We start from the raw sequence: 54,954 nt of genomic DNA, 5'->3' as shown, positions 1-54,954 counted from the left end.
GTATCGTCGGATACGTCACCAACCCCCCATGACCCGTGGAGACCCCATGTCCGGCCAGCCCGCCGCCCGTCGCACCGTGCTGAAAGGCGCGGCCCTCGCCGGGGCCGCGGGGCTGGGTGTGGCCGCCTGCTCCACCGACTCCAAGCTCGGCCACGCCCAGACGCCGACCCCGACCGCCCCGGTCGCCCTGGGCGCGCCCGAGGAGATCCCGGTCGGCGGGGCCAAGCTCTACCGTGAGCAGCGACTGATGGTGTCCTGCCCGGCCAAGGGCGAGTACAAGGCGTTCAGCGCCCAGTGCACCCACGCCGGCTGCGTCCTGGACAAGATCGAGGACGGGCACGGGAACTGCCCCTGCCACGGCAGCCGCTTCAACGTCATGACCGGCCAGCCCGTGCACGGCCCGGCGACCGTGCCGCTGCCCGCCGTCCCGGTGAAGGTGAAGGACGGCAGGCTGGTGGCCGGTCCCGACGCCTGAGCAGGGCTTCCCGCCGCGCCTACGCCCAGTCCCAGTCGATCCCCAGGATCCCGGGCCGCACCCCCTGCTCGACCAGGTGCACCGTCCGGTGCTGCCCGCTCAGCGTCAGATCGCCCCGGGCCGAGCGGGCCGAGCCGGCCGAGGTCCGGGCGAAGCGCCGGCACCGTACCGGCAGGGCGTGCTCGTCGAAGCGGACCTGGAGCACGTACTGCCCGCCCGCGAAGCTGAAACCGCGTACGTACTCGCTGCTCGGGCCGGCCGTGCCGTCCTCGAAGCCGTAGCCGAAGAGGTACGTCTCCCCGGCTCTGAGCCGGGCGTCGAAGAGCAGCTCGGCCACCAGGACACCGGTGTCGGCGTCCCAGCGCACCCGGCCGGTGCGGCAGTTCTCGACGGCGCGCACCCGCACCCGGGACGGGTCGCAGCCGGGGTCGCCGTGGTGGATGGCGAGATAGCGGTCGATCCCGTCCCGGTGGGCCCGCACCACCTGCTGGGAGTCGCGGCCGAGCAGTTCGCGGCCCGCCCCGACGCGTACCCGCTCGTGGTGGCCGACCGTGTGCAGGCCGCCGTCCACCGGTGACTCCAGGTCGGTGATCAGCCGCTCGACGATCCCGGAGGCCTCCACCAGCGAGCGGTAGGAGCGGGCCGCCGGGCGCTCCGCCCCGTCGCGGGCCTCGCCGTCGTCGAGCAGCCGCAGCAGCGAACGGTCCGGCAGCCCGAGGACCTCCTCCAGGGCGCGCACGGCCCGCAGCGACTCGGCGCGCTGCGGCCGTCGGGCACCCTGCTGCCAGTAACTGAGGCTGGTCACACCGACCTTGACCCCGCGCCCCGCGAGATGGTGCTGGACGCGCTGGAGCGGAAGCCCGCGGACGGCGAGCGCGGTGCGCAGCGCCAGATGGAACGGGCCGGTGTGGAGCACCTGTGCGAGATCGGCATCGGTGTGGAGCATGGGGGACTCCCTCGGGACGGCTTCGGATCCGGTGGGGGGTGGCCGTACGGGTCCGGGCCCACCGTGTCGGTGGCCGGGCCGGCCCTACGGACCTGGTTCAACCGCGCTGCCGGTCAGGGGGCTTCGGGCCGCACAGTGAACGTTCACGGCGGGGGGTGGTCACGGGTCGCCGCGGGACCCGGGTGGCCTGGTGGGCCGGGAAGGCCTGTTCACATGGAGGCCACTCCGTTCACACCCGCGTCTCACCCCGCATTGAAGCGCGTTGACCAGCCCACGACAACGTTCGATGCTCACCGAAAGCGTCCGGACGCGCTCCTCCAATCCCCACACCCCCCGCTTCGGGAGGAACGCGATGCACAACCGCAAGAGACGGCTTCCGGCCCTCGCCCTCGTGGTGACGGCCCTGCTCGTCGCCCCCACGGCGAGCGCCGTCGCATCCCCGCACGAGCACGGCACCACCGCAGCCGCCACGTCCACGACCGCCGCCGACCCCCGTACCGCCGCCGACACGCCGTCCGCCGCCGCGGTGACGACCGCCACGTCGAAACGGCTCGACATCACCATGCAGGCCCAGCAGAAGGACAACTGGTGCTGGGCCGCGTCCGGCAACACCATCGCCACCTGGTTCGGGCGCTCCTACAGACAGAACCAGTTCTGCAACGCCGCCTTCGGGCGCCAGCAGGGGTACGACTGCCCGAACTGGCAGGCGGACCTGGGCAATGTGCAGACCGCCCTGGACTGGGCCGGGATCAGCTCCGGTTCCTACGTAAGCGGCTGGCTGCGCTACTCGACCGTCCAGACCGAGATCAACGCCAACCGGCCCATGGAGAGCCGTATCCAGTGGTCGAGCGGCGGCGGTCATATGCAGGTGATCTACGGGTACGACACCGCGAACAGCTGGGTGTACTGGGGCGACCCCTGGCCCTCCAGCAACCGCTACAACTGGGCCTCGCACGCCTGGTACGTCGACAACGACTCGTTCTCCTGGACCCACTCGCTCTACCGGATCGGGGCGTGACGACGATGACCCTGCGACGTCTGTCCTCCTCCTGCGCCGCCGTCGCGGCGCTGCTCACCGGCCTCGCCGGTCTCTGCGCCCCGGGCGCGGCGGCCGACCCGGGCCCCCTCGCGTCGGCGGACTCCAGGGCCGCCGCCCACCGGGCCGCGGCGGCGCCCGCGACCCTCGCCACGCTCTCCCGCTTCTTCGCACGGGACGGCAAGGTGTCCCTGGCCGCCGTCGCCCCGCGCATCCAGGGCGACGCGGTGCCCGTCTACACGCTTTCCCCGGAGTTCGTCGCCGGGCGGGCGGGGGCGCCGGTCGCGAAGCTGGAGTACCTCGCCTCCACGGCCGTCTCCTCGGACGGGCAGAAGGCCTCCCTGTGGGCGGTTCCGCAGGGCGGGACCTGGCAGGTCGTGAACATCGCCACCGGTGACGACGAGGCCCGCTATGCCGCGGCGGGCGCGAGCCGGCTGCCGGGCGGCACGGTCTTCCAGGAGCCGCAGATCAACGCCTGGTACGTCCAGAAGGGCGCCACCGTGCTCCCGCTGGACGAGGACGCCGTGCGCGCGGTCGGCGCCCGGGGCACCACGCTGGCCGCCTACCGGCAGCGCGTCCAGCGGGCCTACGGCGACAAGCTGCCCGGCTCCGCGTACGCGAAGTCCGGCAAGGCCGGCGGGTTCGGCCGGACCCCCGAGGAGGCCCGGGCCCAGGCCGCGGCTGCCTCGTCCGCCTCCTCCGCCGCGGCCGTCTCCGCAGGCCACGGTGGCGGTACGGGCACGGCCGCCGCGGTGACCACCGGTGCGGGTGCGCTCGCGGCGGCGGGCCTGGGCGCGGTGGCGCTGCGCCGCCGCAGGCGCGGGGCGAACCCGGCGTAGGCCGTCGGACGGACCGCGTGACCGGCCGCGGATCGTACGCGCCCGGTCACGCGGTTCCCCGTGCCCGCAGAGGGCCCCGCCCCGTGAAACCGCGTTGTCGGTCCCCGCCAGTAGGGTGGTGGCCATGGCAGACCCCTCCACCTACCGCCCCAAGCCGGGACAGATCCCCGACTCGCCGGGGGTCTACAAGTTCCGGGACGACCACCGCCGGGTGATCTACGTCGGCAAGGCCAAGTCCCTGCGCCAGCGGCTCGCGAACTACTTCCAGCCGCTCACGAGCCTGCACCCGCGCACGGCGACGATGGTCACCACGGCCGCGTCCGTGGAGTGGACGGTCGTCTCCACCGAGGTCGAGGCGCTCCAGCTCGAGTATTCGTGGATCAAGGAGTTCGACCCCCGCTTCAACGTCAAGTACCGCGACGACAAGAGCTATCCCTATCTGGCGGTCACCCTCAACGAACAGTTCCCGAGGGTGCAGGTGATGCGCGGCGCCAAGAAGAAGGGCGTGCGCTACTTCGGTCCGTACGCGCACGCGTGGGCGATCCGCGAGACCGTGGACCTGATGCTCCGCGTCTTCCCGGTGAGGACGTGCTCCGCCGGGGTGTTCAAGCGCTCCACCCAGATCGGCCGGCCTTGTCTGCTCGGCTACATCGGCAAGTGCGCGGCCCCTTGCGTCGGCCGGGTCACGCCCGAGGAGCACCGCGAACTGGCCGACGACTTCTGCGACTTCATGGCCGGGCGCACGGGTACGTACATCCGCCGCCTGGAGAAGGACATGGCGGCGGCGGCCGAGGAGATGGAGTACGAGCGGGCCGCGCGGCTGCGCGACGACATCGGGGCGCTGCGCCGGGCCCTGGAGAAGAACGCGGTGGTGTTCGCCGACGCCACCGACGCGGACCTGATCGCGGTCGCCGAGGACGAGCTGGAGGCGGCCGTGCAGATCTTCCATGTGCGCGGCGGACGGGTGCGCGGCCAGCGCGGCTGGGTCACCGACAAGGTCGAGGCCGTCGACACGGCGGGACTGGTCGAGCACGCCCTCCAGCAGCTGTACGGGGAGGAGACCGGCGACTCCGTACCGAAGGAGGTGCTGGTTCCGGCGCTGCCCGAGGACGCCGAGTCGGTCGGCGCGTGGCTGGCCGGGCGGCGCGGGTCGCAGGTGTCGCTGCGCATCCCGCAGCGCGGCGACAAGAAGGACCTGATGGCGACGGTCGCGCGCAACGCGCAGCAGGCGCTCGCGCTGCACAAGACCAAGCGCGCCTCCGACCTGACCACCCGCTCCCGGGCCCTGGAGGAGATCGCGCAGGCCCTGGACCTGGACAGCGCGCCGCTGCGGATCGAGTGCTTCGACATCTCCCACCTCCAGGGCGAGGACGTGGTGGCCTCCATGGTCGTCTTCGAGGACGGCCTGGCCCGCAAGAGCGAGTACCGGCGCTTCCAGATCAAGGGCTTCGAGGGCCAGGACGACGTCCGGTCCATGCACGAGGTCATCACCCGCCGCTTCAAGCGGTACCTGGCCGAGAGCGCCCGGCTGGGGGAGTGGGCGGACGGCGAGGAGGGCGCGGCCGGACCGGCTCCCTCCGGTGAGGTCCCGGCGCCCGGCGAGGCCCCGGCGGAGGCCGGTCCCCGCACCGAGGACGGGCGGCCCAAGCGGTTCGCCTACCCGCCGCAGCTCGTGGTGGTCGACGGCGGGCAGCCGCAGGTGGCCGCCGCCAAGCGGGCCCTGGACGAGTTGGGGATGGACGATGTGGCGGTCTGCGGGCTCGCCAAGCGTCTGGAGGAGGTCTGGCTGCAGGACGACGACGACCCCGTCGTCCTGCCGCGCTCCAGCGAGGGGCTGTATCTGCTCCAGCGCGTGCGTGACGAGGCCCACCGGTTCGCCATCACCTACCAGCGGGTCAAGCGGACCAAGCGGTTCAAGGCGAGCCCCCTGGACGACGTGGCGGGCCTGGGCGAGTCCCGCAAACAGGCTCTGATCAAGCATTTCGGCTCGGTGAAGCGGCTGCGGTCGGCGACAATCGAGCAGATCTGTGAAGTTCCCGGGATAGGCCGCAAGACGGCCGAGACCGTGGCGGCGGCCCTGGCACAGGCAGCTCCGGCCGCACCCGCCGTGAACACGGCGACAGGAGAGATCATTGAAGAGGACGACGGGGGATCCGCGAAATGACTGAGCACGACCGAACAGACGCAGAAGCTGGAGCCGCACACGTGAGTACGGGCACGACGAACGACGCCGTAGAGCCGGCCATCCCCGAGCTGGTGATCATCTCCGGCATGTCCGGCGCCGGACGCAGCACCGCCGCCAAGTGCCTGGAGGACCTCGGCTGGTTCGTCGTCGACAACCTGCCGCCCGCGCTGATCCCCACCATGGTGGAGCTCGGCGCCCGCTCCCAGGGCAATGTGGCCCGCATCGCCGTCGTCGTCGACGTGCGGGGCCGCCGGTTCTTCGACAACCTCCGCGAGTCGCTGGCCGACCTGGACTCCAAGCAGGTCACCCGGCGGATCGTCTTCCTGGAGTCGTCGGACGACGCGCTGGTGCGCCGCTTCGAGTCGGTCCGCCGCCCGCACCCCCTCCAGGGCGACGGCCGGATCGTCGACGGCATCGCGGCCGAGCGCGACCTGCTGCGCGAGCTGCGCGGCGACGCCGACCTGGTGATCGACACCTCCAGCCTCAACGTCCACGAGCTGCGCGCCAAGATGGACGCCCAGTTCGCCGGGGACGAGGAGCCGGAGCTGCGCGCCACGGTGATGTCGTTCGGCTACAAGTACGGTCTGCCGGTCGACGCCGACCTGGTGGTGGACTGCCGCTTCCTGCCGAACCCGCACTGGGTGCCGGAGCTGCGCCCGTACACGGGCCTGAACGAGGAGGTGTCCGGTTACGTCTTCAACCAGCCGGGCGCCAAGGAGTTCCTCAACCAGTACAGCGAACTGCTCCAGCTGATCGCCACCGGCTACCGCCGCGAGGGCAAGCGGTACGTGACGATCGCCGTCGGCTGCACGGGCGGCAAGCACCGCTCCGTGGCGATGTCGGAGAAGCTGGCCGCCCGGCTCGCCTCCGAGGGAATCGAGACCGTCGTCGTCCACCGGGACATGGGGCGCGAGTGAAGGTGTACCGACGGCGTACGCGCGGGCCGGTGCCGGGCACCGGCCGCAAGCGTGGCGCCCAGCCCAAGGTCGTCGCCCTCGGCGGCGGCATGGGCCTCTCCGCGTCGCTCGCGGCGCTGCGCCGGATCACCGGCGACCTGACCGCCGTCGTCACCGTGGCCGACGACGGCGGCTCCAGCGGCCGGCTCCGCGAGGAGCTGGGCGTGCTGCCGCCGGGCGATCTGCGCAAGGCCCTGGCGGCGCTCTGCGGCGACGACGACTGGGGCCAGACCTGGGCCCGGGTCATCCAGCACCGCTTCCAGTCCCAGGGCGAGCTGCACGAGCACGCGGTCGGCAATCTGCTGATCGTCGCCCTGTGGGAGCAGCTGGGCGACCACGTCCAGGCGCTCGACCTGGTCGGCAGGCTCCTGGGGGCACACGGCAGGGTGCTGCCGATGTCCGCGGTCCCGCTGGAGCTGCAGGCGCTGGTGCGGGGCCACGACCCGGACCGCCCCGACGACGTGGACACCGTCCGGGGGCAGGCCACGGTGGCGCTCACCCCGGGCGAGGTGCAGTCGGTCAACCTGGTGCCGCACGACCCGCCGGCGGTCCCGGAGGCGGTGGAGGCCGTCCTGGACGCCGACTGGGTGGTGCTGGGGCCCGGCTCCTGGTTCTCCTCGGTGATCCCGCATCTGCTGGTGCCCGAGCTGCTCGACGCGCTCACGGTGACCAAGGCCCGCAAGGTGCTCTCGCTGAACCTGGCGCCCCAGCCCGGCGAAACCGATGGCTTCTCTCCGCAGCGTCATTTGGAGGTTTTGGGACGACACGCCCCTAAACTCGCCCTGGACGTGGTGCTGGCCGACGTGGCCGCCGTGCCCGACCGCGAGTCCCTCGCCGACGCCGCCAAGCAGCTCGGCGCCGTGGTCGAGCTGGCGGCGGTCGCCGCGCCCGACGGGTCCCCGAAGCACGACCGGGAGCTGTTGGCCGCCGCGTACGACCGTATTTTTCGGATGCATGGAAGGATCGGCCCATGGCGATGACGGCAGCGGTGAAGGATGAGATCTCCCGGCTTCCCGTCACCCGGACCTGCTGCAGAAAGGCGGAGGTCTCGTCGATCCTGCGGTTCGCCGGCGGCCTCCACCTGGTCAGCGGTCGCATCGTGATCGAGGCGGAGCTCGACACCGCGATGGCGGCGCGCCGCCTCAAGCGGGACATCCTGGAGATCTTCGGCCACAGCTCCGAGCTGATCGTGATGGCTCCGGGCGGTCTGCGCCGCGGTTCGCGCTTCGTCGTACGGGTGGTGGCGGGCGGCGACCAGCTGGCGCGCCAGACCGGCCTCGTCGACGGCCGGGGCCGCCCCATCCGGGGTCTCCCGCCGCAAGTGGTCTCGGGGGCCACCTGTGACGCCGAGGCGGCCTGGCGCGGGGCCTTCCTCGCCCACGGCTCGCTCACCGAGCCGGGCCGCTCCTCCTCCCTGGAGGTGACCTGCCCCGGACCGGAGGCGGCCCTCGCGCTGGTCGGCGCGGCCCGCAGGCTCCAGATCGCCGCCAAGGCCCGCGAGGTGCGCGGAGTGGACCGCGTGGTCGTGCGCGACGGGGACGCGATCGGCGCGCTGCTCACCCGCCTCGGGGCGCACGAGTCGGTGCTCGCCTGGGAGGAGCGGCGGATGCGCCGGGAGGTCCGGGCCACCGCCAACCGCCTGGCCAACTTCGACGACGCCAATCTGCGCCGCTCGGCGCGGGCCGCCGTCGCCGCCGGGGCCCGGGTGCAGCGCGCCCTGGAGATCCTGGGCGAGGAGGTGCCGGAGCACCTGGCCGCCGCCGGACGGCTGCGCATGGAGCACAAGCAGGCCTCCCTGGAGGAGCTGGGCGCGCTCGCCGACCCGCCGCTGACCAAGGACGCGGTCGCGGGCCGGATCCGCCGGCTGCTGGCCATGGCGGACAAGCGGGCGCAGGATCTGGGCATCCCCGGCACGGAGTCCAATCTGACCGAGGAGATGGCCGACGGCCTGGTCGGCTGACCGGAGGAGTACCCCTCCGTTTCGCGCCGGCCCGGCTCCCGTACCGGCGGCGCGCCCAGGCTCCACCCTGTCGTGAACGGCGCCCACTTGGTGGGCGCCGGTTCCGTTTCCGGCCCCCTCGCGCGGTATTGACATGATCATGAAGTGTCATGAGCCTGGCGTCTGTCACTTTCGTGGCACACAACAGCAAGGGGGGCCAATGAGACGCAGAGCGAGAGCGATCCTCGCCGCGGCTTCACTGCTCACGGCCGGTCTGGCGGCGGTACCAGCCGCCCACGCCAGTCCGGGCGGCAAGGGCGGCACCGGCGAAGGCCTGTCCGTCTGGTACGCCGACGTCACCAAGGCACAGCTGCCGCTCCTGCTCGCGCAGGGCGCGGACGGCCGGGAACTGACCGCGCAGGTCCCCGCGAAGGGGACCGCCAAGGTCGAGCTCTACCTCACGAAGACGCAGGCCGGCACCTTGCGGCAACAAGGCGTCGACCTCACCGAGCACACGCTCTCCACGACGACCGAGAAGCGCCTGCGGGCCCAGGGGGACGGCGTCTTCCGCCCCTACAGCGGGGCGGGCGGCCTGCGGCAGGAGATCGTCGACACCCAGCTCGCCCACCCCGCCCTCACCAAGGTCGAGTCGATCGGCAAGACGGTCAAGGGCCAGGACATCCTCGCGCTCAAGCTCACCAAGGGCGCGAACAAGGCCAAGGACGGCTCCAAGCCCTCCGTGCTGTACATGTCGAACCAGCACGCGCGTGAGTGGATCACTCCGGAGATGACCCGGCGGCTGATGCACTACTACCTCGACAACTACGGCAAGGACCCGCGGATCACCAAGATCGTGGACTCCACCGAGCTGTGGTTCGTCCTCTCCGCCAACCCCGACGGGTACGACTACACCTTCACCGGCACCCAGCAGCGGCTGTGGCGCAAGAACCTGCGCGACAACAACGGCGACGGGAAGATCACCGCGGGCGACGGCGTCGACCCCAACCGCAACTTCCCGTACAAGTGGGGCTACGACAACGAGGGTTCCTCCCCCGACCCCGCCGACGAGACCTACCGCGGCCCCTCGGCAGGCTCCGAGCCGGAGACCAAGGCGCTGGACTCCTTCGAGAAGCGGATCGGGTTCTCGTACGCCATCAACTACCACTCCGCGGCCGAACTGCTGCTGTACGGCGTGGGCTGGCAGGTCGCCACCCCGACCCCGGACGACGTCCTCCTCAAGGCGCTGGCCGGCACGCCCGAGAAGCCCGCGATCCCCGGTTACCGCTCACAGCTCTCCTCCGAGCTGTACACCACCAACGGCGAGGCCGACGGACACGCGGGGAACGTCAACGGCGTCCATATGTTCACCCCGGAGATGTCGACCTGCCAGACGGCCTCCCGGATCGACCCGAACGACCGGTGGAAGCCCGGCGACTGCCAGTCGGTCTTCAACTTCCCCGACGACGAGAAGCTGATCCAGCAGGAGTTCACCAAGAACATCCCGTTCGCGCTGGCCGTCGCCGACACCGCGCGCCACCCCGACCAGCCGGTCTCCCCGGTCGGCATCGACGCCCCCGACTTCACCCCGGACGCCTTCACCACCTCGTACGCCCGTGGCGAGGACCAGGAAGTCGCCGTCACCGCACGCAGGTCGGTGCGCGACAAGAGGCTCAACTACCGCGTCGACGGCGGCCGTACCCACACCGAGGACCTCAAGGCCTGGAAGGGCGGCGACGTCTACGGCGGCGAGGACGACATCCACTTCGACCAGTACCGGGCCACCGTCGAGGGCGCGGACACCGGCTCCCGGGTCGAGGTCTGGTTCACCGGGCGCACCCGGGCCGGCAAGCGGACCTCCAGCACGCCCTTCACCTACACCGTGGCCGCCCGGCCCAGGGGCGACACCCTGGTGATCGCGGAGGAGGGCGGCACCGCGCCCGCCCAGCACGCCGGCGCGTACACCGAGGCGCTCGCCGGCAACGGCCGCCGGTCCGCGGTCTGGGACGTGGCCACCCAGGGCGCCCCGAGCGCGCTCGGTGTGCTCAGCCACTTCAGGACGGCCGTCTGGTACACGGGCGCCGAGCGGCCCACCGCCGCCGTCACCCTGGCCGTGCGCGACTTCCTCAACGAGGGCGGCCGGCTCGTCAACGCCGGTGAGCAGGCGGGCGGCACGGTCGACCTCGGCGGCGCCGACTCCGACGACTTCGCCCAGTACTATCTCGGCGCCTACAACCGCGTCGGCCTGAAATCGCCGCCGGCCTTCCAGGGCACGGGGAAGCTGGCGGGGGCCAAGGCGGCGCTCGGCAACGCCAGCGACAACCCGCTGAACCTGGCCGGGGCGTACACGATCACCTCGGACACCCTCAAGCCCGACCGGTTCCCGCAGTTCAAGAGCGCCGCCGCGGGCACCTACCCGGGCATCCGCACCCCGTTCGAGCCGGCCGCGGGCGACTGGTTCGCGGCGGCCGTGCACCAGGACAACGCCTATATGCGGCTGTCCAGGACCGTCGATCTGAGCGGCACGGCGGCGGCCGACAGGCCGAGCCTGCAGTTCCAGCTCAGCTATGACACCGAGCCGGGCTTCGACAACGTGGTCGTCGAGGCGCACACCGTGGGGCAGGAGGACTGGACGACGCTGCCGGACACCAACGGCGGCACCAGCCAGGCGGTGCCCGCCCAGTGCGAGCAGGGCTACTACGTCCAGGCGCACCCGTTCCTGGCGCACTACCTGACCGTCGGCGCGAGCGCCTGCACGCCGAGCGGCACCTCGGGCGCGTGGAACCGGTTCACCGGCTCCTCCAACGGATGGCAGCCGGTCTCGGTCGACCTGAGCCCCTACGCGGGCAAGCAGGTCGAGCTCTCCGTCTCCTATGTGTCCGACCCGGGCACCGGGGGCGTGGGCGCCTTCGTCGACGACACCAGGCTCGTCATCGGCGGAACCGCCCAGGGCGCCGAGGGCTTCGAGACGGCGCTCGGCCCATGGAGCGTGCCGGGACCGCCGGCCGGCAGCCCCGGAAACGCCGGCGACTGGGCCCGCTCCCAGGCGCTGTTCCACTCCCAGGCGGCCGTCACCACCCACGACACCGTGCTGCTCGGCTTCGGCCTGGAGCACGTGCCGTCGGCGGCCGACCGCAAGAACGTGATCGGCAAGGCGCTCCGCGCCCTGCGGGACTGATCCGCCGGGCACCTCCGTACGCCGGACCCACGGAGGTGCCCCCGGCCTGTCCATCACGCTCCGTAATCGGGACGAAAGTCCCGTCGACGGCCCTTACCCGTTGGTAGGTATGGGCCGTCGGCCATGTCCGGGCCGTCGTGGCCGCTCACGGGAGTGCGCTCGATGTCACTCCACGGCTCCGGGAGAGGTAGGGTCATAAGCGGTCGGGGACATCCCATACAACTCGCCGGCGTCGAAAACCGGCGTACCTAACGAGGAGATCGGTTCGTGACGATCCGCGTAGGCATCAACGGCTTTGGCCGCATCGGGCGCAACTACTTCCGCGCGCTGCTGGAGCAGGGTGCTGACATCGAGATCGTGGCTGTCAACGACCTGGGTGACACCGCGACCACTGCTCACCTGCTCAAGTACGACACGATCCTGGGCCGCCTCAAGGCCGAGGTCACGCACACCGCCGACACCATCACCGTGGATGGCCACACCATCAAGGTGCTCTCCGAGCGCAACCCGGCCGACATCCCCTGGGGTCAGCTGGGCGTCGACATCGTCATCGAGTCGACCGGCATCTTCACCAAGAAGGCCGACGCCGAGAAGCACATCGCGGGCGGCGCCAAGAAGGTCCTCATCTCGGCTCCGGCCAAGGACGAGGACATCACCATCGTGATGGGCGTCAACCAGGACAAGTACGACGCGGCCAGCCACCACGTCATCTCCAACGCCTCCTGCACCACCAACTGCGTGGCGCCGATGGCCAAGGTCCTCGACGAGAACTTCGGCATCGTCAAGGGTCTGATGACGACCGTCCACGCGTACACGAACGACCAGCGCATCCTGGACTTCCCGCACTCGGACCTGCGCCGCGCCCGCGCCGCCGCCGAGAACATCATCCCCACCACCACCGGTGCCGCCAAGGCCACCGCGCTGGTGCTGCCCAAGCTCAAGGGCAAGCTCGACGGCATCGCGATGCGCGTCCCGGTCCCGACCGGCTCGGCCACCGACCTCGTCGTGGAGCTGGAGCGCGAGGTGACCAAGGACGAGGTCAACGCCGCGTTCAAGAAGGCCGCCGAGGGCGAGCTCCAGGGCATCCTGGAGTACACGGAGGACGCGATCGTGTCCTCCGACATCGTCGGCGAGCCGGCCTCCTGCACCTTCGACTCCTCCCTGACCATGGTCCAGGAGGGCAAGTCGGTGAAGATCCTCGGCTGGTACGACAATGAGTGGGGCTACTCGAACCGCCTCGTCGACCTCACCGTCTTCGTCGGCGGCCAGCTCTAAGTCTGATAAGTCTCAGGGCAGGCAACTCGATGTGAGCACAGGGCTCGGGCAGCGCGACGATGCGCCGCACGAGCCCTGTCGCTTGCCTCGTCCTTCTCCAAGGAGTCGCAGAAACACATGAAGACGATCGACGAACTTCTCGCCGAGGGCGTCTCCGGCAAGCGGGTATTCGTCCGCGCCGACCTCAACGTGCCGCTCGACGGCACCTCCATCACCGACGACGGCCGCATCCGCGCCGTCCAGCCGACGATTGCCAAGCTCGCCGAGGCCGGCGCGCGCGTGGTCGTCGCCTCGCACCTGGGCCGCCCCAAGGGCGCCCCGGACCCGGCCTTCTCGCTCGCCCCGGTGGCGCGGCGGCTCGGGGAGCTGCTGGGCGCGGACGTCGCCTTCGCCACCGACACCGTGGGCGACTCCGCCAAGCAGACCGTCGCGGCGCTGGCCGACGGCCAGGTGGCCGTCCTGGAGAACCTGCGCTTCAACGCCGGTGAGACGAGCAAGGACGACGCCGAGCGCGGCGCCTTCGCCGACGAGCTCGCCGAGCTCGCCGACCTCTACGTGGGCGACGGCTTCGGCGCGGTGCACCGCAAGCACGCCTCGGTCTTCGACCTGCCCGCGCGGCTGCCGCACGCGGCCGGCTTCCTCATCGCCACCGAGGTCGGCGTCCTGAAGAAGCTGACCGACGACGTCAAGCGCCCGTACGTGGTCGTCCTCGGCGGCGCCAAGGTCTCCGACAAGCTGGCCGTCATCGACCAGCTGCTCTCCAAGGCCGACCGCATCCTCATCGGCGGCGGCATGGCGTACACCTTCCTCAAGGCCCAGGGCCACGAGGTCGGCATCTCGCTCCTCCAGGAGGACCAGCTCCCGGTCGTCACGGAGTACATGGAGCGCGCCGCGAAGAGCGGTGTCGAGCTGGTCCTGCCGGTCGACATCGTCGCCTCGTCCGACTTCCCGGACCTGAAGACCAAGGCGCCGGCCGACTTCATCACCGTCGACGCGGACAAGATCCCCGCCGACAAGGAGGGTCTGGACATCGGTCCCAGGACCCGTGAGCTGTACGCGTCGAAGATCGCGGACGCGGAGACCGTGTTCTGGAACGGCCCGGTCGGCGTCTTCGAGCACCCCGACTACGCGGGCGGCACCCAGGCGATCGCGCGGGCGCTGCTCAACTGCGACGGCTTCACCGTCGTGGGCGGCGGCGACTCGGCCGCCGCCGTGCGCACCCTCGGCTTCGACGAGAACGCCTTCGGTCACATCTCGACCGGCGGCGGCGCGAGCCTCGAATACCTTGAGGGCAAGACGCTTCCCGGCCTTGCCGCACTGGAGGACTGAACACCGTGACCACGCGTATGCCGCTGATGGCCGGCAACTGGAAGATGAACCTCAACCACCTTGAGGCCATCGCGCACGTCCAGAAGCTCGCCTTCGCCCTGGCCGACAAGGACTACGACGCCGTCGAGGTCGCGGTCCTGCCGCCCTTCGTGGACCTGCGGTCGGTCCAGACCCTGGTCGACGGCGACAAGCTCAAGATCAAGTACGGCGCCCAGGACATCTCGGCGCAGGACTCCGGCGCCTACACGGGAGAGATCTCGGGCGCCATGCTGGCCAAGCTGAAGTGCACCTATGTGGCCGTCGGCCACTCCGAGCGCCGCCAGTACCACAACGAGAGCGACGAGCTCTGCAACGCCAAGGTCAAGGCCGCGTTCAAGCACGGTCTGACCCCGATTCTCTGCGTCGGCGAGGGCCTGGACGTCCGCAAGGCGGGCCGGCAGGTCGCTTACACGCTGGACCAGCTTGACGGCGGCCTCAAGGACGTCCCGGCCGAGCAGGCCGAGTCCGTCGTGATCGCGTACGAGCCGGTGTGGGCCATCGGCACCGGCGAGGTCGCCACACCCGAGGACGCCCAGGAGGTCTGCGGGGCCATCCGCGGCCGTCTCGCGGAGCTCTACTCGCAGGAGCTGGCCGACAAGGTCCGCATCCAGTACGGCGGCTCGGTCAAGGCCTCGAACGTGGCCGCGATCATGGCGCAGCCGGACGTCGACGGCGCCCTCGTGGGCGGCGCGGCACTGGATGCCGACGAGTTCGTCAAGATCGTCCGCTTCCGCGACCAGTGAGTATGCGGTAGCGCGGATCCGTCGTACCCTTGCGGGGGCCGGGCTCGGGATTATGGAATACGTCCCCCCGGCCCCCGTCGCCATATCAGTCCTAGGAAGTTGGTCCAGCCGTGATTGTCGGGTTTTCGATTGCCCTGATCGTCTTCAGCCTGCTGCTGATGCTGCTGGTGCTGATGCACAAGGGAAAGGGCGGCGGCCTCTCCGACATGTTCGGTGGTGGAATGCAGTCGTCCGTCGGCGGTTCCTCGGTCGCCGAGCGCAACCTCGACCGCATCACCGTCGTGGTCGGTCTGTTGTGGTTCGCGAGCATTGTCGTTCTCGGTCTGCTGATGAAGCTGGACAACTGATCTGTCGTCTCCGCGTTCCCGGGGCGGGTGTAACCACAATCGCTGGACGCGCGTTGGGCCTTACGTAGACTGGGGCATCTTCGAGCACCATCACGCAGGGAGTTACGACCGTGGCAAGTGGCAACGCGATCCGGGGAAGCCGGGTCGGAGCGGGGCCGATGGGTGAGGCGGAGCGCGGCGAGTCCGCGCCGCGTCTGCGCATCTCCTTCTGGTGCTCGAACGGGCACGAGACGCAGCCGAGCTTCGCCAGTGACGCACAGGTTCCGGAGACGTGGGACTGCCCGCGCTGCGGTTTCCCGGCCGGCCAGGACCGGGACAACCCGCCGGACCCGCCGCGCACGGAACCGTACAAGACCCACCTCGCCTATGTGCGGGAGCGGCGCAGTGACGCGGACGGCGAGGCGATCCTCGCGGAGGCGCTCGCCAAGCTTCGCGGCGAGATCTGACGGCGAAGGGCCCGGCAGGCGAACCCGAGTTCGCGCGCCGGGCCCTTCGGTATGCGCTGTCACCGCAGGTCACCGCGGATTGTCAGTGGCTCCCCCTACCGTGTGAATCAGTCGATCACCCGGGGGAGTTGTGACAGTACTGGAGAGCGCCGTCGGCGCGGTGGCCGAGGCGCCCGCGTGGCGCGGGGGGTTCGGGCGGCTGTGGTCGGCCGCCGTCGTCTCCCGGTTCGGTGACTCGCTGCGCGCCGCCGCGCTGCCGCTGCTCGCGGCCTCCCTGACCGCCGATCCGATGCCGGTCGCGCTGGTCACCGCGTGCGGCTTCCTGCCCTGGCTGCTCTTCGGGCTGCTCGGGGGCGCCGTCGCGGACCGGGTGGACCAGCGCCGGGCGATGTGGGCGGTCGACCTGACGCGCGGCGCGCTGATGGCCGCCTTCGCCGTCGCGGTGGCCCTGGGCCACGCCTCCATAGCCCTGCTGATCGCGCTCGCCTTCGCGCTCACCGCCCTGGAGACGCTCTTCGACAACGCGGCGACGGCCCTGCTGCCCGCGCTGGTGCCGCAGCCCGCGCTCGGCCGCGCCAACGCCCGGCTGATGACCGGCCAGCAGCTGGCCGGCGGCTTCCTCGCCGCGCCCCTGGTGCCCCTGCTCCTGACGGCGGGCGACGGCGTGCCGTACGTGGCGGACGCGCTCACCTTCGCCCTGGCGGCGGCGCTGGTGGCCTCGCTGCGCACGGCCGCGCCCGAGCGGCCCGCCCGCGAGCCCGGCTCCACCCTGCGCGCCGAGACGGCCGAGGGCCTGCGCGCGCTGTGGGGCGAGCGGAGCCTGCGGGTGCTCTGTGTGGCCACGACGCTCTGCAACATCGGCATGGGCGCCCTGATCGCCACCCTGGTCCTGCACATCACCGGCTGGCTCCACGCGGGCCACGGCGGCTACGCGGCGGCGATCGCGGCGTACGGGGCGGGCAGCGTGGCCGGCGGTCTCCTCGCCACCCGGCTGGCGCGCCGGCTCGGCCGGATGAGGAGCGTACTTCTGGCGGGGGCGCTGCAGACGGTGTGCCTGGCCGCGATGGGGTCCATACGGGAACTGTGGGTATCGATCGCGGCGATGGCGGTGTTCGGGGTGATGGGAATGGTGTGGAACGTCAACCAGGTGACCCTGATGCAGGAGCGCACCCCGCAGGCCATGCTGGGACGCACCGGCGCGGCCTTCCGCACGCTCGCCGTGGCGGGGGCACCGCTGGGCGCGCTGCTGGGCGGGGCCGCGGCCTCGTCCTGGGGGCTCAACACCCCCGCCCTGGTGGCGTCCGGAATGTTCCTGGCCGCCGTGGCCGCTCTGATTCCTGCCCTTACGTCCTGATCAACTAGGTTGGAGGGGCAGCGGGGCAGGTACGTACGTGAGTACGAGGAAGTGGGCTGATGTCACAGATGAACGCAGAAAGCCGTACCAGGCTCAACCGGATGCCCGAGTGGACCGCGCTGGGCAAGCACCGCGAGCAGTTGGGGGACACCCATCTGCGTGAGCTGTTCGCCGCCGACCCCGGCCGCGGCACCGGGTACACCCTGACGGTCGGCGACCTGTACCTCGACTACTCGAAGCACCTCGTCACCGACGAGACCCTGCGGCTGCTGCGCGAGCTGGCCGCCGCCGCAGACGTGGCGGGGCTGCGGGACGCCATGTTCCGCGGCGAGAAGATCAACACGACCGAGGACCGCGCGGTGCTGCACACCGCGCTGCGCGCCCCGCGCGGCACGGTCGTCGAGGTCGACGGCGAGGACGTGGTGCCGGGCGTGCACGCCGTCCTGGACAGGATGGCGGCCTTCGCCGACCGCGTGCGCTCCGGCGAGTGGACCGGCCACACCGGCAGGCGCATCAAGAACGTCGTCAACATCGGCATCGGCGGATCCGACCTCGGTCCGGCGATGGCATACGAGGCGCTGCGCGCCTTCACCGACCGGGGCCTGACGGTCCGTTTCGTCTCCAACGTCGACGGCGCCGACCTCCACGAGGCGGTCCGCGACCTGGACGCGGCCGAGACGCTGTTCATCGTCGCGTCGAAGACCTTCACCACGATCGAGACGATCACCAACGCCACCTCCGCGCGCGACTGGCTCCTCACCGAACTGAGGGCCGATCAGGAAGCGGTCGCCAAGCACTTCGTGGCGCTGTCCACCAACGCCGAGAAGGTCGCGGACTTCGGCATCGACACGGCCAACATGTTCGAGTTCTGGGACTGGGTCGGCGGGCGCTACTCGTTCGACTCCGCGATCGGCCTCTCGCTGATGATCGCGATCGGCCCGGACCGCTTCCGCGAGCTGCTGGACGGCTTCCACCTGGTCGACGAGCACTTCCGCACCGCCCCCGCCGAGGCCAACGCGCCGCTCCTGCTCGGTCTGCTCGGCGTCTGGTACGGGGCGTTCTTCGACGCCCAGTCGCACGCGGTGCTGCCCTACAGCCACTACCTGTCGAAGTTCACCGCCTACCTCCAGCAGCTCGACATGGAGTCCAACGGCAAGTCGGTGGACCGCGACGGCAACCCGGTCGACTGGCAGACCGGCCCGGTCGTCTGGGGCACCCCCGGCACCAACGGGCAGCACGCGTACTACCAGTTGATCCACCAGGGCACCAAGGTCATCCCGGCCGACTTCATCGGCTTCGCCGAACCGGTCGCCGGCCTCCTGCCGGGCCTGGTCGCCCAGCACGACCTGCTGATGGCGAACTTCTTCGCCCAGACGCAGGCCCTGGCCTTCGGCAAGACCCCCGAGGAGGTGCGGGCGGAGGGCGTGGCCGAGGAGCTGGTGCCGCACAAGACGTTCCGCGGCAACCACCCCACCACCACCATCCTGGCGCGCGAGCTCACGCCGTCCGTCCTCGGCCAGCTCATCGCGCTCTACGAGCACAAGGTGTTCGTCCAGGGCGCGATCTGGAACATCGACTCCTTCGACCAGTGGGGCGTGGAGCTGGGCAAGGTGCTCGCCAAGCGCGTCGAGCCCGCGCTGACCGAGGGGGCGGACGTGCCGGGCCTGGACGGGTCCAGCAAGGCCCTGGTCGCCAAGTACCGGACGCTGCGGGGCCGGTGAGGCCATGGCGGGGCAGGGGGTGGTGCTGAGACCGCCGAGGAACGCGCTCGACCCGGCGGCCGTCCGCTGGTGGCGCGCGCAGTGGCTGGCGCTGACCGCGGTGCCGGTGGTGGTCCTCGCCGTCCTCGGCGTGCTCATCGCCCCCGCCCGGCTCTGGCTGCTCGCGGCGGCGGCCGGGCTCGCGGCGGTGGGCGCGCTCTGCGCCGCCCTGCTGCCCCCGTGGTGGTACCGGGTGCACCGCTGGGAGGTCACCGACGACGCGGTGTACGTACGGACGGGGTACTTCTGGCGTGAGTCGCGGATCGCGCCGATGTCCCGGATCCAGACCGTGGACACCGTGCGCGGCCCGCTGGAGCGGTCGTTCGCGCTGGCCACGGTCACCGTCACCACCGCGTCCGCCAAGGGCGCCCTGAGGATCACCGGCCTGCACCACGAGGTGGCGGCCGACCTGGCCGAACGGCTGACCAGGATCACCGGGGCGACCCCGGGGGACGCCACATGAGCGGCGGCGCCCCGGGCGCCCCCGCGCCCGCCGAGGCGCCCGTCCCGGCCGACCTCTGGCTCCGGCTGGACCGGCGACGGGTGCTCGTCTTCACCGCCCTGGGGGCCGGACTCGCCGTCGGCGCCGGGCTGCCCACGGCGCTCGCCATGCTGGGCAGGGTGTCGGGCGGCTGGGCCGTCGCCGTGCTCTTCGGCTGGCTCGTGCTCCCGCTCGCCGCCGGCGCCCTCACCGGATACGTGGGCTGGCGCCGCACCCGGTACCGGATCGGCCCCGAGCGGGCCGAGCTGCACACCGGGCTGCTGCTGGTGAAGCGCCGCTCGCTGGCCCGCGAGCGCATCCGCAGCGTCGACCTCACCGCCAACGTGCTGCTGCGCGTCCTCGGCCTGGTCAAGGTCAGGATCGGCACCGGGGAGCACAGCGGCGGCGAGTCCACCCTCGAACTGGACCCGGTCAGCCGGGCCGAGGGCGAACGGCTGCGCCGGGTGCTGCTCGCCCGCGGGGCCCCCGGGCCCGACGGCGCCGACCGCACGGGCGAGCTGGCGGCACTCGACGCGGCCTGGATCCGGTACGCGCCGGTGTCGTTCGTGGCGCCGGCCCTCGCCGGGGCCGCGCTCGGCGGACTGCTGCAGCTCAGCGACTGGTTCGGCGTCCAGGACGAGGTGCTGCACTGGGCCGGGGACCGCTTCCGGGACACCCCGCTCGGCTGGGCCGTCCTCGCCGTCGTGGTCCTGGCGCTGGTCGTGGGCGTGGCCGGGGCGCTCGGCCTCTGGGTCGAGATGTGGTGGAACTACCGCCTGGAGCGGGAGCCGGGCGGCACCCTGCGGGTGCGCCGGGGCCTGTTCACCTCCCGCTCGCTCTCCATCGAGGAGCGCAGACTGCGCGGTGTCGAACTGGTCGAGCCGCTGGGCGTCCGGCTCTGCGGAGCGGCCCGGCTCGATGCGATCGCCACCGGCCTGGCCCGCGGCGAGGACGACGAGCACGCCGACCACAACACCCTGCTGCCGCCCGCGCCCCGGGCGGTCGCCGCCGAGGTGGCCGCCCGGGTGCTGCGCGAGCCGGCCGCCCCGACCGGCGCCGCCCTGATCCCGCATCCGCCCGCGGCCCGGGGCCGGCGGGTGCGGTGGGCCCTGCTCGCCGTCCTGTTCCCGGTGGCGCTGCTGGCCCTGCTCGGGGCGGCGCTGACCCCGGTCCTGCTGTACGGGGCGGCGGGGGTCGCGGTGCTGGGGGTGCCGCTCGCGGTGGCCCTCGCCCTGGACGCGTACCGGAGCCTGGGGCACGGGGTCGACGGCGCCTATCTGGTGGCCCGTTCGGGTACGGTCCGCCGGGCCACCGTCGCCCTCCAGCGCGGCGGCGTCATCGGCTGGACGGTCAAGCAGTCCGTCTTCCAGCGCCGCGCCGGGCTCCTCACGCTGACCGCCACGACGGCCGCGGGCGCCGGTGCGTACTCGGTCCGGGACGCCGCCGAGGCCGAGGGGCTGGCCTTCGCGGCGGAGGCGGTCCCGGGCCTCCTGGAACCGTTCCTGATACGGCGGCCCGGGCCGGACGGACCGGCCGAAGCGCGCTGACAGGGCCGGAGGGCGACCCCGCGGCCGTTCACCCGGATGGCGCAGGGATCATTGCGTCCATGACTACTACCAGCCGTCGTACGGTCCTCACCGCCCTCGCCACCGCCACCGTCGCCGGTCCGCTGACGATGGGGCTCGGTGCGAGCGCCGCCCACGCCACCGGTGCCAACGACCTCTACGACTCCAACACCGACCTCTACACCCAGCTCGCCGGAAAGGAGGGCACCGACTTCGCCAGACGCTACAAGCGCCACGAGCAGCTCGACAGCGACCAGAAGACGGCCGTCCGGTACGGCCGTACCGCCGTCCTCGCCCTGCACGGCGGCGGCATCGAGGGCGGCACCTCGGAACTCTGCCTGGGCATCGCCGGATACGACCCGGCCGGCCTCGCGGCCAAGGGCGGCCCGGTGTACGACTACTGGATGTTCGAGGCGATCCGCAGCAGCAACAACAGCGAGCTGCACGTGACGTCGAAGAACTGCGACGACAAGGTGGCCCTGTCCATCGCCGCCGCCAACCTCAACGTGCTCAGCCTGCACGGCTGCACCGCCTCCCAGGCCGGGGCGCCCAGCACCCGGCCCGAGGCGGTCGTGGTCGGCGGTCTCAACGGCACGTTCAAGACGTATCTCCACGACGCGCTGCGCGCCGCCGGGTTCCAGACCATCGACGGCTCGACCGAGCCGGACCTCGCGGGCGTCGAGCCGTCCAACATCTGCAACCGGACCCTGCTCGGCAAGGGCGCCCAGCTGGAGATCACCACCGAGCTGCGCAAGTCCATGTTCACGGTGAACACCATCGCGGGCCGCGCGACCAGCACCACCGGCATCTACGACGATTTCGTGGCGGCGGTCCGTACCGCCATCGCCCGGCTGGAGGCGTCCGGCGGCGAGCAGATCATCCTCTGACACCCGCCCCGGCACACCGCCGCACGCGGAAGGGCCCGGCCCACCAGGAGGTGGACCGGGCCCTTCCGCGCAAGCGGCGCCGATGTCAGGGAGACGCCGGCGGGTACAGCGCGCGCGGCAGCCGGGAGGCCGCCGCCGAGTCGAGCAGCCAGAGGGTGCGGCCACGGCCGTACGCACCCGCGGCCGGAGCCTGCACCTCGCCCGCGCCGGACAGGGCGATGGCCGCGGCCTGCGCCTTGTCCTCGCCCGCAGCGAGCAGCCACACCTCACGCGCGGCCCGGATCGCCGGGAGCGTCATCGAGATCCGCACCGGCGGCGGCTTGGGCGCGCCGTGCACCCCGACCACCGTCCGCTCGGTCTCGCGCACCGCGGGCAGCTCCGGGAAGAGCGACGCCACATGGGTGTCGGGGCCGACTCCCAGCATCAGCACGTCGAACGTCGGCACCCCGCCGTGGTCGCCGGGACGGGCCGCGGCGGCCAGCTCCTCGGCGTAGGCCGCGGCGGCGGCGTCGACGTCCTTGCCGTACCGGCCGTCGGAGGCGGGCATCGCGTGCACCCGCTCCGGGTCGACCGGCACCGCGTCGAGCAGCGCCTGACGGGCCTGGGTGACATTGCGCTCCGGATCGCCCTCGGGCAGGAAGCGCTCGTCACCCCACCACAGGTCGATCCGCGACCAGTCGACCGCGTCCCGGGCCGGGGAGGAGGCGAGGGCCGCGAGCAGCCCGTTGCCGTTGCGGCCCCCGGTGAGGACCACGGACGCCGAACCGCGTGCGGCCTGGGCGTCCACGACCTTCGTGATCAGCCGGGCCGCCGCGGCCTGCGCCATCAGCTCCTTGTCGCGGTGGACGACGAGTTGAGGGGTGCTCACTTCGCCCTCACTTCGTCGCCGCCTTCTTGGCCGGGGCCTTCTTCGCGGCGGGCTTGGCCGACGAGTCGTCCGGACCGTCCGAAGCCTCCGGACCGTCCGAGCCGCCGGGACCGTCCGAGCCCTCGGCGGACCTGGCCGCGCCCTTCGACGCACCGCCGGAGGCGGCCGGGGCCTTCTCGCCGGCGGGCTCGCCCAGCCGGTCCACGCCGAACTTCAGCGCGGAGGCGTAGGTGTCGTCCGGGTCCAGCCGCCGCAGCTCCTCGGCGATGAGCTCGGCCGTCTCGCGCCGCTTGAGCGCCACCGCGCGGTTGGGCTGGCCCTGGATCGAGAGCGTGGCCAGCGAGCCGTCGGGGCGGTCCAGGACGATCGGACCGCAGTCCGTCTCCATCCGTACGGCGGTCAGGCCCGGGCCCGAGGACTGCGAGCGCTTCACCGGCACGTCCAGCCGGTCCGCGAGCCACATGGCGAGCAGCTCGCAGCTCGGGTTGAACTCCTCGCCCTCCACCTCGACCGAGGTCACCTTGCAGGCCACCTGGTCGAGCGCCGCGGCCAGCATCGAACGCCAGGGCGTGATACGGGTCCACGCCAGGTCGGTGTCGCCCGGGGTGTAGGTCTCGGCGCGGGCGGTCAGCTCCTCGCGCGGCTGTTCGGCGGTGTAGGTGTCGGTGACCCGGCGCTGGGCGAGGGCGCCCAGCGGGTCGTTGGCCGGGTCGGTCGGCGAGTTCACCGGCCACCAGACGACGACCGGCGCGTCCGGCAGCAGCAGCGGCAGCACCACCGACTGGGCGTGGTTGATCACCTCGCCGTACAGCCGCAGCATCACCGTCTCACCGGTGCCCGCGTCCGCACCGACCCGCACCTCGGCGTCCAGACGCGACTGGGTGCGGTCGCGCGGCGAGCGCGAGACGCGCTTGATGACGACGAGGGTGCGCGAGGGGTGCTCGCGCGAGGCGTCGCTCGCGGCGCGCAGCGCGTCGTAGGCGTTCTCCTCGTCGGTGACGATGACCAGGGTCAGGACCATGCCGACGGCGGGTGTGCCGACGGCGCGGCGGCCCTGGACGAGCGCCTTGTTGATCTTGCTGGCCGTGGTGTCCGTAAGGTCGATCTTCATGGCCGGCGCCAGCTCCGTCCGTCTCGTGCGAGCATTTCGTCCGCCTCGACCGGGCCCCAGGTGCCCGACGCGTACTGCGCGGGCGTGCCGTGGGCGTCCCAGTACTGCTCGATCGGGTCGAGGATCTTCCAGGACAGCTCGACCTCCTCCAAGCGGGGGAAGAGGTTGGAGTCGCCGAGCAGGACATCGAGGATGAGCCGCTCGTACGCCTCGGGGCTGGACTCGGTGAAGGACTCGCCGTAGGCGAAGTCCATCGACACGTCCCGGACCTCCATCGAGGTGCCCGGCACCTTGGAGCCGAACCGGACGGTCACGCCCTCGTCCGGCTGAACCCGGATGACCAGCGCGTTCTGCCCCAGCTCCTCCGTCGCCGTGTGGTCGAAGGGGGAGTGCGGGGCGCGCTGGAAGACGACCGCGATCTCGGTGACGCGGCGGCCCAGGCGCTTGCCGGTGCGCAGATAGAACGGCACGCCCGCCCAGCGGCGGTTGTCGATCTCCAGCTTGACCGCGGCGTAGGTGTCGGTCTTCGACTTGGGGTCGATCCCGTCCTCCTGGAGGTAGCCGACGGCCTTCTCGCCGCCCTGCCACCCGGCCGCGTACTGGCCGCGCACGGTGTTGGAGCCCAGGTCCTTCGGCAGCCGAACGGCGCCCAGGACCTTGGTCTTCTCGGCCGCGAGCGCGTCCGCGTCGAAGGAGGCGGGCTCCTCCATCGCGGTCAGCGCGAGCAGCTGGAGGAGGTGGTTCTGGATGACGTCACGGGCCGCGCCGATGCCGTCGTAGTACCCGGCCCGGCCGCCGATGCCGATGTCCTCGGCCATCGTGATCTGGACGTGGTCGACGTACGACCGGTTCCAGAGCGGCTCGAACATGGTGTTGGCGAAGCGGAGCGCCAGGATGTTCTGGACGGTCTCCTTGCCGAGGTAGTGGTCGATCCGGAAGACCTCGTCCGCCGGGAAGACCTCGTGCACGACCTGGTTGAGCTCCTGGGCGGAGATCAGGTCGTGGCCGAAGGGCTTCTCGATGACCGCGCGGCGCCACGCGCCGTCCTTCTGGTCGGCGAGCCCGTGCTTCTTGAGCTGCTGGACGACCTGGGGGAAGAACTTCGGCGGCACCGAGAGGTAGAAGGCGAAGTTGCCGCCGGTGCCCTGCGCCTTGTCGAGCTCGGCGATCGTCGACTTCAGCTGCTCGAAGGCGTCGTCGTCGTCGAAGTCGCCCTGGACGAAGCGCATGCCCTGGATGAGCTGCTGCCAGACCTCCTCACGGAAGGGGGTCCGCGCGTGCGCCTTGACGGCGTCGTGGACCTCCTGGGCGAAGTCCTCGTCCTGCCACTCGCGACGGGCGAAGCCGATCAGCGAGAAGCCCGGCGGAAGCAGACCGCGGTTGGCGAGGTCATAGACGGCGGGCATCAACTTTTTACGGGACAAATCGCCCGTGACACCAAAGATCACCAGGCCCGACGGCCCCGCGATACGCGGGAGCCGTCGGTCTGCGGCGTCACGAAGCGGATTCGCTGGGCGAATCGCAGTCAAGATCTACGCCTCCGAGGGTGCGAGGCGCTTGAGCTCCGCCTCGGTGGACTTGAGCAGGTCGTTCCAGGCGCCCTCGAACTTCTCGACGCCCTCGTCCTCCAGGAGCTGCACGACCTCGTCGTAGGAGATCCCGAGCTTCTCCAGGGCGTCGAGCTCGGCGCGGGCCTGCTCGTAGGTGCCCGAGACGGTGTCGCCGGTGATCTGCCCGTGGTCGGCGGTCGCCTCCAGGGTGGCCTCCGGCATGGTGTTCACCGTGTTGGGCGCGACCAGGTCGTCCACGTACAGGGTGTCCTTGTACGCCTTGTCCTTGACGCCGGTGGAGGCCCACAGCGGGCGCTGCTTGTTGGCGTGCGCCTTGTCGAGCGCCGCCCAGCGGTCGGAGGAGAAGACCTCCTCGTACGCCTGGTAGGCGAGCCGCGCGTTGGCCAGACCGGCCTTGCCGCGGGCGGCCTTGGCCTCGTCGGTGCCGAGCGCGTCGATCCGCTTGTCGATCTCGGTGTCCACGCGGGACACGAAGAAGGACGCCACCGAGTGGATCTTCGACAGGTCCAGGCCGCGCTCCTTGGCCTTCTCCAGGCCGGTCAGGTAGGCGTCCATGACCTTGCGGTAGCGCTCAAGGGAGAAGATGAGCGTGACGTTGACGCTGATGCCCAGACCGATGGTCTCGGCGATCGCCGGCAGACCCGCCTCGGTGGCCGGGATCTTGATGAGCGTGTTCGGGCGGTCCACCAGCCACGCCAGCTGCTTGGCCTCGGCGACCGTGGCCCGGGTGTCGTGCGCCAGGCGCGGGTCGACCTCGATGGAGACCCGGCCGTCCTGGCCCTCGGTCGCGTCGAAGACCGGCCGCAGGATGTCGGCGGCGTCCCTCACGTCCGCCGTCGTGATCATGCGGATGGCCTCTTCGACGGTGACCCTGCGGGCCGCGAGGTCGGTGAGCTGGGTGTCGTAGCCGTCGCCCTGGCTGATCGCCTTCTGGAAGATCGACGGGTTGGTGGTGACACCCACCACGTGCGACTGGTCGACCAGCTCGGCCAGGTTGCCGGACGTGATCCGCTTGCGCGACAGGTCGTCGAGCCAGATCGCGACGCCTTCGTCGGAGAGGCGCTTGAGTGCGTCTGTCATGAGAAATGCATCTCCTACTAGTTCGTATACCGGCGTCAGCGCGTGGCGGCGGCGAGAGATTCCCGGGCGGCGGCGGCCACGTGGTCGGCGGTGAAGCCGAACTCCCGGAAGAGGACCTTGCCGTCCGCCGAAGCGCCGAAGTGCTCCAGCGAGACGATGCGGCCCGCGTCGCCCACGTACCGGTGCCAGGTCAGACCGATACCGGCCTCGACCGCGACCCGCGCCCGGACCGACGGCGGCAGGACGCTGTCCTTGTACGCCTGGTCCTGCTCCTCGAACCACTCCACGGACGGCATCGAGACGACCCGCGTCGGCACACCGGCCGCCTGGAGCTGCTCGCGCGCCTCGACGGCGAGCTGGACCTCGGAACCGGTGCCGATGAGCACGACCTGCGCCTCGGCGGCCTCGCCGGAGGGGCCGGCGGCGTCGAAGAGCACGTAACCGCCCTTGGCCGCGTCCTCGTTGGGCTCGTACGTCGGCACGCCCTGGCGGGTCAGCACCAGGCCGTGCGGGGCGCCCTTGCCGAACACCTTGGTGTAGCGCCGGAGGATCTCGCGCCAGGCGATGGCGGTCTCGTTGGCGTCCGCCGGGCGGACCACGTTCAGGCCCGGGATGGCCCGCAGCGAGGCCAGGTGCTCGACCGGCTGGTGGGTCGGGCCGTCCTCGCCCAGACCGATGGAGTCGTGCGTCCACACGTACGTCACCGGCAGGTGCATCAGGGCCGACAGACGCACCGCGTTGCGCATGTAGTCGGAGAACACCAGGAAGGTGCCGCCGTAGATGCGCGTGTTGCCGTGGAGCGCGATGCCGTTCATCTCGGCGGCCATCGAGTGCTCGCGGATGCCGAAGTGGATCGTTCGGCCGTACGGGTCGGCCTCCGGCAGCGGGTTGCCGGCCGGCAGGAACGACGAGTTCTTGTCGATCGTCGTGTTGTTCGAGCCCGCGAGGTCGGCGGAGCCGCCCCACAGCTCGGGGATGACCGCGCCCAGGGCCTGGAGGACCTTGCCGGAGGCGGCGCGGGTGGCGACGCCCTTGCCGGTCTCGAAGACGGGGAGCTTCTCCTCCCAGCCCTCGGGCAGCTCGCCCGCGTTGATCCGGTCGAACTCGGCGGCGCGCTCGGGGTTGGCGGTGCGCCAGGCGGCGAACGACTTCTCCCACTCGGCGCGGGCCTCACGGCCGCGGTCCAGGGCGCCACGGGTGTGCGCCAGGACCTCGTCGGCGACCTCGAAGGTCTTCTCCGGGTCGAAGCCCAGCACCCGCTTGGTGGCCGCCACCTCGTCGTCGCCGAGCGCCGAGCCGTGCGCGGCCTCGGTGTTCTGCGCGTGCGGGGCGGGCCAGGCGATGATCGAGCGCATCGCGATGAAGGAGGGGCGCTCGGTCTCGGCCTTGGCGGCCTCGATCGCCTCGAACAGCGCCTTCGGGTCCAGGTCGCCGTTCTCCTTCGGGGCCACGCGCTGGACGTGCCAGCCGTACGCCTCGTACCGCTTCAGCGTGTCCTCGGACACGGCGGTCTCGGTGTCGCCCTCGATGGAGATGTGGTTGTCGTCCCAGAGCAGGACCAGGTTGCCCAGCTTCTGGTGGCCGGCGAGCGAGGAGGCCTCGGAGGAGATGCCCTCCTGGAGGCAGCCGTCGCCCGCGACGGCGAAGACGAAGTGGTCGAACGGGGAGGTGCCGGGGGCCGCCTCCGGGTCGAACAGGCCGCGCTCGTAGCGGGCGGCCATGGCCATGCCCACGGCATTGGCGACACCCTGTCCCAGCGGGCCGGTGGTCGTCTCCACGCCGGTGGTGTGGCCGTACTCCGGGTGACCCGGGGTCCTGGAACCCCAGGTGCGGAACGCCTTCAGGTCGTCCAGCTCCAGGCCGTACCCGGCCAGGTAGAGCTGGACGTACAGCGTCAGGGAGGAGTGGCCCGCGGACAGCACGAAGCGGTCGCGTCCGGTCCAGTCGGCGTCCGCCGGGTCGTGGCGCATCACCTTCTGGAAGAGGGTGTACGCGGCCGGGGACAGGCTCATCGCCGTACCAGGATGGCCGTTGCCGACCTTCTGTACAGCATCCGCGGCCAGGACGCGGCCGGTGTCTACGGCCCGCTGGTCCAGTTCGGTCCACTCAAGGTCTGTGGTGGTCGGCTTGGTGCTCACCCTGTGTCAGGGCTCCTCTCCACATGTTCGTTCCCGGTGACTGTGGGCGCACCGGGCGTTGTCGAGCCTACCCCCGCCGGAACGCTCATTTTTTCGACTGCCCACGGGTTGGGACACACACTCCAGAGTGCCCAAGACCGGTCACTTCCGCCTCACGGCGCAGTCTTCGCGACCCGGCGCCAACACGAGCCCACCCCCGCGAAGGGCGGCGTCTGGGCAACGTCTACAGTGGCGTGGTACGCGCAAGTCTTCACCGGGTTCTCTTGCCCGGAACGTCCGGGCCCATCCGACCGATTGCCCCGGGACTTGCTGGGAATTCTCTGTCAGGGGTGTGCGTGACGGCCGTCGAGTCCCGACCCGCAGGGGTCGTCTTGACTCCCAGCCCGGGGGCCCATCGGCCGTTCGGGGCCCGCGTCAAGGCGTTCGTGGCACTGACCAAGCCGCGGATCATCGAACTGCTCCTCATCACCACCATTCCGGTGATGTTCCTGGCCGAGCAGGGCGTTCCGTCACTCTGGCTCGTGCTGACCACCACCGTCGGCGGCTACCTCTCGGCGGGCGGCGCCAACGCGCTGAACATGTACATCGACCGGGACATCGACGCGCTGATGGACCGCACCTCGCAGCGGCCCCTGGTGACCGGGATGGTCTCGCCGCGCGAGTGCCTCGCCTTCGGCATCACCCTCGCGGTCGTCTCGACGCTGTGGTTCGGACTGCTCGTCAACTGGCTGTCCGCCGCGCTGTCCCTCGGTGCGCTGCTCTTCTACGTGGTCGTCTACACGATGATCCTCAAGCGCCGCACCTCGCAGAACATCGTCTGGGGCGGCATCGCGGGCTGTATGCCGGTCCTCATCGGCTGGTCGGCCGTCACGGACTCGATGTCCTGGGCCGCCGTCATCCTCTTCCTGGTCATCTTCTTCTGGACGCCGCCGCACTACTGGCCGCTGTCGATGAAGGTGAAGGACGACTACGCGCGCGTGGGCGTCCCGATGCTGCCGGTCATCGCCTCCAACCGGGTCGTGGCCCGCCAGATCGTCGCGTACAGCTGGGTGATGGTCGCCGTCTCGCTGCTGCTGACCCCGCTCGGCTACACCGGCTGGTTCTACACGGCGGTGGCGCTGGTCTCGGGCGGCTGGTGGCTGTGGGAGGCGCACGGCCTCCAGAACCGCGCCAAGGCGGGCGTGACGGGTGGGAAGCTCAAGGAGATGCGGCTGTTCCACTGGTCGATCACCTATGTGTCGCTGCTCTTCGTGGCGGTCGCGGTGGACCCGTTCCTGCGGTAGGCACCCGCTCTTCCCGACCGGAGGGTCCAGTGGCACAGGCCACGGGGCCCTCCCGTCGCATCTGGATCTACTCGCGAGTAGCATCCTGGACATGGCAGAAACCCAGGTTGACGAGAAGCAGGCCGCCAAGGCCGAGCGGCGGGCCGCGCGCCTCGCCAAGCAGATCGGCCACTTCGCCAAGGAGCACGGCGGCGCCGAGGGCCAGGTCGCGTACATCGGTCAGCGCGGCGCGCGGATCGTGCTGGTCGGCGAGGACGGCGGCTGGGGCGACCTGGTGGCCCCCAGCCACGCCATCGCGCTGAGCGCGGTCGAGAAGGCCGGCATCACCCTCCACGAGGACTTCGACGGCGAGTTCGCCGCCAAGGTGAAGACCGGCCGGTACGAGTGGAGCCGGATGGCCGGCATCCAGCTCGGCGGTCCTAAGAACGGCTGAACGGCAACAGCAACACTCATCCGGGGCTCACCCGTTAGTGAGGTGGAAGCACACCACCCAGGGAGCCCCGGATGATCGACGCCGTGCCGCAGCCGGACCTGGTGGACCAGTACTGCCACGGGGTGCTCCGCACCGAGCTGGGGCTCGGCACGTTCGAGACGCAGCTCGGCAGGACCGGCGCCCCGCCCGCCCCAGGCACCACGTTCTTCGACACCCAGACGGGCTTCGCGGTGCGCCGCTGGTGCCCGCCGCTGCTGGGCCTGGAGGCGCACTGCACCCCGGCCCGCTATCTGGCCCGCCGACGCGAGCTGGGCGTCCTGGAGACCGTCAGACGGCTGCTGCGGGGCTCGGGTGTGTCCACCTATCTGGTCGACACGAGTCCGCCCGGGGATCTGACCGGGCCCGGCGAGCTGGCCGCCGCCGGGGCCGCCGACGCCCATGAGATCGTCCGGCTGGAACCGCTGGCCGAGCAGGTCGCCGACACCTCCGGCACGGTCGACGCCTTCCTCGCCAACCTCGCCGAGGCCGTGCACACCGCCGCCGCCTCCGCCGTCGCCTTCCTCTCCGTGACGGCCGTACGCCGGCACCTCGACCCGGCCCCGCCCGGCCCCGGCGAGGTGCGCGGGGCGGCGGGGCGCTGGCTCACCCGGCGCCGCATCCAGGAGCCGCTGGAGGACCCGGTGCTGCTGCGCCATCTGCTGTGGAGCGCGGTCGCCTCGGGCCGCCCGCTCCAGCTGCGGCTGGGCATGGACGACGCGAGCGGGCTCGCCTCCTTCGCCGCCGCCACCAGCGGCCTCGGCACGGACCTGGTGCTGCTGCACGGCTATCCGTACCACCGCCAGGCGGCCCATCTGGCGAGCGTGTTCCCGCATGTGTACGCGGATGTGGGGCCGGCCCTGGTGCGCACCGGCGCGCGCGCCGCGGACGTGCTGGCCGAGCTCCTGGAGCTGGCGCCGTTCGGCAAGCTGCTCTACTCCAGCGGCGCGCGCGGCCTGCCCGAACTGCACGTGGTGGGCGCGCGGCTGTTCACCCACGCGCTGGGACGGGTGCTGGGCGCGTGGGTGGCCGACGGGGCGTGGGCGCGCGACGACGCGGAACGGGTCGCCGCGATGATCGGGGCGGGGAACGCCCGGCGGGTGTACGGGCTGTCAGGCGCGGGTGAGCGCGGGGTCTGACTGGGCCGGGACCGGCACGGCGGTGTGCGGGCGCTCGCGCAGCGAGAGCAGGACCCGGACCACGGCGATCCACACCAGGCAGGACCCGAGCATGTGCAGCGCGACCAGGGCCTCGGGGGTCTTGGTGAAGTACTGGACGTAACCGATGATCCCCTGGCCCATCAGCACCAGGAACAGCTCGCGGGCCCGGTCGCGCGGGCCCTTCGGGGCGTCGACCGCCTTCAGGACGAACCAGAGCGCGACCGTGAGGGCCACCACGACCCACGCCAGGTCGGCGTGGAGCTGGCTGATCATCGTCCAGTTCAGCGGGATGCGGTCCACGTCGCTGGAGTCGCCCGCGTGGCGCCCGGCGCCGGTGACGACCGTGCCGACCGCGACCAGCGCGCCCGCCGCGACCACCAGGAGCCAGGTCAGCTGGATCACGGCGCCGCCGACCAGCGGGCGCGGCGCGCCGTCGCCCTCGCGGACGCGCTGCCAGGTCGTCATCGCGACCGTGAGGAGCGCGGTGGAGAGCAGGAAGTGCGCCGCGACGGTGTACGGGTTGAGGCCGACCAGGACGACGATGCCGCCCAGGACCGCGTTGCCCATGACGATCCAGAACTGTGCCCAGCCCAGCCGGGTGACGCCGCGCCGCCAGGGGCTCGCGGCCCGGGCCGCGACGATCGCCCAGCCGACGGCCGCGCACAGCACGTACGTCAGCATCCGGTTGCCGAACTCGACGGCGCTGTGGAAGTCCATCTCGCCCGTCGGCGCCAGGCTCTGGTCGGTGCACTTGGGCCAGGTCGGGCAGCCGAGCCCGGACCCGGTGAGCCGTACCGCGCCGCCGGTCACCACGATGACGACGGCCATGACGACGGCGGCGAGCGCCGCGCGCTGGACGGTCCGCGGGGACGGCGTCCACCGTTCGGCGATGAAGGCGAGCGGGTTGCGCACCGCCTGAGCCGCTTCGGCTCGGGTCACGTTCGGCATGGGCTCTATCGTAGGGCTCCGTTTGTGCATGTTTTCACGAGGGGTCGCCGCCCCTGTGCGCGCGCCTCACTCCCAGCGGAAGAACCGCGCCGCCGCGCCCAGCCCCAGGACCGTCCAGACCGCCAGGACACCCAGGTCGCCCCAGGGCATCGAGGCACCCTGCTGGAGCACGTCCCGCAGCCCGTCCGAGAGCGCCGAGATGGGCAGCAGCCCCAGCGCCGTCTGCACGCCGCCGGGGAACTTGTCCATCGGCACGATGACCCCGCCGCCCACCAGCAGCAGCAGGAAGACCAGATTGGCCGCGGCGAGCGTCGCCTCGGCCTTCAGGGTGCCCGCCATCAGCAGTCCGAGCCCGGAGAAGGCGGCCGTGCCGAGCACCAGAAGGAGCAGCACCGCGAACGGGTTGCCGTGCGGCGACCAGCCGAGTGCGAAGGCGATCACCGTCAGCAGGACGATCTGGAGGGCCTCGGTGACCAGCACCGACAGCGTCTTGGCGGTCATCAGCGCCCAGCGCGGCAGCGGCGAGGCGCCGAGCCGCTTGAGCACGCCGTAGCGCCGCTCGAAGCCGGTGGCGATGGCCTGGCCGGTGAAGGCGGTGGACATCACGGCGAGCGCCAGGATGCCCGGGGTGAGGAAGTCGACGGACTTCCCCTCGCCGGTGTCGATGATGTCGACGCCGCTGAAGAGCACGAGCAGCAGCGTCGGGATGACCACGGTGAGCAGCAGCTGCTCGCCGTTGCGCAGCAGCATCCGCGTCTCCAGCGCGGTCTGCGCGCCGATCATCCGGCCGACGGGCGCGGCCCCCGGGTCCGGGGTGTACGTACCGGTACCGACACTCATCGGCGCAGCTCCCTGCCGGTCAGTTCCAAGAAGACGTCCTCCAGCGTGTGGCGCTCCACCGCGATGCCGTCGGGCATCACACCGTGCTGGGCGCACCAGGAGGTCACGGTGGCCAGCAGCTGGGGGTCGACGGTGCCGCTGATGCGGTACGCGCCGGGGGTGAGCTCGGCCGCGGCCGTGCCGTCGGGCAGCGCCTTCAGAAGGGAGGCGAGGTCGAGGCCGGGGCGGCCGGTGAAGCGCAGGGTGTTCTCGGCCCCGCCCCGGCAGAGCGCCTCGGGTGAGCCCTGGGCGACGACCTTGCCCGCGTCGACGATCACCACGTCGTCCGCGAGCTGTTCGGCCTCGTCCATGAAGTGCGTGGTCAGGACCGTGCTGACGCCGTCGGCGCGCAGCTCCCGCACCAGGTCCCAGGTGGCGCGGCGGGCCTGCGGGTCCAGGCCCGCGGTCGGCTCGTCGAGGAAGACCAGCTCGGGGCGGCCGACCACGGCCATGGCGAGGGCGAGGCGCTGCTGCTGGCCGCCGGAGAGACGGCGGTAGGCGGTGCGCCCGCAGCTCTCCAGGCCGAGGCGCTCGATGAGCGCAGGCACGTCGAGGGGGCGGGCGTGCAGCTTCGCCATGTGGCGGAGCATCTCCTCGGCGCGGGCGCCGGGGTAGACGCCGCCGGACTGGAGCATCACCCCGATGCGCGGGCGCAGCCGCTCGGCCTCGGTGACCGGGTCCAGGCCCAGGACGCGGACGGTGCCGGCGTCGGGTCTGCGGTAGCCCTCGCAGGTCTCGATCGTGGTGGTCTTGCCGGCACCGTTGGGACCGAGGACGGCGGTGACGGTCCCGGCGGCGACCCGCAGGTCGAGGCCGTCCACGGCGGTCTTCGATCCGTACCGTTTGACCAGGCCGCTGACCTGGACGACGGACTCGCTCTTCATGACGGGCAAGTCTAGGCAGCGCGCGCGGGGCTCCGGACCGGGGGAGGGGGTCGTACGGAGGCATGGACGCGCGGATGTGCGACCTTCGATTTCCGGCCACCGGACGGTCCGCGCGAGCCCCGGCCGGACCCGGCCCGCCGGGCCTCGTCCCGGGGGTGCGAGCGGGATGGTGAGGCGGTCATACGCCGAGGTCACAGGGTGGGCGGCCCTTTGTTCCCGGGTCCGTCAGGTGATCGATCAGAGATCGTTTCCGCAGGTCAGCTTAGGTAGGCCTAAGTGATGCACCGCACCGCCCGATGATCGGGACGTGGCTTGTCAGGCTCTGAGGAATTACGCAACAATGGTGTTGTGAAAAACGTCGGCGAGGCTCCGCAGGAGGAGATCGCGACCGGTGAGCGGTCCACCCGCAACCGGGTCGCGCGCTCCATCCTGGATCACGGCCCCTCCACCGTCGCGGACCTCGCGAAGCGCCTCGGACTCACCCAGGCCGCCGTCCGCCGCCACCTCGACGCCCTCGTGGCCGACGACGTGGTCGTCGCCCGCGAACAGCGGGTGTACGGGGCACGGACCCGTGGCAGGCCCGCCAAGGTCTTCGCCCTCACGGACTGCGGGCGGGACGCCTTCGACCAGTCGTACGACAAGCTGGCCGTGGACGCGCTCCGCTGGATCGAGCGGTCCGCGGGCGAGGAGGCCGTCGTCGCCTTCGCGCGCGCCCGCGTCGAGGCCCAGGCCGAGAGTTACCGCGAGGCCGTCGAGGCGGCGCCGCCCGAGGAGCGCACCGAGGCGCTGGCCAGGGCCTTGACCGCCGACGGGTACGCTGCTACGGCGCGCAGTGCGCCCCTCCCCGGACGGGGCGAGCAGCTCTGCCAGCACCACTGCCCGGTCGCGCACGCCGCCGAGCAGTTCCCGCAGCTGTGCGAGGCGGAGACGGAGTTCTTCTCCCGCCTGCTCGGAACCCATGTGCAGCGTCTGGCCACCATCGCCCACGGCGACGGGGTGTGCACGACGTTCATCCCGCACAGCGCACCACAGACCCCGCACGACACCGAATCAGCATCCACAAGCACGGCCGGGAGGAACCCCGCATGACTCTCCCCACGGAGACTGCCCACCCCGAACTCGAGGGCCTGGGCACGTACGAGTACGGCTGGGCCGACTCCGACACGGCGGGTGCCACCGCCAAGCGCGGGCTCTCCGAGGACGTCGTCCGCGACATCTCGGCGAAGAAGAACGAGCCCGAGTGGATGCTGAAGCTGCGCCTCAAGGGCCTGCGTCTGTTCGACAGGAAGCCCATGCCCAACTGGGGCTCGGACCTGTCGGGCATCGACTTCGACAACATCAAGTACTTCGTGCGGTCCACGGAGAAGCAGGCGGAGTCCTGGGAGGACCTGCCCGAGGACATCAAGAACACGTACGACAAGCTCGGCATCCCCGAGGCGGAGAAGCAGCGCCTCGTCGCCGGTGTCGCGGCCCAGTACGAGTCCGAGGTCGTCTACCACCAGATCCGTGAGGACCTGGAGGAGCAGGGCGTCATCTTCCTCGACACCGACACCGCGCTGAAGGAGCACCCGGAGCTCTTCCAGGAGTACTTCGGCACCGTCATCCCGGTCGGCGACAACAAGTTCGCGTCGCTGAACACCGCGGTGTGGTCCGGCGGCTCGTTCATCTACGTGCCCAAGGGCGTCCACGTCGACATCCCGCTCCAGGCCTACTTCCGTATCAACACGGAGAACATGGGCCAGTTCGAGCGGACGCTGATCATCGTGGACGAGGACGCTTACGTCCACTACGTCGAGGGCTGCACCGCCCCGATCTACTCCTCCGACTCGCTGCACAGCGCCGTCGTGGAGATCATCGTCAAGAAGGGCGGCCGGTGCCGCTACACGACGATCCAGAACTGGTCGAACAACGTCTACAACCTGGTCACCAAGCGCGCCGTGGCGTACGAGGGCGCGACCATGGAGTGGATCGACGGCAACATCGGTTCCAAGGTCACCATGAAGTACCCGGCGGTCTACCTGATGGGCGAGCACGCCAAGGGCGAGACCCTGTCCATCGCCTTCGCGGGCGAGGGCCAGCACCAGGACGCCGGCTCCAAGATGGTCCACATGGCGCCGAACACGTCCTCCAACATCGTCTCCAAGTCGGTGGCGCGCGGCGGTGGCCGCACCTCGTACCGCGGTCTGGTCGAGATCGGTGAGGGCGCGGCCGGATCGAAGTCGAACGTGCTGTGCGACGCGCTGCTCGTCGACACGATCTCCCGCTCCGACACCTACCCGTACGTCGACGTCCGTGAGGACGACGTGTCCATGGGCCACGAGGCGACCGTCTCCAAGGTCTCCGAGGACCAGCTCTTCTACCTGATGAGCCGCGGTCTGACGGAGTTCGAGGCGATGGCGATGATCGTGCGCGGCTTCGTCGAGCCGATCGCCAAGGAGCTGCCCATGGAGTACGCCCTGGAGCTCAACCGGCTGATCGAGCTGCAGATGGAGGGTTCGGTCGGCTAGCCAGGCCACCGTCCCCGCAGCAGCGAACGCAGACTGATCTAGGAAGAGAGCACTACGACAGCCATGGCTGAGGCTCAGAACTCCCCCAAGACCTCGACTCCGCTCGGTCAGGGGGGACCCCCACCGCTTGGCTCCACCACCGCCGGCTCGATCGCGGTGGCCGCAGAGTCGACCGTCGCCACGCGCATGAGCGCGCCCCCGTCCTTCGACGTGGCGGACTTCCCCGTGCCGCACGGCCGCGAGGAGGAGTGGCGGTTCACCCCGCTGGACCGGCTGCGCGGGCTGCACGACGGCACCGCCGTCGCGACCGGCGACGGGCTGCGCGTCGAGGTGAGCGCCCCCGAGGGCGTCATCGTCGAGACGGTGGGCCGCGACGACGCCCGGCTCGGCCGGGCCGGCACGCCGGTGGACCGGGTCGCCGCCCAGGCCTACTCCTCGTTCGAGAAGGCCTCGGTCGTGACCGTCCCCAAGGAGACGGTCCTCAGCGAGCCGATCCGTATCGCCGTGCACGGCGAGGGCGGCACGGTCTACGCGCACCAGGTCGTCGAGCTCGGCGCGTTCGCCGAGGCCGTCGTGGTCATCGACCACACCGGTGACGCGGTGCTCGCCGCCAACGTGGACTTCGTCCTCGGCGACGGCGCCAAGCTGACCGTCGTCTCCGTGCAGGACTGGGACGACAAGGCCGTCCACGTCGCCCAGCACAACACGCTGGTCGGCCGGGACGCCTCCTTCAAGTCCGTGGTCGTCACCTTCGGCGGCGACCTGGTCCGGCTGCACCCGCGCGTCTCCTACGCGGGCACCGGCGGCGAGGCCGAGCTCTTCGGGCTGTACTTCACCGACAAGGGCCAGCACCAGGAGCACCGCCTCCTGGTCGACCACAACACCCCGCACTGCAAGTCCCACGCCGTGTACAAGGGCGCCCTCCAGGGCGACGACGCGCACGCCGTGTGGATCGGTGACGTCCTCATCCAGGCCAAGGCCGAGGGCACCGACACCTACGAGATGAACCGCAACCTGGTGCTGACCGACGGCGCCCGGGTCGACTCCGTGCCGAACCTGGAGATCGAGACCGGCGAGATCGCCGGCGCCGGTCACGCCTCGGCCACCGGCCGCTTCGACGACGAGCAGCTCTTCTACCTGATGGCGCGCGGCATCCCGCAGACCGAGGCCCGCCGGCTGGTGGTGCGCGGCTTCTTCGCCGAGCTCGTCCAGCAGGTCGGTGTGGCGGACGTCGAGGAGCGCCTGCTCGCCAAGATCGAGGCGGAGCTGGAGGCGTCCGTCTGATGAGCGCCTTCGTCCGCGTCTGCGCACTGAGCGAGCTGGAAGAGGACACCCCCAGGCGGGTGGAGCTCGACGGCACGCCGGTGTCGGTCGTCCGTACGGCGGGCGAGGTGTTCGCGATCAACGACATCTGCTCGCACGCCAACGTCTCGCTGTCGGAGGGCGAGGTGGAGGACTGCCAGATCGAGTGCTGGCTGCACGGCTCCAGCTTCGACCTGCGCACCGGCAAGCCGTCCGGCCTCCCCGCGACGCGACCCGTGCCCGTATACCCCGTAAAGATCGAAGGGGACGATGTGCTCGTCTCCGTATCCCAGGAGAACTAAGTCCCCATGGCAACGCTTGAAATCCGCGACCTGCACGTCACCGTGGAAGCCGAGAACGGCCCCCGGGAGATCCTCAAGGGCGTCGACCTGACCGTGAGGCAGGGCGAGACCCACGCCATCATGGGTCCCAACGGCTCCGGCAAGTCCACCCTCGCGTACTCGCTCGCGGGTCACCCCAAGTACACGATCACCGGCGGTACGGTCACCCTGGACGGGGAGAACGTCCTGGAGATGTCCGTCGACGAGCGTGCCCGCGCCGGCGTCTTCCTCGCCATGCAGTACCCGGTCGAGGTCCCCGGTGTCTCGGTCTCCAACTTCCTGCGCACCTCCGCCACCGCCGTGCGCGGCGAGGCCCCCAAGCTGCGTACCTGGGTGAAGGAGGTCAAGTCCGCGATGGAGCAGCTCCAGATGGACCCGGCCTTCGCCGAGCGCAACGTCAACGAGGGCTTCTCCGGTGGTGAGAAGAAGCGCCACGAGATCCTTCAGCTGGAGCTCCTCAAGCCGAAGATCGCGATCCTCGACGAGACCGACTCCGGTCTGGACGTCGACGCCCTGCGCGTCGTCTCCGAGGGCGTCAACCGCGTCCGCGAGACCGGTGAGGTCGGCACGCTGCTGATCACGCACTACACGCGCATCCTGCGCTACATCAAGCCCGACTTCGTGCACGTGTTCGCGAACGGCCGCATCGCCGAGTCCGGCGGCGCCGAGCTCGCCGACAAGCTGGAGAACGAGGGCTACGAGGCTTACACGAAGGGCGGCGTATCCGAGTGACACATCTGCCGGGCCTCCTTACTGAGTCCGATCTCCTCAGCGAGGCGATCCGTAAGGACTTCCCCCTCCTGGACCGTGTGGTCCACGACGGGAAGAAGATCGTGTACCTCGACAGCGCGGCCACCTCGCAGAAGCCGCGCCAGGTGCTCGACGCCCTCAACGAGTACTACGAGCGGCACAACGCCAACGTCCACCGTGGTGTGTACACGGTGGCCGAGGAGGCCACGGCGCTGTACGAGGGCGCGCGTGACAAGGTCGCCGCGTTCATCAACGCGCCCAGCCGCGACGAAGTGATCTTCACCAAGAACGCCTCGGAGTCGCTCAACCTGGTCGCCAACATGCTGGGCTGGGCCGACGAGCCCTACCGGGTGGACCACGAGACCGAGATAGTCATCACGGAGATGGAGCACCACTCCAACATCGTGCCGTGGCAGCTGCTCGCGCAGCGCACCGGCGCGAAGCTGAAGTGGTTCGGTCTCACCGATGACGGTCGTCTCGACCTCTCCAACATCGAAGAGATCATCACCGAGAAGACGAAGATCGTCTCCTTTACGCTGGTCTCCAACCTGCTGGGCACCGTCAACCCGGTCGAGGCGATCGTCCGGCGTGCCCAGGAGGTCGGCGCGCTGCTGTGCATCGACGCCTCGCAGGCCGCGCCGCACATGCCGCTGGACGTGCAGGCCCTCCAGGCCGACTTCGTGGCCTTCACCGGCCACAAGATGTGCGGCCCGACGGGCATCGGCGTGCTGTGGGGCCGCCAGGAGCTGCTGGAGGACCTTCCCCCGTTCCTCGGCGGCGGCGAGATGATCGAGACGGTCTCGATGCACTCGTCGACGTACGCGCCTGCGCCGCACAAGTTCGAGGCGGGCACGCCCCCGATCGCGCAGGCCGTGGGCCTGGGCGCGGCGGTGGACTACCTCTCCGCGATCGGCATGGACAAGATCGCCGCGCATGAGCACGCGATCACGGAGTACGCGGTCAAGCGCCTCCTGGAGGTCCCGGACCTGCGGATCATCGGCCCCACCACGGCCGAGGACCGGGGCGCCGCGATCTCCTTCACGCTCGGTGACATCCACCCGCACGACGTGGGCCAGGTCCTCGACGAGGAGGGCATCGCGGTCCGCGTGGGCCACCACTGCGCGCGCCCGGCCTGCCTGCGCTACGGAATTCCCGCGACCACGCGAGCGTCTTTCTATCTGTACTCCACGCCGGCCGAGGTCGACGCCCTGGTGGACGGTCTGGAGCACGTACGGAACTTCTTCGGCTAGGGGTCGAGACGTGCGGCGAGCGATTGCAGGGACGCGAGGTAATTCGTTGTGAAGCTGGATTCGATGTACCAGGACGTCATCCTGGACCACTACAAGCATCCGCACGGGCGGGGCTTGCGGGACGGTGACGCCGAGGTGCACCACGTGAACCCGACGTGCGGGGACGAGATCACCCTGCGGGTGAAGTACGAGGGCTCGCAGATCTCGGACATCAGTTACGAGGGTCAGGGCTGCTCCATCAGCCAGGCCAGCGCCTCGGTCCTCAACGACCTGCTGGTCGGCAAGGAGCTCGACGAGGCACGGCGCATCCAGGAGACCTTCCTGGAGCTGATGCAGTCCAAGGGCCAGCTGGAGCCGGACGACGCGATGGAGGAGGTGCTGGAGGACGCGGTCGCGTTCGCCGGTGTCTCCAAGTACCCCGCGCGCGTGAAGTGTGCTCTGCTGAGCTGGATGGCCTGGAAGGACGCGACGGCCCAGGCGCTGGGCGCCGAAGCCGAGAGGAAGAGCGCATGACCGAGAACGCAGAGGCCACCTTGAAGCCGGCCTCGGAGGAAGAAGTCCGTGAGGCGCTGTACGACGTCGTCGACCCCGAGCTGGGCATCGACGTCGTCAACCTGGGCCTCATCTACGGCATCCACATCGACGACGCCAACATCGCCACACTCGACATGACCCTGACGTCCGCGGCCTGCCCGCTGACCGACGTGATCGAGGACCAGGCGAAGGCCGCGACCGACGGCATCGTCAACGAACTCAAGATCAACTGGGTCTGGATGCCGCCGTGGGGCCCGGACAAGATCACGGACGACGGCCGCGAGCAGCTGCGTGCGCTGGGGTTCAACGTCTGATCCCGTCTGTGCGATGTGGGGGACCCCTGGTGCCGGATGGTGCCGGGGGTCCTTTCGCGTTGTCGGGGAGGGGGCGGACGGGGCGGTGCGCGACCCCGGTCGGCCCGGCTGCCTCGCGTCCGCCGTCTCCGATCTGTCGGTGCCCAGCTGATCACGGACGCCGGGTCGGCGGAACTCTACGGGGACGGGGCCGAGGCCAGGGAACTCGCCCGCCCCGAGTGGCAGAAGTCCCGCGCCACCTGGCTCGCCGTCACCGGCCGACCCCCGCCGGCGGCACCCCCTTCGTCTCGGCCGTCGCCTCCCGCAGTGCGGGGGCGGCGGCCTCGAAGTAGCGGAACAGGACGGCCAGTTCGTCCGGGTCGAAGCCGCCGAACACCTCCGCCATCCGCCGGCGCGCGGCGCCGAACGCCTGCTCGTCCTCCTCCGCCGGGACCGGGACCGGTTCGACCACCACCCGCCGGCGGTCGGCCGGGTCCGGGGTGCGGCGCAGCCGGCCCGCCTTCTCCAGCCGGTCCACCAGCCGGGTCGTCGCGGACTGGGTCAGTCCGATCCGTTCGGCGAGCGCCCCCGTGGTGAGCGGCCCCGCCAGCTCCAGGACGTTGAGGGCGTAGAGGTCGGTCGGGTTCTGGCCGAGGACGTCGGCGGCGGCCTGGCCGTGCAGGACGACGGCGGTCAGATACGCGCGGTACGTGCCCGCGCCTCGCCGCAGCAGGTCCTCGGTCTCCCGCGCTCTCTTCCGGTCCGGCATGGCTGGTCCTGTCCTCGTGGGGGATTGCCTAACACATGCATGCCTGCATATATTGCATGCGTGCAGTCAATCGTATCCGAAGCCCGGGAGACAGCCATGCCCGCTCCGACCGCCCCCGCCACCGACGCCGACCTCCACTCCGTCCGCGCGCTGTTCGAGGATCACCGCCTCGCCTGGGGCGACGCCGACGCGTACGGGTCGCACTTCACCGAGGACGCCGACTACGTCACCTTCTTCGGGGGCCGCCTCATCGGCCGCGAGGCGGTGGTCGAAGGGCACCGGGGCCTCTTCGACGGCGTCCTCAAGGGCTCACGGCTGTACGCGGAGATCACCGCCGCGGACTTCCCCGCCCCCGGTGTCGCCCTCGTCCACGCGCGCGGCGGCGTGCTCAAGGGCCGGGCGCGCAGGCCCTCGCGGCGGGCGCTCTCCGTGCAGACGTACGTCATGGTCCGTGGCGCGGACGGCCGTTGGCGCATCCGGGCCTTCCAGAACACCCGGCTGCGGCCCCGTGTCGAGGCCCTCTCGAACCGGCTCGCCGCCCGGGCCGCCAAGGGCTGACGCGGGTGCCCGGGACTCAGCCCTCGCCGGCCGCCCGGCGGACCGCCTCCAGCGCCGACCGTACGCTCGCCTCGATGTCGGTGATCGGGTACAGCGCCTCGACCACCGTCCGGTCCCGGGCGATGACCAGCGTGAGGCGCTTGAGGCGGCTCACCCCCGCCGTGCGGAACGTCGGCAGCCGCAGCGCGGCCGTCAGCTCCAGGTCCGCGTCCGACAGGAGCGGGAAGCGCAGCCCCTCCTTGTCCGCGAACGCCCGCTGCTCGTCCGGGCGTTGGGTGGACACGCCGTGCACGCTCGCGCCCGCCGCCGTGAACTCGGCGAGCTGGTCGCGGAAGGTGCACGACTCCAGCGTGCAGCCCGGCGCCCCGGGGATGCCCGCCCAGCCCGGGGGATAGGACTCCTTGCGGGCGTAGGCGCCGGGGAAGCAGTAGAGCACGGTGTACGCGCTCTCCCGCGACACCGGGTCCCGCGACCGCCCGTCGAAATCGGTGAGTTCGAGCGCGGGCACCCTCGTTCCCACCAGCTCCCGCACCCGCCCGGTCTCCCCGGACCGCTCCGTCGCCGTGGCCATCGTCTCTCCCTCTCCCAGCACCCAGGTGTCACCCCAGTCCTGGAGCGCGATCAGTACGGGCAGCAGGGCACGGCCACGCGGAGTGAGCCGGTACTCGTACCGCACCGGGCGCTCCTGGTACGGCTCCCGGCTCAGCACCCCCGTCTCCACCAGCAGCTTCAGCCGCTCGGCGAGCACCTTCCGGGACATGCCGAGCTCGCGCTGGAGCGCGTCGAAGCGGTGCACCCCGCGTGCGGCGTCGCGCACGATCAGGAGGGTCCACCAGTCGCCGACGACGTCCAGGGCCTGGGCGATGGCGCAGTGCTCGTCGTGGAGCCGGGTGCGTTGAGGCATGGCTCCATCCTTCCGTACGCCGTTGACCTGCGAACCCCATGCTGACATAGTCCGTTCCCATAAGGAACTCACCAGTTCGCCCGTGCGGACCGAGACCAGGGGGGCCACGGCGTGAAGACCTTGCGCGCGGTGCCGGGAGACGTCCGGCTGCTGTGCTTCGGCATCTTCTTCAACGCGGTCGTCAGCTTCACGTTCATCTACCTCTTCGTGTATCTGACCGGCCCGCGCGGCCTGAGCGTCGGCCACGCCGGAGTGATCGGCGGGATCGGCGGTGTGGGCCTGGTCGCCGGGAACCTCACCGGCGGCTGGTTCGGCGACCGGTACGGCCACCGGCGCGCCCTGCTCGCGGGATCAGTCGTCAGCGGCGTCCTGCTGGCCGTCCTCGGCCTGCTGGCGACCCCCGTCCTGATCGCCGCGCTGCCGCTCGCCCAGTACGCCTCCGGAGTCGTACGGGCCGCGAACTCCGCGCTCGTCGCCGTCGGCGTCCCCGAGGGCAGCCGCCGCCAGGGCTTCGCCGTGATGCGGTTCGCGTCCAACGCGGGCTTCACCGTCGGCCCGCCGCTCGGCGCCCTGGTCGCCGCCCACTGGTCGTACGACTGGCTCTTCGTCGCCGACGGCGCCGGCACCCTGCTCTTCGCGGCGTACGCGGCCCGGGTGCTGCCCGCCCGCGGGGCCGCCCACGCCGAGCCGGTCCACGACCCCCGGGCACCCGGCCTCCGGCGCGAGCTGCGGGTCCGGCCCGCCGTGCCGGTGCTGCTCGCCGCGATCGTCTGCGTCGACCTCGTCTACCGCCAGCAGTACTCCACACTGCCCGTCTTCCTGGGCGACCACGGCATGGACGCCCATGTCTACGGCTGGCTGATCGCCCTCAACAGCGCGGTGATCCTCTGCCTCGAACTCCCCGCCGCCCACGCCCTGCGCGGCCGTGCGCCGCTGAGCGTCGTCGGCTGCGGACTGCTCCTGGTCGGCCTCGGATACGCCCTGCTGATCCCGGGCGCCGCCCTGGGCTGGGCCGTCGCCCTGATGGTGTCGCTCACCCTCGGCGAGATCCTCTACAAGACCACCGCCACCGCGTACGTGGCCGACCAGGCACCGCCGCACGCCCAGGGCCGCTTCCAGAGCCTGTACGCGGGCGCCTCCATCAGCGGCCAGGTGCTGGCCCCGCCGCTGGGCGGCGCCCTGTACACCGCCGCGCCCGCTCTGCTGTGGCCCCTGTGCGCCGTCCTCGCGGGCCTCGCCGGGCTGGCGGTGCTGTGGGCGCGCAGGCTGCCGGGGCCGCTGACCGGGGGTGACACGGGCGGCGACGCGCGCCCGGCACCTGAGACCGGTTCGACCCTGCGGGCCGCCGCCGGTTAGGTTTTCCGCTATGACCGACACGACTGCTACTGCTTCTCGCTCCACCGGCGCCGTCGCCGCCGGCCTCGCCACCCTCGCCGGCGACGGCACCGTCCTCGACACCTGGTTCCCCGCCCCCGAGCTCACCGCCGAGCCCGGCCCCGCCGGCACCGAGCGCCTGACCGCCGAGCGGGCCACCGCCCTCCTCGGCAAGGGCGCCGCCGCCGCGCTCGGCGCCGACGAGCGCCGGGGCGTCGAGGTCGTCGCCGTCCGTACGGTCATCGCCTCGCTCGACGACAAGCCGCTCGACGCCCACGACGCCTATCTGCGGCTGCACCTGCTCTCGCACCGCCTGGTCAAGCCGCACGGCCAGAACCTGGACGGCCTCTTCGGCCTGCTCGCCAACGTCGCCTGGACCTCGCTCGGCCCGGTCGCCGTCGACGACGTCGAGACGGTGCGGCTGAACGCCCGCGCCGCCGGACTGCACCTCCAGGTCACGTCCATCGACAAGTTCCCGCGCATGACGGACTACGTGGCCCCCAAGGGCGTCCGCATCGCCGACGCCGACCGGGTGCGCCTGGGCGCGCACCTGGCCGAGGGCACCACCGTGATGCACGAGGGCTTCGTGAACTTCAACGCGGGCACCCTGGGCACCTCGATGGTCGAGGGCCGCATCTCCGCCGGAGTCGTCGTCGGCAACGGCTCCGACATCGGCGGCGGCGCCTCCACGATGGGCACGCTCTCGGGCGGCGGCAACGTCCGTATCGTCATCGGCGAGCGGTGCCTGGTGGGTGCCGAGGCGGGCGTGGGCATCGCGCTCGGCGACGAGTGCGTGGTGGAGGCGGGGCTGTACGTCACCGCCGGTACGCGGGTGACGATGCCGGACGGACAGATCGTTAAGGCCCGCGAACTGTCGGGCGCCTCCCACATCCTCTTCCGTCGCAACTCGGTCACCGGCGCCGTCGAGGCCCGGCCCAACAACGCCGTGTGGGGCGGGCTCAACGAGGTCCTGCACAGTCACAACTGATCATGGGCGGCCGTGACTTGCGGCCTTCTTATCGATCAACGCTCTGACCTGCCGCTGAACTGTCCGCAGCTGTCGACGTGGGTCATCTTGAGCGCCCTTCCGCAGCCTGAGGGCGGCCCGGGAGGGCGCTCATGTATGAGGGTTCGGTAGCTCGGGCAGTGTGGGGACCGTGCTACTGCAAGGGCGCGAAGTGTCGCAGTCTAGCAACAAGTTAGATGACTCGGCCGAGGAGTATCCACGGCTCGCCTACCCTGCGTGATTAAGCAGGACTCAAGAGTCAGGAACACATATGACCTCCTACGGCTACCGCCTCTTCACCTTCCAAGTCTTCCGGGGATTCAAGCGAAGCTCCCTGGACCTCGCAGACTGCAAAGGTGAGCCGTACCAGGAGATAGCTGAGGCGCTACTGAAGGCACTGTCCATGGGAACAGCGGTAGGGGATCCGACGGAGGATAGTCAGGCCGCGGTCGAGGAACTGGGTGCCTTCGGTAAGCCAGCCCTCCGGGTCGAGGAAGTACGGGTAGTCGACAACACCATCCGTGCCACTGTGTGGGCCGGTAAGTTTGGTAGCCACGCGAAGGCGATAGGTGATGCTGCCGGCAGCGACACGGACATCAAGGACAAGGCGGCCAGTAATCTTTTTCGCGTAATTTTTGCTTTTCCCGAAGGAGGCGAAACCGGAATCCTCGCCGTTGAGACAATTGGCCGCTCTTGCCCTGTCTCGCAGGTTACTCGGTGGATGAATAAGAAGTCTCGAGATGAGGCGACTCAGGGAAGGGATGAAGGAGCCTGGTGGCGCATTTCGGTTACTCCTCTGGCTGATGAGAACCGCCTCGCGGAGATGATTCGGGAGGGGCAGGCTCAGACGCTAGTGCTCGTGAAGCATGCCACGACGGCCGGCAGGACTCGCTCGGTAAAGGATATCGAGATTACGGCATCTCTAGCCATTTCGAGTCGCATGGATAAGGCCGTCAAGGTTGTGCAGGGCTGGTATCAACGTAAACGGCATACGGAAGGAGATAGTGAGATCGGCGTCACCAATGAACAAGGGGCCAGGCAATTGGCGGCCATCGTTGGTCCTCAGATCGCAGATATGGAGCTGGACGACGGTTGGGTGCAGATCGAGGATCCCGACGGTCAGGTCAAGCGTGTGAAGCCCACGCAGATGACCGACATTTTCACGTACCGCCTGTCTGAGGATCAGCCGCCTGTCACATCTAGGTTCTATGCTGCAGTGAGAGAGACGGCAGCAGCACTCCAGCCTGCGGTGAAGGTAGGCATCGGCTGGCCCGTCTCCTAGGACCAGGGGGAGGCGTGTGGTGTTCAGTCGGTTCAACTTCATCCCAGTGCTGCGTGGTCACTGGAAGGGCTTGACGGACGGTAGGTACACGCCTCCCCGCCCGGATGTAGCGGCGAGACTATCGCTTGGTGTACCAATGCTCGTGTTTCTGCTCATGTGGCTTAGAGGAGGTCATCTATCCACCCCGGGAGCGCTCTTGACGGGCGTAGCCCTCTTGGCAGGGGGAATGCTGAGCGCCTTCACTCACCTCTCTACTCTTAGGCTGAAAGTGAAAGAATGGGTGGACTCCTCTGAGGAGAGCCGCTATGAGGTTGAGAAAGGGATGCTTGACGAAACAGCTGCCCATCTCCTCACGGGGTCTCTGCTTTGCGCTCTCGACGCCGCCACGTTGGTGGTCGGGATGAACGTGAGCGCCACGAAAGAGGGTCACCTATACGGCTTCTGGGCAGCTTTCGCCGCAGCCATTAGCTCCTATGTCCTGATTATCTTCATTTTCCTCGTGCCGCGCCTCTACTCTGCCTATGTTGAAATCAACGATGTGAGCCCAGAGCTGAGTGGCTTTGTAGGCCGACAAAAGAAGAGAAGGTAGCCGACCGCCCCAGCCGCAGAGGGGTTTCTCCCACGGCGTGCCCTTAGCCGCCGGGTGCGGCCAGCCGGGGCGGAGACGGGAGGCAGGCCGCGCCGCAGAGGCGGCGCACGCCCGAACGACCTTGCTGAAGTAGGGCAGTTCTACCGCGCTGTGCGCCTAGGTTTTCGCTCCCATGTTGTCTGTCGCCTGCCCTTTTCAGTTGCCGTGCGATCTGCGCTGGTTGAGCACTCAGACGTGGTAGCTCGTGCTCGCGAGGCATCAGCAGCCTTGTTCGAGGAAGCCTCTGGTCTGTTCGTCGCTGCCGCGCGGCTCCATGACATCGGCTGCACTCCGGAGTCGAAGTGGACCGGCTTCATCCGCTCGATGACGCTCGCCGCCCGGAGAGTGTTGGGACGCCGACACGACTCGTGCGCCTCGTCGCCCATAACTCCGGCAGCGCGGCCACGGAAGACCAGCTGAAGGACTTTCCTGTGCTGGAAGCGCTGCTCTATGCCGATATGACTGCGGGTCCGGCTGGGAGGTCCTTCGATTTCAATCGCCGGAATGACGAGATCCTGGTGCGCTACGAGGTCGGGGAGTGAGGTGCACAACGCCCCATGGCAAGGCGCGTGCCTACCTCTGGGTCGCCGCGGAACGGACCCGCGTCCCCTCGCCAGTGATCCACTGAGGTGAGGCTCCGGCCGGTTCGCCAACCCGTGGTTGATCCGCATTCTCAGCGAGGAGTGGATGTTTAGGCTGTCCAACAGCTCGGGGTCTACAAACGTCACAACTGACGGCGTGCGGACTCCCGGACCAGGTCGTCGTAGGCCGTGCGCAGCGCGGCGGCCCGGTCCGGGGACGCGGGTCGCAGCGGTTCCCGCACCGGACTGCCCAGCAGGGCCTTCGCGGTCACCGTGCCCGGCAGGCCCGACGCCATCATCAGCTCCGTCAGCGGGAGCGTGAGGTGGTTGAGGCGGGGCGCCTCCGTCGGGTCGCCCTTGTCGTGGGCGTCCAGCGGCGCCCGCATCTGGGCCGGGGCCACGTTCGCCACCGTACTGACGTAGCCCGCGCCGCCCACCGCGTACAGCGGCAGGTTCGTCTCCTCGCAGCCCGAGTAGTACGCCAGCGAGGTGCGGCCGATGACCTTGGTCGAGGCGAACAGGTCGTACGCGCAGTCCTTGACCGCCACGATCCGCTCGTGCCCCGCCAGCCGCAGCAGGGTGTCCGTGCCGATCCGGACGCCCGTGCGGCCGGGGATGTCGTAGAGCATCACCGGGAGGCCCGTGGCGTCCGCCACCGTGCGCAAGTGCGCCTCCACCGCCTCCTCGGGCGGCCGGCTGTAGTACGGCGAGACCACCAGCAGGCCGTTCGCGCCCGCCTCCTCGGCCTGGCGGGCCAGCTCCACGGTGTGCCGGGTGGAGGCGGTGCCCACCCCGGCCACGACGTGGACGTCCGCGCCGACCTCCGCGCGCACCGCCCGGACCAGCGCCGCCTTCTCCGCGTCGGTCGTGGTGGGCGACTCGCCGGTGGTGCCGCTGAGCACCAGGCCGTCGCAGCCCTCGGCCACCAGATGTGCCGCGAGCCGTCGCGCGTGGTCGAGGTCGAGACGGTCGTCGGCGGTGAACGGCGTGATCATGGCGCAGAGTGCGCGCCCGAAGGGGCGGGGAGTGCTCATTGGCGCAGTCTGGGCCGCGATGAGCATGAAGGTCTACTTAGATCTGCTTGCCGTTCATCAACAGCAGCGCTGAAGTGTCGCACGGGCAGGCGCTCTTGGCGGGTGCCCGCGCGTACGCCACCATGGGGGAACGGTGTGTCCGTTCATGTCCGTACCGTCGTCCCGTCGGAGGTCGTCATGAGGCTCGGCAAGGCTCTCGCCACCGGGGTCGCGGAGGAACAGCCCGAGGACGTCGTCCGGGACGAGGCGCCGCCCCTGCCCGAGGAGGTCCCGGCCGGGGAGCCCGCCGAGGTGACGGCGGCCCGATGAGGCTGCGGCTCCCCGAGGAACGTCCGACGGAGCCGCCCACCGGCTACAAGATCGCTCATGGGGCGCTCTCCCGGGACGGCTCGCGGGCCGGGTTCCTCGGTGTCTCGCTCGGCGCCGCCCTGCCCTACGGCGTCCTCGACGACGCGCACTGCGCCTACGGGCGGCGCCACCGCTCCCCGTCCAGGCTCTGCGACTGCGGCTTCCACTGTCTGCACGAGCGCGCCGGGGCCGCGGCGCTGACCTGCACGGCCGAGCACGGCCGGGCGCTGCTGCTCGAAGTGGCGGTGCTCGGGCGCTACATCCGCTTCGAGCGCGGGATGCGCTACGCCCGCCAGCGCGTGCGTACCGCCACGGCCGGGCCGTGCCGCTGCCAGCGGCCCCCGACCGGTCTCGCCGACGCGGGCTGGGGGCGGCCCGGCTGGCGGGCCGTGGAGCCGGTCTGCGCGGTGTGCGCCGGGCCGCGCGCGGTCGTGGGGTTCGACGACTTCGCCCGGCGGGGCGGCGACGGACTGAAGGTCACGGCCGCGCCCGCCACCGGCGCGAGTACCGGGCCCGGCCGGAGCTTCCCGGAGCTGGTCGCGGAGGCGGCGCTGCTCCAGGCCCGGCTCGACTGGTTCCAGAGCGAGCTGGCGCGGCTCGGCGACCAGGAGAGGTGAGCGGGGAGAGGCGAACGGGAGAGGTGAGCGGGCCGGGAGCCCGGCCGGCCTTGACCTCAAGTGACCTTGACGTTTCAGGATGGTGATCGTCCACCGCACGCCACCGCCACGATCACCGGGAGCCCACCATGGCCGCGACGCCCACCGACGCCACCTTCCACGCCCTGCCCGATCCGCGCCGACCCGGCGTCGGCGTGGTCAAGTCCAGCGTCTGGCGCACGGGCACCCCCGAGCGGCAGCGGGCCGCCGTCGAGGCGATCGCGAAGGCGTGGGGCGGCCGGGACTGGCCGGACTCGGGACTGCTCTCCTACAGCGTCCTCACCGGGACCGACGGCGACCGACTGCTGCACTACTCGCAGTGGCGGAGCGAGTCGGCGTACCAGGACTTCGTGCGGCGGTTCCGGGACGACCGCAACGCCGAGATCGACGCGGCCGTCCCCGGCATCGAGCGGGTGGGACTGCACTCCTACGAGCTCTACCGCAGCAGTGACCCGCGGCCGGGCGCCCCCCGTACGCCCGGCTGCGTGGTCGTCGTCGACGTGGAGTTCGAGGGCCCCGACCCGCGCCGCCAGCGGGCCTGGGTGGACGGCGTCTTCGAGGCCCTGGCCACCGACCCCGACCTGCCCCCGGGAGGCATCTCCGCCCACTTCCACACCAGCCTGGACGGCACCCGCGTCCTCAACTACGCCGAGTGGGAGAGCGAGCGGGCCCACATCGACGCCCTGGCCGGGCCCGGCGCCGGGGTCGGCTCGGACACCCCGCAGTGGGCCCGGGTGCGCGACCACCCGGGCGTCACCGGCGGCGGGGTGACGCGCTACCTCCCGGCGCTGACCGTCACCCCGGCCGTCTGACCTACGGGCGGAAGCGGATGACCTGCGGGTCGTGGTCGCTGGTCTGGTCGGCGAACTCCGCGTTGATGTGCACGCTGTCGTAGTCGAAGCCGCGCACGGCCGGGCTGGTCAGGATCTGGTCGAGGACCTGCGTGTTGCCCTGGTAGACGTAGGAGTAACGCTCCTTCTCGGGCAGCGTACGGAACGCCGAGCGCAGCGCGCCCCCGTCCTCCAGGGCCTTGGTGGTGCCCGAGAAGTCGAAGTCGTTGATGTCGCCGAGCGCGAGGACCCGGGCGTGCCTGTCGACCGCGAGGAGCTGCTTCACGAAGCCGTTCACGGCCTGCGCCTGGAGCAGCCGCTTCGCCTCCGAGGAGCGCGGCACCGGCTGGTGCTGCGAGACCAGGCCCTCGTCGCCGCCCTTGGACGCGAAGTGGTTGGCGATGACGAAGACCGTCTTCCCCTGGAAGACGAACTCGCCCGCGAGCGGCTTGCGGCTGTCCGCCCACGCCGGGTTCGCCGGGTCGATCCGGCCGGGGGAGAGGGTGAGGGCCGGGCGGCCCTTGGCGGCGGTGACGCCGACGGCGGTGTGCGCGTCGCCGCCGGGGCGGTCGGTGAAGGAGACCCGCGCCGGGTTGAAGAGGAACACCTGGCGGATGTTGCCGCCGGGCTCGCCGCCGTCCTTGAGGTTCTCCGGGTCGATCGAGCGCCACTGGTAGGCGGGCCCGCCCTTGGCGGCGATCGCGTCCGTGAACTTCTTGATGGTGGCGGCGGCGCCGACCGTGCCGTCGTTCTTGGCGCCGTTGTCGTCCTGGATCTCTTCCAGGGCCACGATGTCGGGCGAGGCGAGGTGGGTGACGATGCCGTCGGCCAGGGCGTCGAACTTGGCCTGCGGGTCGGACGGGTCCAGGTTCTCCACGTTGTACGTGGCGACCGCGAGCTCGCCGGTGCGCTGCTTGCGGGTGCTCTCCCGCTTCAGGCCCTTGTCCTCGACCGTGCCGAGGGTGCGGGCGGTGATCGTGTAGCCGCCGAACTGGTTGAAGTCCAGCGGGCCCTCGGCGCCGCCGGTCAGCGTGTCGCCGACGTTCGCCTTGGGGAACGGCTGCTGGGCGCTGGGCACCAGGCTCTGGATCTGGAGCCGGCCGGTGTTCTGGTCGCGGTAGGACGCGTAGAGCGTGCCGCCCCGCCGGGTGCGGTTCTCGTGCGGCTTCACGGTGACCCACAGCTCGCTGTACGGGTCGGTGGCGCCCACGATCCGCGAGGTGCCGACGCGGACGTTCATGCCCTCCAGGGACTCGTAGTAGTCCAGGGCGTACTTCTTCGGCTTCAGGGTCAGTCCGTTGACGCTGTTGCCCGCGGCCGGGTCGCCGGCCGGGGTGTAGCGGTCCGGGACGGTACGGGCGGTCACCGTGACCGGGGCGGGCAGCGGGTTGCCCGAGGAGACGACCGTCACGGTCGCCTTGGATATCTGGGTCAGCGACTGGTTGCCGGAGGACAGACCGCCCGGGACGTACTCGGTGACCGTGCCCGAGACCGTCACCGCGTCACCGACGGCCACCTTCGGCGCCGAGCTCGTGAAGACGAAGACGCCCTCGCTGGTGGCCGGGTCGTCGTCCGGGGCGGTGTCCTGGAACCAGAAGCCCTTCGAGGAGCCGTACGTCCGTACGCCGGTGACGACGCCCGGCACATCGGCCACCTGCGCGCCGGCCAGCGGCGAGGTGCGGGTCGTGCCCTGGATGTCGTGGATGCGGGCCGCGGTGGGGGCGGCCGGGTCGGCGGCGGCCGACGAACCGGCGGCGAGCAGACCGGCGCCCAGTGCTGCGGCGACGACGGCGGAGACGGCGGCGGATCTCGGAACGGGCATCGACAGACTCCGGAGGATGAGGGTGAGGGTGGATCGGCGCACGCGCGAGTGCGGTGTTCCGGGCGTGCGGCAAGTTCTACGCGCGTCAATCTCTTGGCTGAGCGGGGCAGTTGTCAAGGGTCGCCGGGTGGCCGGAATCCGACGGCCGGATGAACCGGCCGCGCCGGGAGCCCGGACACCGCCCGCCGATTCCCGTACGCAACCGCGAGCGCCCCGGCCGGAACCCGCCGCCCGGCCCGGCCGCAGGGGGGACCGGGCGCGGCGATACCCGGCGAAATGCGTCTACGCTGGGTGTCTCATCCATCACACCGCAACCACGCCGCATCGCCGAGGAGTACGTCACAGATGTCCGGAGACCGCCCCACCCTGCCGCCGGTGCGGCTGCACTCCGAGGCCGAACTCGCGCGCGCGGCCCTCGCCGCCCCGCTGCTCGCCCGCGCGGTCCGGCTGGCCCGCTGGGCCGGGCCCGCGACCCGCGTCGGCGCCGGGGGCGAGCTCGTCGAGGAGCAACTGCCCGCGGCGGCCGAGGCGCTGGAGCTGGCCCCCGACGACGACGGCGCCGCGGACGCGAGCGAGGCGTGGCGGGTCGCCGTCGACGCCGGGCTCGTCGAGGTCCAGGACCCCGAGACGGAGCAGGAGGGCGAGGAGGACGGCGAGGGGACGGTCACGGCGGGGGAGGCCCTGGCCCTGCTCACCTCCGGCTCCCCGCAGGACGTCCTCACCGTATGGCTGGACGCCTTCGACGCGGTCTTCGCGGACGCGACCGCTCCGGTGCTCGACGACTTCGCCGACCTCATCGGGGACGACGGCGAGGTCGACTTCGACCGGCTCGACTGGGACCCGCAGGCGGAGGCGGACTTCCTGGAGGGCGTCCTCGGCAATCTGTACCTGCTCACCGTCACCGAGGGCGGCGCGGGCGAGGGCCCGGTGCCGCTGCCCGCGCTCGCCGCCTCGATGATCGTCCCCGACGACATGGGAGAGCCCACCGACGACATCCTGGAGCAGGTCTCCGACGCGATGATGCGCCTAGACGACCAGTTCCGCCTGCTCGAACCGATCGGCCTGGTGGAGTACCGGCCGGTCGACGAGGCGCTGATGGCCGAGGAGGGCGAGGAGCCCGCCCCGCCCGTCGACGACGAGGACGTCGCCCGGTACGGCATGGTCCGCCTCACCCCGCTCGGCCTCTACGGCGTACGCGCGAGGATGCTGGAGGCGGGCGTGGAGGCGCCCGCCGTTGGCGACCTCGTGGACAAGGGCGCCGACGCGCTGCTCGACGGCATCGCCTACTACCCGGAGGCAGCCGCCCGCGCCGAGACCGAGCAGTGGCTGGCCCGGCACGAGATCCCGGGCGCGGTACGGGAGTTGCTGGCGGCGGCGCGCGGCTCGGACGCGCGCGGCCCGCTGCGCCGGCTCCACTGCCAGCAGGCGCTCGCCCTCACCGGCCCCGAGGCGGAGCCGGCGCTGCGCGAGGTCCTGGACGACGCGGAGCTGGGCGGCCTCGCCCGGGTCTGGCTCGCCGAGCGCGGCGCGCAGGACGTCCCGGCGCCGCCGGAGGCGATGGTGTTCTGGCTCGCCGTGGACACGATCGCCGCGCAACTGGAGATGGACGGGGACCTGGAGGAGCTCCAGGGCCTGGTGGAGGGCCTGGTCGGCCGGCACAGCGGCTTCTTCGAGGCGGCGTGGCGGGTGGAGCACCCCGCGACCGCGGACGTACTGGAGGCGATGGGACGGCTGCACCCGGACAAGAAGGCGGCGAAGGAGGCCCGTAAGGCGGCCTTCAAGGCGCGGTCACGGGCGTAGCCGGGGCCCGCGCCGTGCGGGGTGCGGTGACGTTCGGCTGCGGCCCGGTGGTGGGCYGMKCGCGCAGTTCCCCGCGCCCCTGAATGCCTAGGGGCGCGGGGAACTGCGCGAGCAACCCACCACCGGCCCGCAGGTGAGCGACAGTGCCGGGGCGGGAGTTGGCGTCGGTGACACCCCGTGTTGTCGCGGTGTTCGCCCGCCCCCGGGACCCTGACCC

General features: G+C 71.1%; 52 protein-coding genes. 39 read left to right on the top strand and 13 right to left on the bottom strand.

Going from position 1 to position 54,954, the window contains the following annotated elements:
• Positions 1–46 precede the first annotated feature (46 nt).
• Positions 47–475, top strand: a complete 429-nt coding sequence (locus tag ACJA3G_RS00490; RefSeq protein WP_406550813.1) for a Rieske (2Fe-2S) protein — start codon at positions 47–49, stop codon at positions 473–475.
• Between the two features lie 19 nt (positions 476–494).
• On the opposite strand, the gene ACJA3G_RS00485 is transcribed toward ACJA3G_RS00490, so the two are convergent.
• Positions 495–1,421, bottom strand: a complete 927-nt coding sequence (locus tag ACJA3G_RS00485) for a hypothetical protein (protein ID WP_406550809.1) — start codon at positions 1,419–1,421, stop codon at positions 495–497.
• 352 nt (positions 1,422–1,773) lie between these two features.
• On the opposite strand from ACJA3G_RS00485, the gene ACJA3G_RS00480 reads away from it, so the two are divergent.
• From ACJA3G_RS00480 to ACJA3G_RS00400, 17 genes are all read left to right on the top strand, one after another.
• Positions 1,774–2,439 (top strand): papain-like cysteine protease family protein, encoded by a 666-nt coding sequence (locus ACJA3G_RS00480; protein ID WP_406550808.1) that lies wholly within the window; start codon positions 1,774–1,776, stop codon positions 2,437–2,439.
• A 5-nt stretch (positions 2,440–2,444) separates the two neighbouring features.
• Positions 2,445–3,296, top strand: coding sequence for a hypothetical protein (locus ACJA3G_RS00475; protein ID WP_406550812.1), 852 nt, complete (start codon positions 2,445–2,447; stop codon positions 3,294–3,296).
• A 124-nt stretch (positions 3,297–3,420) separates the two neighbouring features.
• A complete protein-coding gene (gene uvrC / locus ACJA3G_RS00470; RefSeq protein WP_406550807.1) occupies positions 3,421–5,460 on the top strand; it encodes an excinuclease ABC subunit UvrC in 2,040 nt (679 codons plus the stop codon).
• Positions 5,457–6,398 carry an RNase adapter RapZ gene (rapZ, locus tag ACJA3G_RS00465; protein ID WP_406550806.1) on the top strand — a complete coding sequence of 314 codons (942 nt, stop codon included), beginning with the start codon at positions 5,457–5,459 and terminating at the stop codon, positions 6,396–6,398. The genes uvrC and rapZ overlap by 4 nt, the downstream gene beginning before the upstream one ends.
• Positions 6,395–7,417 carry a uridine diphosphate-N-acetylglucosamine-binding protein YvcK gene (yvcK, locus tag ACJA3G_RS00460; protein WP_406550805.1) on the top strand — a complete coding sequence of 341 codons (1,023 nt, stop codon included), beginning with the start codon at positions 6,395–6,397 and terminating at the stop codon, positions 7,415–7,417. The genes rapZ and yvcK overlap by 4 nt, the downstream gene beginning before the upstream one ends.
• On the top strand, positions 7,408–8,397 hold the full coding sequence (whiA, locus tag ACJA3G_RS00455) for a DNA-binding protein WhiA (protein ID WP_101387789.1): 990 nt from the start codon (positions 7,408–7,410) through the stop codon (positions 8,395–8,397). The genes yvcK and whiA overlap by 10 nt, the downstream gene beginning before the upstream one ends.
• 199 nt (positions 8,398–8,596) lie before the next feature.
• Complete coding sequence (locus tag ACJA3G_RS00450; RefSeq protein WP_406550804.1) at positions 8,597–11,551, top strand: M14 family zinc carboxypeptidase; 2,955 nt, start codon at positions 8,597–8,599, stop codon at positions 11,549–11,551.
• 267 nt (positions 11,552–11,818) lie between these two features.
• Positions 11,819–12,826 carry a type I glyceraldehyde-3-phosphate dehydrogenase gene (gap, locus tag ACJA3G_RS00445; RefSeq protein ID WP_406550803.1) on the top strand — a complete coding sequence of 336 codons (1,008 nt, stop codon included), beginning with the start codon at positions 11,819–11,821 and terminating at the stop codon, positions 12,824–12,826.
• Positions 12,827–12,943: 117 nt separating this feature from the next.
• Positions 12,944–14,155 carry a phosphoglycerate kinase gene (locus tag ACJA3G_RS00440; protein ID WP_406550802.1) on the top strand — a complete coding sequence of 404 codons (1,212 nt, stop codon included), beginning with the start codon at positions 12,944–12,946 and terminating at the stop codon, positions 14,153–14,155.
• A gap of 5 nt (positions 14,156–14,160) precedes the next feature.
• Complete coding sequence (tpiA, locus tag ACJA3G_RS00435; RefSeq protein ID WP_406550801.1) at positions 14,161–14,937, top strand: triose-phosphate isomerase; 777 nt, start codon at positions 14,161–14,163, stop codon at positions 14,935–14,937.
• A 110-nt stretch (positions 14,938–15,047) separates the two neighbouring features.
• Positions 15,048–15,284, top strand: a complete 237-nt coding sequence (gene secG, locus ACJA3G_RS00430; RefSeq protein WP_190088918.1) for a preprotein translocase subunit SecG — start codon at positions 15,048–15,050, stop codon at positions 15,282–15,284.
• Between the two features lie 110 nt (positions 15,285–15,394).
• Complete coding sequence (locus ACJA3G_RS00425; protein ID WP_003976875.1) at positions 15,395–15,730, top strand: RNA polymerase-binding protein RbpA; 336 nt, start codon at positions 15,395–15,397, stop codon at positions 15,728–15,730.
• A gap of 130 nt (positions 15,731–15,860) precedes the next feature.
• Complete coding sequence (locus ACJA3G_RS00420; RefSeq protein WP_406550800.1) at positions 15,861–17,084, top strand: MFS transporter; 1,224 nt, start codon at positions 15,861–15,863, stop codon at positions 17,082–17,084.
• A gap of 68 nt (positions 17,085–17,152) precedes the next feature.
• The gene (gene pgi, locus ACJA3G_RS00415; protein ID WP_406550799.1) at positions 17,153–18,805 is read left to right on the top strand and encodes a glucose-6-phosphate isomerase; all 1,653 of its coding nucleotides are present in this window, start codon (positions 17,153–17,155) and stop codon (positions 18,803–18,805) included.
• Positions 18,806–18,809: 4 nt separating this feature from the next.
• Positions 18,810–19,307, top strand: coding sequence for a PH domain-containing protein (locus ACJA3G_RS00410; protein WP_406550798.1), 498 nt, complete (start codon positions 18,810–18,812; stop codon positions 19,305–19,307).
• Positions 19,304–20,872: a PH domain-containing protein gene (locus tag ACJA3G_RS00405; RefSeq protein WP_406550797.1), complete on the top strand. Its 1,569-nt coding sequence runs from the start codon at positions 19,304–19,306 to the stop codon at positions 20,870–20,872. Before ACJA3G_RS00410 ends, ACJA3G_RS00405 begins: the two co-directional genes overlap by 4 nt.
• A gap of 59 nt (positions 20,873–20,931) precedes the next feature.
• Entirely contained in the window at positions 20,932–21,777 is an 846-nt protein-coding gene (locus ACJA3G_RS00400) for a poly-gamma-glutamate hydrolase family protein (RefSeq protein ID WP_406550796.1), read from the top strand.
• 85 nt (positions 21,778–21,862) lie between these two features.
• On the opposite strand, the gene pgl is transcribed toward ACJA3G_RS00400, so the two are convergent.
• From pgl to tkt, 5 genes are read right to left on the bottom strand one after another with little or no spacing between them, the layout of a single operon-like run.
• The gene (pgl, locus tag ACJA3G_RS00395; RefSeq protein WP_406550795.1) at positions 21,863–22,645 is read right to left on the bottom strand and encodes a 6-phosphogluconolactonase; all 783 of its coding nucleotides are present in this window, start codon (positions 22,643–22,645) and stop codon (positions 21,863–21,865) included.
• 7 nt (positions 22,646–22,652) lie between these two features.
• On the bottom strand, positions 22,653–23,756 hold the full coding sequence (gene opcA, locus ACJA3G_RS00390; RefSeq protein WP_406550794.1) for a glucose-6-phosphate dehydrogenase assembly protein OpcA: 1,104 nt from the start codon (positions 23,754–23,756) through the stop codon (positions 22,653–22,655).
• Entirely contained in the window at positions 23,753–25,276 is a 1,524-nt protein-coding gene (gene zwf / locus ACJA3G_RS00385) for a glucose-6-phosphate dehydrogenase (protein ID WP_406550811.1), read from the bottom strand. Before zwf ends, opcA begins: the two co-directional genes overlap by 4 nt.
• 12 nt (positions 25,277–25,288) lie before the next feature.
• Positions 25,289–26,407 (bottom strand): transaldolase, encoded by a 1,119-nt coding sequence (tal, locus tag ACJA3G_RS00380; RefSeq protein WP_406550793.1) that lies wholly within the window; start codon positions 26,405–26,407, stop codon positions 25,289–25,291.
• Positions 26,408–26,442: 35 nt separating this feature from the next.
• Positions 26,443–28,545, bottom strand: a complete 2,103-nt coding sequence (gene tkt / locus ACJA3G_RS00375) for a transketolase (RefSeq protein ID WP_406550792.1) — start codon at positions 28,543–28,545, stop codon at positions 26,443–26,445.
• 329 nt (positions 28,546–28,874) lie between these two features.
• Here tkt and ACJA3G_RS00370 point away from each other — a divergent pair, with 329 nt between their 5' ends.
• The 3 genes from ACJA3G_RS00370 (at position 28,875) to ACJA3G_RS00360 (ending at position 31,436) form a co-directional block, all read left to right on the top strand.
• A complete protein-coding gene (locus ACJA3G_RS00370; protein ID WP_406550791.1) occupies positions 28,875–29,828 on the top strand; it encodes a heme o synthase in 954 nt (317 codons plus the stop codon).
• A 91-nt stretch (positions 29,829–29,919) separates the two neighbouring features.
• Entirely contained in the window at positions 29,920–30,261 is a 342-nt protein-coding gene (locus ACJA3G_RS00365; RefSeq protein ID WP_406550790.1) for a hypothetical protein, read from the top strand.
• Between the two features lie 71 nt (positions 30,262–30,332).
• Positions 30,333–31,436, top strand: a complete 1,104-nt coding sequence (locus tag ACJA3G_RS00360; RefSeq protein WP_406550789.1) for an amidohydrolase — start codon at positions 30,333–30,335, stop codon at positions 31,434–31,436.
• On the opposite strand, the gene ACJA3G_RS00355 is transcribed toward ACJA3G_RS00360, so the two are convergent.
• The 3 genes from ACJA3G_RS00355 to ACJA3G_RS00345 are packed head-to-tail and all read right to left on the bottom strand — an operon-like array spanning position 31,410 to position 34,168.
• On the bottom strand, positions 31,410–32,414 hold the full coding sequence (locus tag ACJA3G_RS00355) for a COX15/CtaA family protein (protein ID WP_406550810.1): 1,005 nt from the start codon (positions 32,412–32,414) through the stop codon (positions 31,410–31,412). The two genes, ACJA3G_RS00360 and ACJA3G_RS00355, sit on opposite strands and share 27 nt — an antisense overlap.
• Positions 32,415–32,471: 57 nt before the next feature.
• Positions 32,472–33,245, bottom strand: a complete 774-nt coding sequence (locus ACJA3G_RS00350) for an ABC transporter permease (RefSeq protein WP_406550788.1) — start codon at positions 33,243–33,245, stop codon at positions 32,472–32,474.
• Positions 33,242–34,168, bottom strand: coding sequence for an ABC transporter ATP-binding protein (locus ACJA3G_RS00345; protein ID WP_406550787.1), 927 nt, complete (start codon positions 34,166–34,168; stop codon positions 33,242–33,244). The genes ACJA3G_RS00350 and ACJA3G_RS00345 overlap by 4 nt, the downstream gene beginning before the upstream one ends.
• Before the next feature lie 348 nt (positions 34,169–34,516).
• On the opposite strand from ACJA3G_RS00345, the gene ACJA3G_RS00340 reads away from it, so the two are divergent.
• The 8 genes from ACJA3G_RS00340 to ACJA3G_RS00305 all read left to right on the top strand — a co-directional run bounded on the left by ACJA3G_RS00340 (position 34,517) and on the right by ACJA3G_RS00305 (position 41,166).
• Positions 34,517–35,257, top strand: coding sequence for a helix-turn-helix transcriptional regulator (locus ACJA3G_RS00340; protein WP_406550786.1), 741 nt, complete (start codon positions 34,517–34,519; stop codon positions 35,255–35,257).
• Positions 35,254–36,675 (top strand): Fe-S cluster assembly protein SufB, encoded by a 1,422-nt coding sequence (gene sufB, locus ACJA3G_RS00335; protein ID WP_406550785.1) that lies wholly within the window; start codon positions 35,254–35,256, stop codon positions 36,673–36,675. Before ACJA3G_RS00340 ends, sufB begins: the two co-directional genes overlap by 4 nt.
• Before the next feature lie 63 nt (positions 36,676–36,738).
• On the top strand, positions 36,739–37,959 hold the full coding sequence (gene sufD, locus ACJA3G_RS00330) for a Fe-S cluster assembly protein SufD (RefSeq protein ID WP_406550784.1): 1,221 nt from the start codon (positions 36,739–36,741) through the stop codon (positions 37,957–37,959).
• The gene (locus ACJA3G_RS00325; RefSeq protein ID WP_406550783.1) at positions 37,959–38,279 is read left to right on the top strand and encodes a bifunctional 3-phenylpropionate/cinnamic acid dioxygenase ferredoxin subunit; all 321 of its coding nucleotides are present in this window, start codon (positions 37,959–37,961) and stop codon (positions 38,277–38,279) included. Before sufD ends, ACJA3G_RS00325 begins: the two co-directional genes overlap by 1 nt.
• 6 nt (positions 38,280–38,285) lie before the next feature.
• On the top strand, positions 38,286–39,050 hold the full coding sequence (gene sufC / locus ACJA3G_RS00320) for a Fe-S cluster assembly ATPase SufC (protein ID WP_406550782.1): 765 nt from the start codon (positions 38,286–38,288) through the stop codon (positions 39,048–39,050).
• A complete protein-coding gene (locus ACJA3G_RS00315) occupies positions 39,047–40,318 on the top strand; it encodes a cysteine desulfurase (protein WP_406550781.1) in 1,272 nt (423 codons plus the stop codon). The genes sufC and ACJA3G_RS00315 overlap by 4 nt, the downstream gene beginning before the upstream one ends.
• Before the next feature lie 48 nt (positions 40,319–40,366).
• Entirely contained in the window at positions 40,367–40,831 is a 465-nt protein-coding gene (sufU, locus tag ACJA3G_RS00310) for a Fe-S cluster assembly sulfur transfer protein SufU (protein WP_358834177.1), read from the top strand.
• Positions 40,828–41,166: a metal-sulfur cluster assembly factor gene (locus ACJA3G_RS00305; RefSeq protein ID WP_344074290.1), complete on the top strand. Its 339-nt coding sequence runs from the start codon at positions 40,828–40,830 to the stop codon at positions 41,164–41,166. Before sufU ends, ACJA3G_RS00305 begins: the two co-directional genes overlap by 4 nt.
• Positions 41,167–41,416: 250 nt before the next feature.
• Here ACJA3G_RS00305 and ACJA3G_RS00300 read toward each other — a convergent pair whose 3' ends face one another.
• Complete coding sequence (locus ACJA3G_RS00300; protein ID WP_406550780.1) at positions 41,417–41,914, bottom strand: MarR family winged helix-turn-helix transcriptional regulator; 498 nt, start codon at positions 41,912–41,914, stop codon at positions 41,417–41,419.
• Positions 41,915–42,010: 96 nt separating this feature from the next.
• On the opposite strand from ACJA3G_RS00300, the gene ACJA3G_RS00295 reads away from it, so the two are divergent.
• Positions 42,011–42,472 (top strand): SgcJ/EcaC family oxidoreductase, encoded by a 462-nt coding sequence (locus ACJA3G_RS00295; RefSeq protein ID WP_406550779.1) that lies wholly within the window; start codon positions 42,011–42,013, stop codon positions 42,470–42,472.
• 16 nt (positions 42,473–42,488) lie between these two features.
• On the opposite strand, the gene ACJA3G_RS00290 is transcribed toward ACJA3G_RS00295, so the two are convergent.
• Complete coding sequence (locus ACJA3G_RS00290) at positions 42,489–43,376, bottom strand: winged helix-turn-helix transcriptional regulator (protein ID WP_406550778.1); 888 nt, start codon at positions 43,374–43,376, stop codon at positions 42,489–42,491.
• A 111-nt stretch (positions 43,377–43,487) separates the two neighbouring features.
• Here ACJA3G_RS00290 and ACJA3G_RS00285 point away from each other — a divergent pair, with 111 nt between their 5' ends.
• The 5 genes from ACJA3G_RS00285 (at position 43,488) to ACJA3G_RS00265 (ending at position 48,208) form a co-directional block, all read left to right on the top strand.
• Positions 43,488–44,732 carry an MFS transporter gene (locus ACJA3G_RS00285; RefSeq protein ID WP_406550777.1) on the top strand — a complete coding sequence of 415 codons (1,245 nt, stop codon included), beginning with the start codon at positions 43,488–43,490 and terminating at the stop codon, positions 44,730–44,732.
• Between the two features lie 10 nt (positions 44,733–44,742).
• Positions 44,743–45,738 carry a 2,3,4,5-tetrahydropyridine-2,6-dicarboxylate N-succinyltransferase gene (gene dapD / locus ACJA3G_RS00280; RefSeq protein ID WP_406550776.1) on the top strand — a complete coding sequence of 332 codons (996 nt, stop codon included), beginning with the start codon at positions 44,743–44,745 and terminating at the stop codon, positions 45,736–45,738.
• Positions 45,739–46,027: 289 nt separating this feature from the next.
• Positions 46,028–47,038: a hypothetical protein gene (locus ACJA3G_RS00275; RefSeq protein WP_406550775.1), complete on the top strand. Its 1,011-nt coding sequence runs from the start codon at positions 46,028–46,030 to the stop codon at positions 47,036–47,038.
• 19 nt (positions 47,039–47,057) lie between these two features.
• On the top strand, positions 47,058–47,627 hold the full coding sequence (locus ACJA3G_RS00270; RefSeq protein ID WP_406550774.1) for a hypothetical protein: 570 nt from the start codon (positions 47,058–47,060) through the stop codon (positions 47,625–47,627).
• 341 nt (positions 47,628–47,968) lie between these two features.
• The gene (locus tag ACJA3G_RS00265; protein ID WP_406550773.1) at positions 47,969–48,208 is read left to right on the top strand and encodes a hypothetical protein; all 240 of its coding nucleotides are present in this window, start codon (positions 47,969–47,971) and stop codon (positions 48,206–48,208) included.
• A gap of 182 nt (positions 48,209–48,390) precedes the next feature.
• On the opposite strand, the gene dapA is transcribed toward ACJA3G_RS00265, so the two are convergent.
• The gene (gene dapA, locus ACJA3G_RS00260; protein WP_406550772.1) at positions 48,391–49,281 is read right to left on the bottom strand and encodes a 4-hydroxy-tetrahydrodipicolinate synthase; all 891 of its coding nucleotides are present in this window, start codon (positions 49,279–49,281) and stop codon (positions 48,391–48,393) included.
• A 135-nt stretch (positions 49,282–49,416) separates the two neighbouring features.
• On the opposite strand from dapA, the gene ACJA3G_RS00255 reads away from it, so the two are divergent.
• From ACJA3G_RS00255 to ACJA3G_RS00245, 3 genes are all read left to right on the top strand, one after another.
• The gene (locus ACJA3G_RS00255) at positions 49,417–49,590 is read left to right on the top strand and encodes a hypothetical protein (protein WP_406550771.1); all 174 of its coding nucleotides are present in this window, start codon (positions 49,417–49,419) and stop codon (positions 49,588–49,590) included.
• Positions 49,587–50,246: a hypothetical protein gene (locus ACJA3G_RS00250; RefSeq protein ID WP_406550770.1), complete on the top strand. Its 660-nt coding sequence runs from the start codon at positions 49,587–49,589 to the stop codon at positions 50,244–50,246. Before ACJA3G_RS00255 ends, ACJA3G_RS00250 begins: the two co-directional genes overlap by 4 nt.
• A gap of 128 nt (positions 50,247–50,374) precedes the next feature.
• The gene (locus ACJA3G_RS00245; RefSeq protein ID WP_406550769.1) at positions 50,375–51,097 is read left to right on the top strand and encodes an antibiotic biosynthesis monooxygenase; all 723 of its coding nucleotides are present in this window, start codon (positions 50,375–50,377) and stop codon (positions 51,095–51,097) included.
• A 1-nt stretch (position 51,098) separates the two neighbouring features.
• Here the strand turns inward: ACJA3G_RS00245 and ACJA3G_RS00240 are convergent, their stop codons facing one another.
• The gene (locus ACJA3G_RS00240; RefSeq protein WP_406550768.1) at positions 51,099–52,937 is read right to left on the bottom strand and encodes an endonuclease/exonuclease/phosphatase family protein; all 1,839 of its coding nucleotides are present in this window, start codon (positions 52,935–52,937) and stop codon (positions 51,099–51,101) included.
• Positions 52,938–53,282: 345 nt separating this feature from the next.
• Between ACJA3G_RS00240 and ACJA3G_RS00235 the strand changes: the two genes are divergently transcribed.
• Positions 53,283–54,737 (top strand): hypothetical protein, encoded by a 1,455-nt coding sequence (locus tag ACJA3G_RS00235; RefSeq protein ID WP_406550767.1) that lies wholly within the window; start codon positions 53,283–53,285, stop codon positions 54,735–54,737.
• The last annotated feature ends 217 nt before the right edge of the window (positions 54,738–54,954 follow it).

The sequence above is a fragment of the Streptomyces sp. YS-3 genome, assembly GCF_045257485.1.
In the GTDB taxonomy this organism is placed as follows: Bacteria; Actinomycetota; Actinomycetes; order Streptomycetales; family Streptomycetaceae; genus Streptomyces.
This window is presented reverse-complemented; position numbering and strand designations above follow the sequence as displayed.

Bases quoted from the DNA above. Each gene is read 5' to 3' on its own strand.
- ACJA3G_RS00405 (WP_406550797.1), top strand. From the start codon at position 19,304: ATGAGCGGCGGCGCCCCGGGCGCCCCCGCGCCCGCCGAGGCGCCCGTC.
- dapD (WP_406550776.1), top strand. From the start codon at position 44,743: ATGACCGACACGACTGCTACTGCTTCTCGCTCCACCGGCGCCGTCGCC.
- ACJA3G_RS00440 (WP_406550802.1), top strand. From the start codon at position 12,944: ATGAAGACGATCGACGAACTTCTCGCCGAGGGCGTCTCCGGCAAGCGG.
- ACJA3G_RS00300 (WP_406550780.1), bottom strand. From the start codon at position 41,914: ATGCCGGACCGGAAGAGAGCGCGGGAGACCGAGGACCTGCTGCGGCGA.
- ACJA3G_RS00295 (WP_406550779.1), top strand. From the start codon at position 42,011: ATGCCCGCTCCGACCGCCCCCGCCACCGACGCCGACCTCCACTCCGTC.
- ACJA3G_RS00250 (WP_406550770.1), top strand. From the start codon at position 49,587: ATGAGGCTGCGGCTCCCCGAGGAACGTCCGACGGAGCCGCCCACCGGC.
- ACJA3G_RS00365 (WP_406550790.1), top strand. From the start codon at position 29,920: ATGGCAGAAACCCAGGTTGACGAGAAGCAGGCCGCCAAGGCCGAGCGG.
- ACJA3G_RS00235 (WP_406550767.1), top strand. From the start codon at position 53,283: ATGTCCGGAGACCGCCCCACCCTGCCGCCGGTGCGGCTGCACTCCGAG.
- rapZ (WP_406550806.1), top strand. From the start codon at position 5,457: ATGACTGAGCACGACCGAACAGACGCAGAAGCTGGAGCCGCACACGTG.
- ACJA3G_RS00450 (WP_406550804.1), top strand. From the start codon at position 8,597: ATGAGACGCAGAGCGAGAGCGATCCTCGCCGCGGCTTCACTGCTCACG.
- ACJA3G_RS00485 (WP_406550809.1), bottom strand. From the start codon at position 1,421: ATGCTCCACACCGATGCCGATCTCGCACAGGTGCTCCACACCGGCCCG.
- ACJA3G_RS00410 (WP_406550798.1), top strand. From the start codon at position 18,810: ATGGCGGGGCAGGGGGTGGTGCTGAGACCGCCGAGGAACGCGCTCGAC.
- ACJA3G_RS00480 (WP_406550808.1), top strand. From the start codon at position 1,774: ATGCACAACCGCAAGAGACGGCTTCCGGCCCTCGCCCTCGTGGTGACG.
- ACJA3G_RS00475 (WP_406550812.1), top strand. From the start codon at position 2,445: ATGACCCTGCGACGTCTGTCCTCCTCCTGCGCCGCCGTCGCGGCGCTG.
- ACJA3G_RS00240 (WP_406550768.1), bottom strand. From the start codon at position 52,937: ATGCCCGTTCCGAGATCCGCCGCCGTCTCCGCCGTCGTCGCCGCAGCA.
- pgi (WP_406550799.1), top strand. From the start codon at position 17,153: ATGAACGCAGAAAGCCGTACCAGGCTCAACCGGATGCCCGAGTGGACC.
- tal (WP_406550793.1), bottom strand. From the start codon at position 26,407: ATGACAGACGCACTCAAGCGCCTCTCCGACGAAGGCGTCGCGATCTGG.
- ACJA3G_RS00290 (WP_406550778.1), bottom strand. From the start codon at position 43,376: ATGCCTCAACGCACCCGGCTCCACGACGAGCACTGCGCCATCGCCCAG.
- sufB (WP_406550785.1), top strand. From the start codon at position 35,254: ATGACTCTCCCCACGGAGACTGCCCACCCCGAACTCGAGGGCCTGGGC.
- ACJA3G_RS00275 (WP_406550775.1), top strand. From the start codon at position 46,028: ATGACCTCCTACGGCTACCGCCTCTTCACCTTCCAAGTCTTCCGGGGA.
- ACJA3G_RS00245 (WP_406550769.1), top strand. From the start codon at position 50,375: ATGGCCGCGACGCCCACCGACGCCACCTTCCACGCCCTGCCCGATCCG.
- whiA (WP_101387789.1), top strand. From the start codon at position 7,408: ATGGCGATGACGGCAGCGGTGAAGGATGAGATCTCCCGGCTTCCCGTC.
- uvrC (WP_406550807.1), top strand. From the start codon at position 3,421: ATGGCAGACCCCTCCACCTACCGCCCCAAGCCGGGACAGATCCCCGAC.
- ACJA3G_RS00350 (WP_406550788.1), bottom strand. From the start codon at position 33,245: ATGAGTGTCGGTACCGGTACGTACACCCCGGACCCGGGGGCCGCGCCC.
- ACJA3G_RS00305 (WP_344074290.1), top strand. From the start codon at position 40,828: ATGACCGAGAACGCAGAGGCCACCTTGAAGCCGGCCTCGGAGGAAGAA.
- ACJA3G_RS00360 (WP_406550789.1), top strand. From the start codon at position 30,333: ATGATCGACGCCGTGCCGCAGCCGGACCTGGTGGACCAGTACTGCCAC.
- ACJA3G_RS00490 (WP_406550813.1), top strand. From the start codon at position 47: ATGTCCGGCCAGCCCGCCGCCCGTCGCACCGTGCTGAAAGGCGCGGCC.
- opcA (WP_406550794.1), bottom strand. From the start codon at position 23,756: ATGAAGATCGACCTTACGGACACCACGGCCAGCAAGATCAACAAGGCG.
- ACJA3G_RS00345 (WP_406550787.1), bottom strand. From the start codon at position 34,168: ATGAAGAGCGAGTCCGTCGTCCAGGTCAGCGGCCTGGTCAAACGGTAC.
- ACJA3G_RS00325 (WP_406550783.1), top strand. From the start codon at position 37,959: ATGAGCGCCTTCGTCCGCGTCTGCGCACTGAGCGAGCTGGAAGAGGAC.
- dapA (WP_406550772.1), bottom strand. From the start codon at position 49,281: ATGAGCACTCCCCGCCCCTTCGGGCGCGCACTCTGCGCCATGATCACG.
- sufC (WP_406550782.1), top strand. From the start codon at position 38,286: ATGGCAACGCTTGAAATCCGCGACCTGCACGTCACCGTGGAAGCCGAG.
- ACJA3G_RS00400 (WP_406550796.1), top strand. From the start codon at position 20,932: ATGACTACTACCAGCCGTCGTACGGTCCTCACCGCCCTCGCCACCGCC.
- sufD (WP_406550784.1), top strand. From the start codon at position 36,739: ATGGCTGAGGCTCAGAACTCCCCCAAGACCTCGACTCCGCTCGGTCAG.